55 protein-coding genes, 1 pseudogene and 2 riboswitches (1 of these 58 running past the window's edge) are annotated in these 57,671 nt (G+C 38.0%); of the genes and pseudogenes, 46 read left to right on the top strand and 10 right to left on the bottom strand.

What is annotated here, in order from left to right; genetic code table 11:
* From RYX56_RS19920 to RYX56_RS19910, 3 genes are all read left to right on the top strand, one after another.
* Positions 1–958: the 3' portion of a GntP family permease gene (locus tag RYX56_RS19920; protein WP_317123800.1), read on the top strand. The gene continues 311 nt to the left of window position 1, outside the view; only the last 958 of its 1,269 coding nucleotides appear in the window; the start codon falls outside the window, past its left edge; it ends in the stop codon at positions 956–958.
* A 31-nt stretch (positions 959–989) separates the two neighbouring features.
* Positions 990–2,129 (top strand): glycerate kinase, encoded by a 1,140-nt coding sequence (locus RYX56_RS19915; protein ID WP_317123782.1) that lies wholly within the window; start codon positions 990–992, stop codon positions 2,127–2,129.
* Positions 2,130–2,240: 111 nt separating this feature from the next.
* On the top strand, positions 2,241–2,849 hold the full coding sequence (locus tag RYX56_RS19910) for a hypothetical protein (RefSeq protein ID WP_317123781.1): 609 nt from the start codon (positions 2,241–2,243) through the stop codon (positions 2,847–2,849).
* Between the two features lie 43 nt (positions 2,850–2,892).
* On the opposite strand, the gene RYX56_RS19905 is transcribed toward RYX56_RS19910, so the two are convergent.
* Positions 2,893–3,111, bottom strand: a complete 219-nt coding sequence (locus RYX56_RS19905; protein ID WP_047973048.1) for a YdiK family protein — start codon at positions 3,109–3,111, stop codon at positions 2,893–2,895.
* Positions 3,108–3,830, bottom strand: a complete 723-nt coding sequence (locus tag RYX56_RS19900; protein ID WP_317123780.1) for a CPBP family intramembrane glutamic endopeptidase — start codon at positions 3,828–3,830, stop codon at positions 3,108–3,110. Before RYX56_RS19900 ends, RYX56_RS19905 begins: the two co-directional genes overlap by 4 nt.
* 290 nt (positions 3,831–4,120) lie before the next feature.
* Here RYX56_RS19900 and groES point away from each other — a divergent pair, with 290 nt between their 5' ends.
* Together groES and groL are read left to right on the top strand one after the other, a co-directional pair.
* A complete protein-coding gene (gene groES / locus RYX56_RS19895) occupies positions 4,121–4,405 on the top strand; it encodes a co-chaperone GroES (protein WP_317123779.1) in 285 nt (94 codons plus the stop codon).
* 50 nt (positions 4,406–4,455) lie between these two features.
* Positions 4,456–6,096: a chaperonin GroEL gene (gene groL, locus RYX56_RS19890; RefSeq protein ID WP_317123778.1), complete on the top strand. Its 1,641-nt coding sequence runs from the start codon at positions 4,456–4,458 to the stop codon at positions 6,094–6,096.
* Positions 6,097–6,181: 85 nt separating this feature from the next.
* Here groL and RYX56_RS19885 read toward each other — a convergent pair whose 3' ends face one another.
* Positions 6,182–6,838, bottom strand: coding sequence for a site-specific integrase (locus RYX56_RS19885; RefSeq protein WP_317123799.1), 657 nt, complete (start codon positions 6,836–6,838; stop codon positions 6,182–6,184).
* Positions 6,839–7,181: 343 nt separating this feature from the next.
* Here RYX56_RS19885 and RYX56_RS19880 point away from each other — a divergent pair, with 343 nt between their 5' ends.
* From RYX56_RS19880 to RYX56_RS19870, 3 genes are all read left to right on the top strand, one after another.
* Positions 7,182–7,466 (top strand): hypothetical protein, encoded by a 285-nt coding sequence (locus RYX56_RS19880; protein WP_317123777.1) that lies wholly within the window; start codon positions 7,182–7,184, stop codon positions 7,464–7,466.
* A 113-nt stretch (positions 7,467–7,579) separates the two neighbouring features.
* Positions 7,580–7,756, top strand: a complete 177-nt coding sequence (locus RYX56_RS19875) for a hypothetical protein (protein WP_317123776.1) — start codon at positions 7,580–7,582, stop codon at positions 7,754–7,756.
* The gene (locus tag RYX56_RS19870) at positions 7,757–8,191 is read left to right on the top strand and encodes a DUF722 domain-containing protein (RefSeq protein ID WP_317123775.1); all 435 of its coding nucleotides are present in this window, start codon (positions 7,757–7,759) and stop codon (positions 8,189–8,191) included.
* A 96-nt stretch (positions 8,192–8,287) separates the two neighbouring features.
* Here the strand turns inward: RYX56_RS19870 and RYX56_RS19865 are convergent, their stop codons facing one another.
* Positions 8,288–8,647, bottom strand: a complete 360-nt coding sequence (locus RYX56_RS19865) for a hypothetical protein (RefSeq protein ID WP_317123774.1) — start codon at positions 8,645–8,647, stop codon at positions 8,288–8,290.
* A gap of 138 nt (positions 8,648–8,785) precedes the next feature.
* Here RYX56_RS19865 and RYX56_RS19860 point away from each other — a divergent pair, with 138 nt between their 5' ends.
* From RYX56_RS19860 to nikE, 10 genes and pseudogenes are all read left to right on the top strand, one after another.
* Entirely contained in the window at positions 8,786–9,376 is a 591-nt protein-coding gene (locus RYX56_RS19860; RefSeq protein WP_317123773.1) for a hypothetical protein, read from the top strand.
* A gap of 403 nt (positions 9,377–9,779) precedes the next feature.
* Positions 9,780–10,544 (top strand): hypothetical protein, encoded by a 765-nt coding sequence (locus RYX56_RS19855; RefSeq protein WP_317123772.1) that lies wholly within the window; start codon positions 9,780–9,782, stop codon positions 10,542–10,544.
* A 116-nt stretch (positions 10,545–10,660) separates the two neighbouring features.
* On the top strand, positions 10,661–11,092 hold the full coding sequence (locus RYX56_RS19850) for a terminase small subunit (RefSeq protein ID WP_317123771.1): 432 nt from the start codon (positions 10,661–10,663) through the stop codon (positions 11,090–11,092).
* Positions 11,085–11,808, top strand: a pseudogene (locus tag RYX56_RS19845) (PBSX family phage terminase large subunit); the annotation flags it as partial. The gene RYX56_RS19850 and the pseudogene RYX56_RS19845, both read left to right, overlap by 8 nt.
* Before the next feature lie 1,164 nt (positions 11,809–12,972).
* The gene (locus RYX56_RS19840) at positions 12,973–14,790 is read left to right on the top strand and encodes a LysM peptidoglycan-binding domain-containing protein (RefSeq protein ID WP_317123770.1); all 1,818 of its coding nucleotides are present in this window, start codon (positions 12,973–12,975) and stop codon (positions 14,788–14,790) included.
* A gap of 348 nt (positions 14,791–15,138) precedes the next feature.
* Positions 15,139–16,770, top strand: coding sequence for a nickel ABC transporter substrate-binding protein (gene nikA, locus RYX56_RS19835; protein WP_317123769.1), 1,632 nt, complete (start codon positions 15,139–15,141; stop codon positions 16,768–16,770).
* Between the two features lie 18 nt (positions 16,771–16,788).
* Positions 16,789–17,733, top strand: coding sequence for a nickel ABC transporter permease subunit NikB (nikB, locus tag RYX56_RS19830; RefSeq protein WP_317123768.1), 945 nt, complete (start codon positions 16,789–16,791; stop codon positions 17,731–17,733).
* On the top strand, positions 17,730–18,560 hold the full coding sequence (gene nikC / locus RYX56_RS19825) for a nickel ABC transporter permease subunit NikC (protein ID WP_317123767.1): 831 nt from the start codon (positions 17,730–17,732) through the stop codon (positions 18,558–18,560). Before nikB ends, nikC begins: the two co-directional genes overlap by 4 nt.
* Before the next feature lie 18 nt (positions 18,561–18,578).
* Positions 18,579–19,409: a nickel import ATP-binding protein NikD gene (gene nikD, locus RYX56_RS19820; protein ID WP_317123766.1), complete on the top strand. Its 831-nt coding sequence runs from the start codon at positions 18,579–18,581 to the stop codon at positions 19,407–19,409.
* Positions 19,410–19,443: 34 nt separating this feature from the next.
* On the top strand, positions 19,444–20,268 hold the full coding sequence (nikE, locus tag RYX56_RS19815; RefSeq protein ID WP_317123765.1) for a nickel import ATP-binding protein NikE: 825 nt from the start codon (positions 19,444–19,446) through the stop codon (positions 20,266–20,268).
* A 357-nt stretch (positions 20,269–20,625) separates the two neighbouring features.
* Here nikE and RYX56_RS19810 read toward each other — a convergent pair whose 3' ends face one another.
* The 3 genes from RYX56_RS19810 to RYX56_RS19800 all read right to left on the bottom strand — a co-directional run bounded on the left by RYX56_RS19810 (position 20,626) and on the right by RYX56_RS19800 (position 24,489).
* Entirely contained in the window at positions 20,626–21,948 is a 1,323-nt protein-coding gene (locus RYX56_RS19810; RefSeq protein WP_317123764.1) for a CitMHS family transporter, read from the bottom strand.
* A 184-nt stretch (positions 21,949–22,132) separates the two neighbouring features.
* Entirely contained in the window at positions 22,133–22,831 is a 699-nt protein-coding gene (locus tag RYX56_RS19805; RefSeq protein ID WP_317123763.1) for a response regulator, read from the bottom strand.
* Between the two features lie 11 nt (positions 22,832–22,842).
* Complete coding sequence (locus RYX56_RS19800; protein WP_317123762.1) at positions 22,843–24,489, bottom strand: ATP-binding protein; 1,647 nt, start codon at positions 24,487–24,489, stop codon at positions 22,843–22,845.
* Positions 24,490–24,644: 155 nt separating this feature from the next.
* Between RYX56_RS19800 and RYX56_RS19795 the strand changes: the two genes are divergently transcribed.
* The 11 genes from RYX56_RS19795 (at position 24,645) to RYX56_RS19745 (ending at position 37,680) form a co-directional block, all read left to right on the top strand.
* Positions 24,645–25,046 carry a hypothetical protein gene (locus RYX56_RS19795; RefSeq protein WP_317123761.1) on the top strand — a complete coding sequence of 134 codons (402 nt, stop codon included), beginning with the start codon at positions 24,645–24,647 and terminating at the stop codon, positions 25,044–25,046.
* Positions 25,047–25,171: 125 nt separating this feature from the next.
* Positions 25,172–25,351 carry a hypothetical protein gene (locus tag RYX56_RS19790; RefSeq protein WP_317123760.1) on the top strand — a complete coding sequence of 60 codons (180 nt, stop codon included), beginning with the start codon at positions 25,172–25,174 and terminating at the stop codon, positions 25,349–25,351.
* A gap of 226 nt (positions 25,352–25,577) precedes the next feature.
* A complete protein-coding gene (locus RYX56_RS19785; protein ID WP_317123759.1) occupies positions 25,578–26,768 on the top strand; it encodes a M14 family zinc carboxypeptidase in 1,191 nt (396 codons plus the stop codon).
* Positions 26,769–27,102: 334 nt separating this feature from the next.
* The gene (locus tag RYX56_RS19780; RefSeq protein ID WP_317123758.1) at positions 27,103–27,396 is read left to right on the top strand and encodes a WXG100 family type VII secretion target; all 294 of its coding nucleotides are present in this window, start codon (positions 27,103–27,105) and stop codon (positions 27,394–27,396) included.
* A gap of 97 nt (positions 27,397–27,493) precedes the next feature.
* Positions 27,494–27,733, top strand: coding sequence for an ESX secretion system protein YukD (yukD, locus tag RYX56_RS19775; protein ID WP_047974093.1), 240 nt, complete (start codon positions 27,494–27,496; stop codon positions 27,731–27,733).
* An 85-nt stretch (positions 27,734–27,818) separates the two neighbouring features.
* Positions 27,819–29,090: a type VII secretion protein EssB gene (gene essB / locus RYX56_RS19770; RefSeq protein ID WP_317123757.1), complete on the top strand. Its 1,272-nt coding sequence runs from the start codon at positions 27,819–27,821 to the stop codon at positions 29,088–29,090.
* Positions 29,091–29,101: 11 nt separating this feature from the next.
* Positions 29,102–33,547 carry a type VII secretion protein EssC gene (essC, locus tag RYX56_RS19765; protein WP_317123756.1) on the top strand — a complete coding sequence of 1,482 codons (4,446 nt, stop codon included), beginning with the start codon at positions 29,102–29,104 and terminating at the stop codon, positions 33,545–33,547.
* Between the two features lie 18 nt (positions 33,548–33,565).
* Positions 33,566–36,514: a type VII secretion protein EsaA gene (gene esaA / locus RYX56_RS19760; RefSeq protein WP_317123755.1), complete on the top strand. Its 2,949-nt coding sequence runs from the start codon at positions 33,566–33,568 to the stop codon at positions 36,512–36,514.
* Positions 36,495–36,992, top strand: a complete 498-nt coding sequence (gene essA, locus RYX56_RS19755) for a type VII secretion protein EssA (RefSeq protein ID WP_317123754.1) — start codon at positions 36,495–36,497, stop codon at positions 36,990–36,992. The genes esaA and essA overlap by 20 nt, the downstream gene beginning before the upstream one ends.
* A 55-nt stretch (positions 36,993–37,047) precedes the next feature.
* The gene (locus RYX56_RS19750; protein ID WP_317123753.1) at positions 37,048–37,392 is read left to right on the top strand and encodes a DUF5082 domain-containing protein; all 345 of its coding nucleotides are present in this window, start codon (positions 37,048–37,050) and stop codon (positions 37,390–37,392) included.
* A gap of 12 nt (positions 37,393–37,404) precedes the next feature.
* Positions 37,405–37,680 carry a YwqI/YxiC family protein gene (locus tag RYX56_RS19745; RefSeq protein WP_317123752.1) on the top strand — a complete coding sequence of 92 codons (276 nt, stop codon included), beginning with the start codon at positions 37,405–37,407 and terminating at the stop codon, positions 37,678–37,680.
* 359 nt (positions 37,681–38,039) lie between these two features.
* Here RYX56_RS19745 and RYX56_RS19740 read toward each other — a convergent pair whose 3' ends face one another.
* A complete protein-coding gene (locus tag RYX56_RS19740; protein ID WP_198530559.1) occupies positions 38,040–38,195 on the bottom strand; it encodes a hypothetical protein in 156 nt (51 codons plus the stop codon).
* A gap of 275 nt (positions 38,196–38,470) precedes the next feature.
* Between RYX56_RS19740 and RYX56_RS19735 the strand changes: the two genes are divergently transcribed.
* The 11 genes from RYX56_RS19735 to RYX56_RS19685 all read left to right on the top strand — a co-directional run bounded on the left by RYX56_RS19735 (position 38,471) and on the right by RYX56_RS19685 (position 48,160).
* Complete coding sequence (locus RYX56_RS19735) at positions 38,471–38,614, top strand: lmo0937 family membrane protein (protein ID WP_317123751.1); 144 nt, start codon at positions 38,471–38,473, stop codon at positions 38,612–38,614.
* A gap of 101 nt (positions 38,615–38,715) precedes the next feature.
* Positions 38,716–39,618 carry a sulfurtransferase gene (locus tag RYX56_RS19730; RefSeq protein WP_317123750.1) on the top strand — a complete coding sequence of 301 codons (903 nt, stop codon included), beginning with the start codon at positions 38,716–38,718 and terminating at the stop codon, positions 39,616–39,618.
* A 128-nt stretch (positions 39,619–39,746) separates the two neighbouring features.
* Complete coding sequence (locus tag RYX56_RS19725) at positions 39,747–40,193, top strand: MarR family winged helix-turn-helix transcriptional regulator (protein WP_317123749.1); 447 nt, start codon at positions 39,747–39,749, stop codon at positions 40,191–40,193.
* A gap of 49 nt (positions 40,194–40,242) precedes the next feature.
* Complete coding sequence (locus RYX56_RS19720) at positions 40,243–40,746, top strand: cation:proton antiporter regulatory subunit (protein ID WP_317123748.1); 504 nt, start codon at positions 40,243–40,245, stop codon at positions 40,744–40,746.
* A gap of 2 nt (positions 40,747–40,748) precedes the next feature.
* Complete coding sequence (locus tag RYX56_RS19715) at positions 40,749–41,918, top strand: cation:proton antiporter (protein WP_317123747.1); 1,170 nt, start codon at positions 40,749–40,751, stop codon at positions 41,916–41,918.
* Positions 41,919–41,962: 44 nt separating this feature from the next.
* On the top strand, positions 41,963–42,691 hold the full coding sequence (locus RYX56_RS19710) for a GTP pyrophosphokinase (RefSeq protein ID WP_439108519.1): 729 nt from the start codon (positions 41,963–41,965) through the stop codon (positions 42,689–42,691).
* A 140-nt stretch (positions 42,692–42,831) separates the two neighbouring features.
* Positions 42,832–43,479, top strand: a complete 648-nt coding sequence (locus tag RYX56_RS19705; RefSeq protein ID WP_317123745.1) for a futalosine hydrolase — start codon at positions 42,832–42,834, stop codon at positions 43,477–43,479.
* Entirely contained in the window at positions 43,479–44,318 is an 840-nt protein-coding gene (locus RYX56_RS19700; protein ID WP_317123744.1) for a 1,4-dihydroxy-6-naphtoate synthase, read from the top strand. Before RYX56_RS19705 ends, RYX56_RS19700 begins: the two co-directional genes overlap by 1 nt.
* Positions 44,319–44,421: 103 nt before the next feature.
* The gene (locus RYX56_RS19695; RefSeq protein ID WP_317123743.1) at positions 44,422–45,369 is read left to right on the top strand and encodes a nucleoside hydrolase; all 948 of its coding nucleotides are present in this window, start codon (positions 44,422–44,424) and stop codon (positions 45,367–45,369) included.
* Positions 45,370–45,539: 170 nt separating this feature from the next.
* Entirely contained in the window at positions 45,540–47,249 is a 1,710-nt protein-coding gene (locus RYX56_RS19690; RefSeq protein ID WP_317123742.1) for an ABC transporter ATP-binding protein, read from the top strand.
* 125 nt (positions 47,250–47,374) lie between these two features.
* On the top strand, positions 47,375–48,160 hold the full coding sequence (locus RYX56_RS19685) for a class I SAM-dependent methyltransferase (RefSeq protein ID WP_317123741.1): 786 nt from the start codon (positions 47,375–47,377) through the stop codon (positions 48,158–48,160).
* Between the two features lie 27 nt (positions 48,161–48,187).
* Here RYX56_RS19685 and RYX56_RS19680 read toward each other — a convergent pair whose 3' ends face one another.
* On the bottom strand, positions 48,188–48,682 hold the full coding sequence (locus RYX56_RS19680; RefSeq protein ID WP_317123740.1) for a GNAT family N-acetyltransferase: 495 nt from the start codon (positions 48,680–48,682) through the stop codon (positions 48,188–48,190).
* Between the two features lie 194 nt (positions 48,683–48,876).
* Between RYX56_RS19680 and ymaG the strand changes: the two genes are divergently transcribed.
* From ymaG to RYX56_RS19650, 6 genes are all read left to right on the top strand, one after another.
* Entirely contained in the window at positions 48,877–49,131 is a 255-nt protein-coding gene (gene ymaG, locus RYX56_RS19675; protein WP_317123739.1) for an inner spore coat protein YmaG, read from the top strand.
* A gap of 187 nt (positions 49,132–49,318) precedes the next feature.
* Positions 49,319–50,278, top strand: a complete 960-nt coding sequence (locus RYX56_RS19670) for an AAA family ATPase (protein WP_317123738.1) — start codon at positions 49,319–49,321, stop codon at positions 50,276–50,278.
* Positions 50,275–51,444 (top strand): DUF58 domain-containing protein, encoded by a 1,170-nt coding sequence (locus RYX56_RS19665; protein ID WP_317123737.1) that lies wholly within the window; start codon positions 50,275–50,277, stop codon positions 51,442–51,444. Before RYX56_RS19670 ends, RYX56_RS19665 begins: the two co-directional genes overlap by 4 nt.
* A complete protein-coding gene (locus tag RYX56_RS19660) occupies positions 51,444–53,639 on the top strand; it encodes a transglutaminase TgpA family protein (RefSeq protein ID WP_317123736.1) in 2,196 nt (731 codons plus the stop codon). Before RYX56_RS19665 ends, RYX56_RS19660 begins: the two co-directional genes overlap by 1 nt.
* 41 nt (positions 53,640–53,680) lie before the next feature.
* Positions 53,681–53,782: riboswitch (purine riboswitch) on the top strand.
* Positions 53,783–53,888: 106 nt separating this feature from the next.
* On the top strand, positions 53,889–55,430 hold the full coding sequence (gene guaA, locus RYX56_RS19655) for a glutamine-hydrolyzing GMP synthase (RefSeq protein WP_317123735.1): 1,542 nt from the start codon (positions 53,889–53,891) through the stop codon (positions 55,428–55,430).
* Between the two features lie 78 nt (positions 55,431–55,508).
* Positions 55,509–55,610, top strand: a riboswitch (purine riboswitch).
* A 112-nt stretch (positions 55,611–55,722) separates the two neighbouring features.
* Complete coding sequence (locus tag RYX56_RS19650) at positions 55,723–57,024, top strand: NCS2 family permease (protein ID WP_317123734.1); 1,302 nt, start codon at positions 55,723–55,725, stop codon at positions 57,022–57,024.
* A gap of 412 nt (positions 57,025–57,436) precedes the next feature.
* On the opposite strand, the gene RYX56_RS19645 is transcribed toward RYX56_RS19650, so the two are convergent.
* The coding region (locus RYX56_RS19645) for a hypothetical protein (RefSeq protein WP_317123733.1) at positions 57,437–57,671 on the bottom strand (235 nt) is incomplete at its 5' end.

Below are 57,671 nucleotides of genomic sequence, written 5' to 3'. Positions count from 1 at the left end.
TATTGCCACAATGATTTTAACAGCAGTTGGAGTTTTTGTTGATGTGGCCGTTATTACTGTAGCACCTATTGCATTAGCAATTGCGAGCCAAGCCGGCTTATCAAAAACTGCGATTTTACTTGCAATGGTTGGTGGCGGTAAAGCAGGAAATATTATGAGTCCTAATCCAAATACGATTGCTGTATCAGAAGCATTTAATGTACCACTTACATCGGTTATGGCAGCAGGGATTATTCCAGCTGCATTTGGTGTGACGGCTACTTATTTGATTGCAAAGCGTCTATCTAAAAAAGGTTCAGCCGTTCAGTTAGAAGAGGTCGAATCAAAGAATGCCGCGGGGGCACCATCATTTGCGGCTGCCATCGTAGCTCCACTTGTAGCAATTGTGCTGTTAATGTTGCGGCCACTATTTGATATTGTGGTCGATCCAATGATCGCCTTACCTTTAGGTGGATTGATTGGTGCACTTGTGATGGATAAATTTAAAATGATGAATCAATACGCTATTTCTGGTTTAAATAAAATGTCAGGTGTTGCGATTTTACTAATAGGAACGGGAGCAATTGCTGGTATTATCTCAAATTCAGGCTTGAGAGATGTGCTTATAAACGGTCTTGATGGCCTAGGCTTGCCAGCTTATGCCCTTGCACCTGCTTCAGGGATATTCATGTCAGCAGCTACAGCATCGACGACAGCAGGTTCAGCTGTAGCAAGTAGCGTGTTTGGCGCAACGTTGCTTGAGTTAGGCGTTGCCGGTCTTGCCGGTGCTGCGATGGTTCATGCCGGCGCAACCGTCCTTGATCATCTTCCGCACGGTAGTTTCTTCCATGCAACAGCAGGAAGTGTAGGTATGCAAATGAATGAACGCTTAAAACTTATTCCTTATGAGTCGCTCGTGGGCTTAATTATGGCGATTGTTTCAACGTTAATCTTTGGTGTATTCCAGTGGTTCTTGTGATGAGTATACTTGTGGAAGGGAAGCGAGTAGGATGAAAAAAATAGTGATTGCACCTGATTCGTTTAAAGAAAGTTTTTCTGCTCTTGAAGCGGCTAATGCAATTGAAAAAGGCTTTAAAGGCATTTTTCCTGATGCTGAGTATATAAAAGTTCCAATGGCTGATGGAGGAGAAGGGACTGTCCAATCGTTGGTTGATGCCCTTGATGGTACAGTTAAAACGGTAAATGTAATGGGTCCTCTTGGTGAGTCGGTAAGTGCAAGCTATGGATTATCGGGAGATCGGAAAATAGCTGTGATAGAAATGGCAGAAGCATCGGGCTTATCACTTGTACCAACTGAACAACGAAATCCATTAATAACAACCACATATGGTACGGGACAATTAATCGCAGATGCCTTAAATGAAGGGGTAGAGCATATTATTGTTGGAATAGGAGGAAGTGCCACGAACGATGGCGGTGCAGGAATGGCACAAGCATTAGGAGTGAAGTTACTAGACTCAAACGGGGAAGAAATTCCGTACGGAGGGGCGGCATTAACCAACCTAGAATCGATAAATGTAGATGACCTTCATCCTAAGCTAGCTGAGGTAACAATTGAGGTTGCTTGTGATGTAGATAACCCACTTCTTGGAGAACAAGGAGCATCAGCTATCTATGGCCCTCAAAAGGGAGCAACGAAAGAAATGGTACAGCAGCTAGATAAGGCATTAGCTCATTATGCTAATGTGATTTCACAGCAACTAAATAAGGATGTAAAAGACATTGCTGGTGCCGGAGCTGCGGGAGGTCTAGGTGCAGGGTTGCTTGCCTTTTTAGACGTAAGGTTAGAATCTGGAGTTACTTTAGTGCTTGAAGCCACTCATTTTACCCAAAAGATAGTGGGAGCTGATCTTGTCATCACCGGTGAAGGAAGGCTTGATCATCAAACCATCTACGGGAAGACGCCAATTGGTGTAGCAAGGGCGGCTAAAATGGAAGGTATGTCTGTAATTGCGATTGCTGGGGGGCTTGCACCAGGTCATGAGACGATTTATGATCAGGGGATTGATGCAGCTTTTTCACTTGTTCCTGGGATCACCACATTGAATGACGCACTAGAAAATGGCTTAGAGTATTTAGAATTAACAGCTAAAAATCTTGCTACCATGATAAAAGTAACGGCTAAATAAGAGCGAATCCTTGTACTTATCGTAATGATAGTGCAAGGTTTTTTTATGATCGACAAATTTTTTACAGAATGAGAAGATAGATGGAAAGTAATTAAATGGGAGGAATAGTACGTGCGATCGTTTCGTTTAGGCTTTTCATTGATCTTTTGGGGGCTATTTATTGCTCTTTTAGACTTTGAGATTAATTTAGTATCAATCTTACCTGGATTTATAGGATTTATCTTTATTTTATATGGCATACAAAAGGTAGGGAAAGAAGACAATAAGATAAAAAAGCTAGTTCCATGGGTATATGGGTTAATCCCCTTAAGTGCAATGGAATGGTTTTCTTCCTTCTTTATTCGTCCTAATGAGAAAATGGAGGAAGCGGCTTTGCCAATAAATCCTTTACTCCTTGGTTGGTTTTCTTTGTTGGAAATTGCATTATTAGTGGTGACGATTTTGTTTGTGGTCAAATTAATGAATTATTACATTGATTTGTTGAAGGAGCGCAAACAGTTCGAATGGCATGAGCGTTTCGTCAGTAGAAAGTTGTTCTATGTATGGACCCAGGTCGCTTTGGTCGTCCTTCTCCCTTTAGCGGCCATCCATATGGTTATGGCGGTGCTGTATATTGTCGTTATCCTTTTCGTATTAATAGGAGTGGCTCGAATCTTAATGAGTGCCTACCGTATCAAGCAACTATCTGAAGTTATTTGGGAAAACTCGGACCAAAATTAAGAAATAAAAACATGACCGTGTCCTAATTGACACGGTCATGTTCTTATTCATCTTTTTTCTTTTGTTGCTTTTGAATTTGCTTTATTACACGTCTGATCCGGAAAAAACGATAGGCGATCAAGAAGTCAAAAGCCGCAAACCCGATAATTAAATATGCCCAAAAATCCCATCCAGTTTGCTCAACTTTCAGGATCGCAATATAAACAACTAGTACTCCCAGTGTGAAGTACATTAGGGCCATCGCAGTTGGAGAAACCCTCATAATAATCCCCCGATAATCAATGATGTTTGTTGTACTTCTTCTAACCTCTCAACCCAATCTTCAAGTTGGTCTGCCAAAAGGACATTCACTACAGCTACAAAGAGGTTTAAGGCAACATGTGCCAAAATAGGGACGAGAATGCGTCCGGTTTTTACATAAAGATAAGCGAACACAAAGCCCATTGCTGTGTAGACAAGAAGGTGAGTGAAATCAAAATGAATAGCAGCAAATATGAACGAGCTCACAAAACCTGCAATCCAAAAGTTGAATCGTTTATAGAGTGCTCCGAAAATGATTAAACGAAACACAATTTCCTCTAATATTGGACCAATAATCGCTACAACGAATATGAAAGCAGGGAACGCTTTAGCCATTTCTACAATGGCTTCTGTGTTTTCTGATCCTGGCTCAATACCAAGCGCGTACATTTCAATTAAAGCTGCAGCGTACTGAGCAGCAAATACCATGAAAATACCAATGATTGACCAACGGACTGCTTCGCCTCGCGTGGAGCGACCTCGCACTTGATGTCTATTGCGCATATCTGGGACAAGAAGGAACAGAATAATGATTAGGCCTAAAGAGAAGCTAATGATACTCCAAATTCCTGGAATGCGCTCAAACGGTACCTCCATTTGCATTAACAGCAAGGTGCCAGGAATTGCAGAGAGTTGCATCAGTACATATGTAATAAGGATCCACCAATAACGAATATTCAATATGCTAACTCCTTTTTAAAATTTCTTATCTATTCAATCTATATATTTTACCATAGCTACTTTAGAAAGACAGAAGGAATGCTTAAGATGAACGCGAATACATAGTAGTGGTTTCAATTGAGTGTACTTATATCTTGCTCTAAAAGTAAATCATTAAGAAAAATCAAAAAAAGTATGGTAAAGGACTTGCAAAACGAGAGTGTAATGATTATTATAATAATTGTGTTAGCACTCAATGTGACCGAGTGCTAATAAGTCTATTACATAGGTCTTGAAGGAGGGTGTTTTCCTTGTTAAAGCCATTAGGTGATCGTATTATCATTGAGCAAATCGAATCTGAGGAAAAAACAGCGAGCGGGATTGTATTACCTGACTCTGCAAAAGAAAAGCCACAAGAAGGTAAAGTAGTTGCTGTTGGTACTGGTCGTGTGACTGACAACGGAGAGCGTATTGCACTTGAGGTTAAAGAAGGCGATTCTATCATTTTCTCTAAGTATGCTGGTACAGAAGTGAAGTACGGTGGAGTTGAATACTTGATCCTTCGTGAGAGCGATATTCTCGCAATCATTGGTTAATGAATAAGTAAACTAGGGTTATATACACAATTTTCTAGGAGGTTGAAATCATGGCTAAGGATATTAAATTTAGCGAAGAAGCACGTCGCTCTATGCTACGCGGTGTAGATGCACTTGCAAACGCAGTTAAAGTAACACTTGGACCAAAAGGACGTAACGTTGTTCTTGAAAAGAAATTTGGTTCTCCTTTAATTACAAATGATGGTGTTACCATTGCAAAAGAAATTGAACTGGAAGATGCATTCGAAAACATGGGTGCTAAGCTTGTTGCTGAAGTAGCGAGCAAAACAAACGATATCGCTGGTGACGGTACAACAACGGCAACTGTACTTGCACAAGCAATGATTCGTGAAGGCCTAAAGAATGTTACATCTGGTGCAAACCCGATGGTTATCCGTAAAGGAATCGAGAAAGCAACTGCTGCTGCTGTAGCTGAGCTTAAAAGCATTGCTAAACCAATCGAAGGTAAAGAGTCTATTGCACAAGTTGCTGCAATCTCTTCTGCTGATGAAGAAGTTGGTCAAATCATTGCTGAGGCAATGGAGCGTGTTGGAAACGACGGCGTTATCACAATCGAAGAGTCAAAAGGATTCTCTACTGAGCTAGAAGTAGTTGAAGGTATGCAATTTGACCGCGGTTATGCTTCTCCTTACATGGTTACTGACTCTGATAAGATGGAAGCTGTACTTGATAATCCTTACGTGCTTATCACAGATAAGAAAATTGCTAACATTCAAGAGGTACTACCTGTTCTTGAGCAAGTTGTTCAACAAGGTAAGCCAATCTTGATCATTGCTGAAGATGTTGAAGGTGAAGCTCTTGCAACACTTGTTGTGAATAAACTTCGTGGTACATTCAATGCAGTAGCTGTTAAAGCTCCTGGTTTCGGTGACCGTCGTAAAGCAATGCTTGAAGATATCGCTACACTAACAGGTGGAGAAGTGATCACAGAAGATCTTGGTTTAGATCTTAAGTCTGCGAACATCACTCAACTTGGTCGTGCTAGTAAGGTTGTTGTAACGAAAGAAAATACAACAATCGTAGAAGGTGCAGGCGAAGCTGATCAAATTGCAGCTCGTGTAAACCAAATCAAGGGACAATTAGAAGAAACAACTTCTGATTTCGATAAAGAAAAATTACAAGAGCGTCTTGCAAAACTTGCTGGTGGCGTAGCGGTACTTAAAGTTGGTGCTGCAACTGAAACAGAGATGAAAGAGCGCAAGCTTCGTATTGAAGATGCACTTAACTCAACTCGCGCAGCTGTTGAAGAAGGTATCGTAGCTGGTGGTGGTACAGCGCTTATTAATGTAATCAAAGCAGTTCAAGCTGTAGCTGCAGATGGTGACGAAGCAACGGGTGTTAACATCGTTCTACGTGCACTTGAAGAGCCAGTTCGTCAAATTGCTCACAATGCTGGACTTGAAGGTTCTGTTATCGTTGAGCGCCTTAAGTCACAAGAAGTTGGCTTCGGATTCAACGCAGCAACTGGCGAGTGGGTAAACATGGTTGAAACGGGTATCGTTGACCCTACTAAAGTTACACGTTCTGCACTTCAACACGCAGCAAGTGTATCTGCAATGTTCTTAACAACGGAAGCTGTTATCGCTGATAAGCCTGAGGAAAACGAAGGCGGCGGCATGCCTGATATGGGCGGCATGGGCGGTATGGGTGGAATGGGCGGCATGATGTAATGTCGTTCTGAAAACCCTAATTTAATAGGGGTTTCGGAGTCGTAAAGGAAGTTAAATAGCTGTTTTGACAGACTTTTGACAGACTTTATTGACTCCAAACACTTTTCATGAGGTCACTGAATTTTTCAGAGGCCTCTTTTCTTATTGTCTTGGTCACGTGCATATAGACTAATTTCGTTGTCTTATCATCGGCATGTCCAAGACGGTCCATGATCCCCTCTAAACTAACACCAGCTTCAGCTAATAATGAAGTGTGAGTATGGCGAAGAGAGTGGGGAGTTAGTTTGCTATTTAGTTCTACTTTCTTTAATAAGGACTTCATGCGACGTTCAATCGTCTTTATAATCTCTGGATACCCCAAATGCTTCTTATAATTGGTAAAGATAAAATCCCCATCATAAAAACCATCACGATGAGCCATTTTCACTTGGTTCTGGATGCCTTTAAGTTTCTTTAATTCCTCTAAGACAAAACCATCAAGATGAATGGTACGTTTAGATCGTTTCGTTTTAGGAGGTAGCAACTTATATTTGGGTAAGTTGTTTGTAGGATTATAAAGGGTTTTAGTGATACTAACCGTTTGATCCTCAAAATTAATATCACTCCACTTTAAAGCACAAAGTTCCCCTGCTCTCATACCAGTGTAAGCCAGAGTGATGAAAGTGAAATAATCATTTTCAATACCATGTTCTCTTGCTGCTTCTAAGAATAGATTTAATTCTTCTTTTTCAAGATATTTGATTTTCTCTTCCTCTTGTTCAATCTCCTCAACCGTTTTAATCGCTTTCGTGTAGAGGTGGAAGTAAAGGTGATCTCATGAAATGTATCTATCCTAACGGTATGTAGCTAACAAAAGAGCAAGCAATCCTATTTGGTGAAAGGTTAGCTGTTTGTGTAGAAAAAGTGTTTAAGATCATAAAAGAGATGTGGGAGCAAATCAAATCAACCATTAATACTCTTCATATTAAGTATAAGGCTATCAATCGTAACAACCGAGTTAAAAGGCGTAGCCATACAAGGTTAATCATGAAAAGCCAAGTGATAGACCGACGCCCTTTGATAAGGGTGGCCAGGAGCTGTTGTTAATGAGTAAGCCAAGTTGGATGGACGGCTATATAAAAGAGCTCCAAACGAATCAAAAAGCAATCGAATTTACAGCTGATGATGATCATATGACGCTGATCCACTTGCTCTCTAAACGGTTAGTGCTTGGAGGTAAAATAGCAGCTACCTTATCTGGTGAGTATAAACGGACCTACGCTGCAAGGAAGCAAATGCATGCTGAAGCTTATCTGAAAGCAGCCAAGAATAAAGCAGCTGTTGCGGAAATGGCCATAGTTGAAGTTAGAAAGAAGCCTATGAAGACATAAAGCGGTGGAATAACGCTTTCGATAGCACGAAAGAAGAGATTAATGCTCTTAAATATAAAGTGAAGATTAGCTTGGCGGACGGATCAGGGCAGAATTTTTAGGGAGGGTTACATGTGAAAGACGCGTATACGATGTTTTGTGGTAATTGTGGATGGTTCAGACCAATACCAGATGTAGCGATGAAAGGTATCATGAGTGTAGCTTCACATGTGCAGTGGGTAAATTGTCTTGAATTAAACGAGGTACCGCGATCGTTAAAGTATATTGCGTTGGATATGAGGGAGGGTTAAATGGCTATTAATCAAAAAACATTAAAAAGAGCTACTTTTAAACATATAGAAGCTGAATTAATATGCTATCACGAAACCAAAAAAGAGATAAAGCGCCTAAGAGAGAGTATAATATATGATACTGAGTTAAATGACAATGTGGGAATGGGTAAGAATAGTTATAGAATACCCTCTCGCCCAACGGAACAAATTGCTACAAGATTAATAGCTACTAAAATTATACGAAATTTAGTAGAAATTTCAGATGCTATTGAAAGCATTTACAGTTGCTTAGATGAAAATCAGAAGAAACTGATTAAGATGCGTTACTGGAGCGGAAGAAATAGAGTTAGTTGGAAGATGATAGATTTAGAGTTAAATTTAGGTGAATGGACAGTGTATAGATACCAACAGTTAATTATTGAAGCTATTGCAGAAAGAATTGGCTGGCGCTAGAGGAGCTAGAGGAAAATATCTACATGCAAAAGTTGAAGCCCCCCTGCTTTTTAAAGCGGGGGGAAGTAATATTACTGATAATTAGATTCTCATTATTTAGTTGTCATTCCTAATATAAGGTTTAGTGGCTGTATAAATAAAGTATATAATTAATATTATTAAGAAACCACTATTGAAAGAAAAGTCTGATGTCCCATTTATAGTGTTAAATGACATCGCAATAAGTATTATAAGAACAGGCAAAAATGAGAATACTATTTGCCACCTTTTATTCCACTTCATACCCTTCTTTGTATTTATTGCTTTAATCACTACCCAACATCCAAATAATAGAAGAGCTATAATAATAATGGTCTCACCTGGAACAATCCACGCTGAAATGAATCCTTCACTAACTAAAGCAACACCCATAACGAGGATCATTAAAGTCCATGCTATAACTTCTAAAACTCTCAAGTCCAACACCTCCATAGTTATTAAAACATAAAAGAAAAAGATAAAACCTGAATATTAATATATTAATATATTAATATTCAGGTTTTTTAAAAAAAATATATGATACTATTACATTATTCTAACATAGGAGGAAGAATAATGAAGATTAAAAAAGTTTTGTTTTTATTACTTATTTTTCTAGTAGTATTTACTGCAGTTCCACTTCAAGGGCTGGCAAACAATGGTGGTTTTGAAAGCGAAACAGTCTATGAGTATGAGTACAAAGGGTTATCTTTTACTGGGAATTCTGAATTAACAGAAGAACAAATCGCAGATTTTTATTATGCTGTTACAGGTGAAGCTCGAGAGCATGGAGAAGTAAGTGTTTTTTCAATTCCAGGTGGTGGTAACGGAGGAACTATTGTAGGAGGAAAGGACAGGTTTAGAGTAGATAGAAGTGACATTAGATACGTAGCTAATTGGATTTTAGGAAAAAATCTTACAAGAATGACACAGCGGTTCATAAAAACTCAAAATACTATTGTCAACTTTACAGTTGGTTATTTAACTGATAGGGTTGCGAAGTATTCACCACGAGATATGTATCGAGAATACTGGACTTGGAGAGTAAGGGTAGCGAATGGAACTTCAAGCGGATGTATTGAAGAATATCAAACTTTAGTAGAGTATGACTTAAATTGGGCAAATAGAGTTTCTGTTAATTATTATAAAGTCGCATCCGGTTGCTAATACATAAAAACAGTAGGCACACCTGCCTACTGTTTTTTACTATTTACTTAAATCTTAAACAAGTATTTTTGAGTCTCTAATTGGCAGTATGTTGGCAGTTTTAAAGAGCGAATCCAAGATATAATGATAAAGGTATGAATAGTAGGTTCGAGGCTGCTTAGATGACAAAAACAAACTAAAAGTTTTAAAACATCCATTTTCTTTCACTAAGTATTTATTCTAAACCGCTCACAGACGGGGATTGCCGTAAGGAATTTGTGAACCAATCAAATCCTGATGAGTGTACAGCGTCTATCCAATGCGAGGGTAGGCGCACTTTTTTGTGGAAATTTGATAGAAAGTAAATAAAGGGCAGGTATATTCTACTCTTTTGGCGAAATGAATATGGCTGAGGGGGCATATAATGGTTTTTAGAAAAAAAGAGATAGATAAAAAGAATCACATGATCCATATTCATCATTTATATTACATGGTTATTATTTTTGCATTAGTTATTGCTAGTTTCGTGGTGTACATAGTAGGTGGTGGTGATGCTGCCGGTAGAATGTTGAACTTTGCAGCTACACTTGCTTCAATTATACTAGCTGTTATTGCAATCTTAATGACGATTGTTGATTTAGGTGGTCAAAGAAATACTATTGCTGATCTGAAAGAAACTGCCAACACGCTTTCTGAGAATTTAGAGAAAGCTAATGACAGTTTAAGTGATATTACTAATCTCAAAGATGATTTGATGAATTCTATGATTAATATTCAAAATAATAATAATGAGAACTCTTCTAAATTAGAGGAATTGATCGAAAGGTTTTCATCGGGTAATAATGGTGATGAAAGTAAACATAGTGAAAAAATCAAGGAGCTAATTGATGAACTGAAAACGATGAAGGTGAAATACAATAGGGCTGTTGAAACTCCGATAGAAAGATATTATCCTTATAACAGTCGTAGTCTAAACTATCAATCTTTAAGTAAACTAATTAAGAATATATTGAAAGATGGTAATCCGAGGAGTATGGACCAGATAATGCAGATTCTAAATGAGTTGGACATAAGTGTTACACGAGCAAAGGTGAGAGTAAGCTTAAAGTATTTAATTGATGAAAAAGCAGTTCAACACGACGGAGAGGGTCGCTATTCGATAAGTGGAGAACATGATATCGAAGTTTGATGTCTTTAATTTTCAGAGAAATTGAATGTGAATTATAATGCTTAAAAAGAGGGTGATTCTAAGGAGTCTCTCTCTTTTTGCGTGTTAAGGAGTAAAAGGGGATGAGGTGATATGTAATGAAACTGACAGAGAAGCAGAGACGTTTTGTTGACTATTATATCGAAACAGGAAATGCCAGTGAGTCAGCTAGGAGAGCAGGGTATAGTCAGAAGACAGCGTTGCGTATAGGGCAAGAAAACATGCAGAAACCTGCAATTCGTGCTTATATAGACGAGAGGCTAAAAGAACTAGAGAGCAAACGTGTCGCCAGTCAACAAGAGGTGATGGAGTTTTTGACTTCTGTAATGCGTGGTGAAGTTACTGAGCCTGTACCCATTCTTGATGGAGAAGGTACACAGCGGGTGGTTAATCTCATTCCTAGTGCCGCTGCTCGGAAAAGTGCAGCTGAACAGATCGGCAAGCGCTACGGTATGTGGACTGAAAAGAAACAGCTTGATATAACTGGTGCTGTTACGTTCCTTGATGATATAGGTGAGGAAGATGAATAAGCGGTTATCTGAACTATTCCCTCCTGCATTCCGTTCACTATGGAGAGCTGCAAAAGATCCTGATACGTTAAATGTAGTTGCTAAGGGCGGACGTGGTTCCGGTAAATCATCTGATATAGCCCACGCAATTACTCTACTGCTAATGAGATACGCTATTAATGCCGTGGGCATACGTAAGGTAGATAATACAATCGAGTTATCGATATTTGAGCAAATGAAATGGGCCATAGAGGAGTAAGGTGTTTAAAATAAATAAATCTCCTATGCGGATCCCCTATAAGCCGAGAGGTAACTATATGGTGTTCCGAGGGGCGCAAGAGCCAGAGCGTATTAAGTGCTTGAAGTCAGCTAACTTTCCTTTTGCTCTTGCTTGGATAGAGGAGCTTGCGGAAGTTAAAACAGAAGAAGGCGTCACAACCGTTACTAACTCCCTGTTACGTGGAGAACTAGGTAATGGTCTTTTTTATAAATTTTTCTTCTCCTATAACCCACCTAAACGTAAGCAATCGTGGGTGAATAAGAAGTATGAATCATCCTTTCAACCAGCTAATACATTCGTACATCATTCCACATACTTAGATAATCCTTTTATCTCGAAACAATTTATAGAGAAAGCGGAAGCTACCAAAGAAAAGAACTTAAAGCGTTACGCGTGGGAGTATCTAGGTAAAGCGGTTGGTTCGGGCGTAGTTCCGTTTAATAATCTTAATGTCAAAGCGGGATTGAAATGGTTTACAGATGAAGAGAGGACTTATATTTGTCTTTTATCAACGTTGCTTCTCTATATCTTAGTTTTTGTGTAAATTGACAGACTGACATACTAAATGACAGACCAGTGCCAGATTAATGCTTATATCTGTAGATATCCTATTAAGTGATTAAGGTAGAAAATTGAGTAATAACAGACGTCATTACTTTCATATAGATTACCGCCTTTCTTCTATTATATAGCGATAAGGGAAGGGCGGCATGATGTAATCTGGCCCTTAAACCCTTGGTATGATTGGGTTTTATGTAAGGTGAGAGTGTGATGTTAACAATTTGTTAACATAGAGGATTTTAATGGAGGCTTCTCATAAGTTGACTAAACTTATGGAAAGCTTCTTTTTTCATTTCATGTGTTACATGTAGATATACATTCTTCGTAATTTGATTGTCGGTATGACCGTACCGATCCGTAAATGTATTAGAAGTAGAGAAAGATAGTTCAAATCAACCATTTAACTATGAGATTTGTTTGATGGATGCTGATGGAAATAACCCTATGCAACTCCCAAATAATCCAGATTTTTTAGGGAGTTTTCAAACTAATTAGTCGCCATTTGTTGTTTTTTAACACCTTTTTTTTATCAAAAGAACTGAACCTTCTATCATCCCGAAACTTTAAGGGATTAATGAATAAGAATTAGGCTAGAGTGTTCATTTAGGCTCTATTTTATTACGGATTAACAAAAGGGATTGCACAATTTCTTAATGAAGTAACAAAACAAGAATGGTTAACAAGAAAAATACATTCTGAATTAACAATGAAAACTCTTTAGTGAATTTTTGACAGTTTAGGTGAATAGCATATAGGCAGGAGGAGGGGGATACATGTTCTATGTTGTTATGTAGGGGATACACTAGCGGATATTGCCTCGACCGTCTTTAAGACTACCCTCAAAACATGAAGTAAAACAAAAATGTTTAGGTGAGAGATAACGTACGCTAACAGCCCGATTGGTTCAACTAACAATCAGTGGAGGATGAATAGCCCCCACTAATTGAAGTTTCACTTTATTACTGGTTATTTTAGGTGATAGGTTTCATCGAAAAAGCTGTCTCACTTTATATCGAATTTAGTATTGAGTAGATAAATTAATTTAATGGAGGGTTAAGTGATGCAACTTTTTTACAAAGTCCTTCCCGGTGATTCGCTGTATCTGATTGCGAAGCGATGGGAGCTACCGGTTGAGTCTCTTATTGCCGCAAACAATCTTGGTCCCCCTTATATGATTTATGTAGGACAACAGCTTGCTGTTCCTCCTGGTGTTGATGTTATACGTGTAAGACCTGGAGATACGGTTTTTAAAATTGCTCAATATTACGGTGTTCCTCTAGATGTTATTTTCGAAGCAAATAGGCTTCTTCCTCCTTATGTGATCCAAGTCGGGCAGCTGTTAAAAGTTCCGCCTGGTGTTCCTTACTATGTTGTTCAACCTGGTGACACGCTTTTTCAAATTGCAAGGCGCTTTAACGTAATGACAGGGGGACACAGCAATTTTGAGCTAATTAGGCAGGTGAATAGGCTTCCTTCCTATGATCTATTCCCGGGGATGAGGCTTATCATTCCTTATGCTCCCCCTGGGGACCAAGGATTGATTGCCTATACATCCAATCGTGGGGGAGATTATGATATATGGTTATATAACCCTAGTAATAGTGTGAACATACAACTTACAACAGGCTTAGGGGAATCATTTTCGGTTCCTTATTGGTCACCTGATAGTAGCAGAATCGCTTTTGTTGGGAAAGATGGCATTCTCTATGTCGTTCAAGTAGCAGAAGGTGCAGTTTCCCGTATTGATCAGTTCGAAGATGGGTTAGGCGTTTATTTACATTGGTCACCTGATAGTAAAAAAATCGTGTATCCGAAGCAATATGACATTATTTTGTACAATGTTATTACACATAAAGCTGAGAGAATAAACCAGCCAAGTGCAACCGATGTCCATTGGCTTCCGAGCGGTATTGAACTGCTTTTTCAAGCTCCAGATGCATCAGGAATCAGTCAGCTTTTCCGGATTCGAACGGATGGAACAGGTAAGCGGCAAATTACCGAAAATAAAGCGGGAGCACTTAATCATGTTCGACTTTCTCCGAATGGATCGTATGCATTGTATACAACGCCTGGTGTAAGTATCTCAATTATTTTCACTGTAGAAATTTCAACTGGTAACGTATTTGAAGTGAGCGGAGGACCGCTTGGGAAAAACTATCTTCCAGTATGGTCTCCTGATTCATCGATAATTGCTTATAGTGCGACGGCGTATGAAGACATCGGATACTTTTCACTGATCAGAACAACGGGAAGGCAAGGAGAAAACGATCGAACAAGGGCAATCTCGGATTGCTTTGCCACTCCTGTTACATGGTCACCAGGTGGCAGAAAAATTGCCTATCTTTCGGGGTGTAACTACGAGGGAGCAGCGAGCGAAATGTGGGTAATGGATGTCAACCATCCTGTTCCGATTCGATTAATTGAAGGAGTATTGATTACAGCTTTGCAATGGTCGCCTATGGCAGTTTCTCCGTTGAAAAAGACCTACACCGATACGACCTATAACGTCAGGTTTCAATATCCTTCACATTGGCAAAGAGTAACTGAAGAAAGATACGAAGGCCCGGATGGTTTCTTCCAGATTACAGCGATTTTTTCAGATGAAACAATTAATACTGTGTGCCAGAATGAAGCATTCCATCAACTCTTACCATACGGTACAGAACCACGCATTTATAACACACAAATTGAAAAACAAGAAGCATGCTTGATTTTACCTTCTGAAGACCAACCTCTTGAAATGCGTGGTCAAGCTGCTTTAATCGTTCAGTACCCTACAACGATTCAAATAGATGGAACAACTTATAATTACTTTATCTTATGGGCAGACCAGAACCATATATCTGAAATAAGCACGACTCTTACTTTTCTGTTGTAGGGGTAAAGGGACAGGTACCTTGTCCCTGCTTCTTCTTGCATATACGGTAATTGACAAGTATCCCTATCATATTTTCCTATTGGTTAAAAATTTCGGAAAGGGAGCTGGAACCAAATAGATTTATTCTCCTTAAAAAAATAGGGACAAAAGGGGACACTATTGATAATACGATTTATTAATCTAATTATTGGTAGCGTTTACACATCTGGTAGTGACTTAATCTGTAAGGTGAAAAGTATTTTTATAATGGCTAATTCCTTTCTGAATCTTAAAATTTTATTGACAAGTAGAAGGGTAGAACTTATTATTTGATAATGGTTATCAATTTCAATGAGAGAAGGAAGTTTTATGTTAAATCACATACATAAGAAAAGATTTTTATTTATGTCTGCAATGATTTTTATTTTATCCATGACTTTACTTGGTTGTTCAGAATCAAGTGAATCAGTAGGAGAATCTGCCTCTAAAAGTGAAAGTAGTAATTTGATTACTTTTGCTTGGCCTAGAGATATAGGGGAAATGAATCCACATTTATACAACCCAAATCAATTATTTGCTCAATCTATGGTATATGAACCTTTAGTTAGCTATCAAGAAGATGGAGAGCTAAAACCACACTTAGCAGAAAATTGGGATATATCTGAAGATGGAAAAGAATATGTATTCCACTTACGTCAAGACGTAACATTTACTGATGACACAAGTTTTAATGCAGAGATTGTCAAAAAGAACTTTGATGCTATATTAACAAATGTAGACTTACATAGTTGGTTGGGGTTTATTTCGAAGATTGCTCAAACAGAGGTTATCGATGAGTATACATTTAAACTTACATTAACAGAGCCATATTATCCTACGATTCAAGAATTAGCTGTTGTTCGTCCTGTACGCTTTTTAGGAGAAGCAGGATTTCCTGAAGACGGTGATACTTCAAAAGGTGTAGTCAAACCAGTAGGTACAGGTCCTTGGATTTTAGAAGAATATAAAGTAGATGAATATGCTGTATTCACGCGTAATGATAGTTATTGGGGTGAACTTTCGAGTGTAGAAAAAATTAAAGTTAAAGTTATTCCCGATGCGGAAACACGTGTACTTGCATTTGAAAAAGGTGATTTAGACCTTATATACGGTGAGGGTGTTATCAGTTTAGATTCTTTTAATCAATTACAATCCACAGGGATCTATGGGACTAGTATTTCTGAACCAGTTGCTACTAGACAGCTAGTCATGAATACGAATAAAGAACAGCTTTCAGATGATCGTGTTCGTCAAGCATTACATTATGGATTTAATAAAGAAGCAATGGTTGAGGGTGTGACATCTGGTTTGGAAGAGGCGGCAGATTATATCTTACCAACAAACTATCCTTACACTTCCGATCTTGATGCAACCACGGTTAGTTATAATGTTGAAAAAGCGAAACATTTATTAGATGAAGCAGGATGGAAAGTTCCTGAAGGAAAAAATGTTCGTGAAAAAGATGGGAAACCACTTGAGATAGAGTTAATGTACAACTCTGCAGAGTCCATTCAAAAGACTATGGCTGAAACCTTACAATCTGAGTGGGCAGGATTAGGTGTTAAATTAAATATTGTTGGAGTTGAGCTAACTACTCAAGTAGAAAGATTTAAAGCAAATGAGTTCGATATGAATTTCTTTAGTAACTATGGTGCTCCTTATGACCCACATACGTTTGTGAACATAGTAGCTACAGAAGGTTTTGGATTTAGCGAAGCAATTTCAGCTTACTCTAATAAAGAGGAATTACTGAATCAAATTGCTGCGGTTACACAAACAACTGAAGAAAACGAACGTCAACAACTATATACGGAAATTTTAGGTTCATTACAAGAACAAGGAGCAATTGTACCAATTTCCTATATTAAGAAAATAGCAATCTATCAAGAGAATGTTTATAATTTCACATTTCCGGCTAATCGGGATGAATATTCAGTCATAGGTATTAGCATCGAGGAGTAATCGACAGGAGATTTTCTTATGGGCATCTATATCGTGAAACGAATTATGACAATTATTCCAATATTTCTATTCGCTACTTTGCTAACATTTGGAATGATTCACCTATCGCCGGTGGATCCGGCGGAGGCATACCTAGCCGCTGCGCATATCCAACCAACAGATGAGATATTGGCCCAAAAAAGACATGAATTTGGCTTAGATCAACCTCTTCATATACAATTTGTGAACTCAGTTATTAAGATATCCCAATTGGACTTTGGGGTATCTTATGTAACGAATAAACCTGTATGGGAAGAGGTTTATTCTCGAATACCAGCAACAATTCAGTTAACTGTAGGGAGCATTATAATAGCGATCCTTGTCAGTATCCCAATTGGTTTTTTAGCAGGTCTAAAGAAAAACAGTGGAATCGACCATTTCAGTCGATTTCTTTCCTTTTTTGGAGCATCGATACCTTCTTTCTGGCTTGGATATTTATTAATTTATTTCCTTTCTGTAAAATTAGATCTTTTTCCAGTAGAAGGTATAGGAACATGGAAGCATCTAGTTTTACCTTCTGTAACTTTGGCTTTACCTTTAATCGCATTATATACTCGACTATTACGTGCAAGTGTTCTTGAAAATTTACAAGAGCCCTATGTGCTTTTTGCCCGAACGAGAGGGATTCATGAAAGAGTCATAATGGGAAAACATGTTTTTAGAATTGCCATTTCTCCTATGATTACAGGACTAGGGATGAATTTAGGACACCTGATGACTGGAGCTATCATTGTAGAGGCAGTCTTCTCATGGCCCGGATTTGGTCGGTATTTTATTGAGGCTATCTTTAATCGTGATGTGCCAGTCATTCAGTGTTATGTGTTGTTAGCAGCATGTTTATTCCTTATCAGCAACCTAATAGTCGACCTTATCCAAATGTATATTGACCCACGTATTTCAAGAAAAGAAAGGCAGTTCCTATGATTGCAAGGACTCGTATTATATTAAAAAGTCAAAAAATAATTGTTCTTAGTTCGCTAATATTGTTCGTGCTATTTTTTATCATGATCTTTGCTCCGTGGCTTGCACCTAATGACCCTACTACTGTTAATTTAGTTCATAAACTTCAGCCGCCGTCTTTGGCTTACCCATTTGGAACCGATCAATTAGGAAGATGTACACTATCACGCATTTTATTTGGTGCCCGTGTTTCACTAGGATTTGCTATATTAATTTTTATTTCAGCTTTAAGTATCGGTTTGATCATTGGTCTTATTGCTGGTTATAAAGGTGGTTGGGTGGATCAGGTGTTAATGAGATTCGCTGATGGTGTGATGGCATTTCCAAGTCTATTGCTTGTCCTTGGATTAGTTGGGATATGGGGTGCAGGGCTTAAACAAGTCGTATTTGCATTAATTTTCGTACAATGGGTCTATTACGCAAGGGTAATCCGTGGAGTCGTTCTAAGCCTGAAAGAACAGAACTATATAACGGCTGCTAAAATAAGTGGTTCTTCACAATGGAAAATCATGAAGAAACATATTATTCCTAATGTCCTTCCACCACTAGCGGTAATGGGAACATTAGAAATGGGTTGGGCAATAATGCATTTATCTTCTATTTCCTTTTTAGGTTTAGGCGTTCAACCCCCTACACCTGAGTGGGGAGCGATGATACACGAAGGGAAATCATATATTAGGACAAATCCATCATTAATGCTTTATCCAGGGTTAATGATTATGCTAGTTGTCGTTACCTTTAATTTATTAGGCGAATCACTATCAGAACGTTTTGGAATTAAACGTCGATAATAAAAAAGGAATGATAATATGGAAAAAAAAGATCATAATATCCTACAAGTCAAAGATTTATGTGTGCAAGTTAAAACAAAAGCTGGTTTTACTTCACTTGTTCAAGGTCTTAATTTTGGAATTGAAAAAGGAAAGGTATTAGGTATTGTTGGGGAAAGTGGTAGTGGTAAAACGGTCACAAGTATGTCTATTTTACAACTTCTTGATCAGAAAAGTATGGAAATTCAAGGGAGTATTACACTAAAAGGGCAGGAATTAAATGGTTTAAAAAATAAAGACATGCAGAAAATTCGCGGTAAGGACATCGCCTTTATTATGCAAAATCCGATGAATGCCTTTACTCCTGTTTTTACGATTGGTCATCAATTCGTTGAAACAATTAAATCTCATACGTCATTAAATAAGAAGCAAGCCAAGGAGCTAGCCATTGAAGTAATGCAATATGTAAACTTGCCCGATCCTGCAAAATTATTAAAAAACTATCCATTTCAATTAAGTGGAGGTATGCTTCAACGTGTAATGATAGCCATGGCCACATGCTTACATCCATCTGTTATTATTGCTGATGAACCAACAACTGCGCTTGATCTTCATAACCAATTATTAGTCCTTCGTTTATTGGATAAAATTCGTTCTGAATATGGAACTTCTATCTTACTAATTTCCCATGATCTTGGAGTAATTGCAGAAATGGCAGATGATGTAATCGTGATGAAGCGTGGAAGAATTATAGAAAAGGCAAATGTATTTGAATTATTTGATCATCCACAACATGAGTACACAAAGAAACTATTAAACACAAGACCTATCTTACAAGTTGAACAACAGCCTCTAATCAATATGTTGTAATAGATTGAATTGTATTTGCAAAGGGGTAAAACAAATGAGCTTACTAGAGGTTAGAGAAGTAAATCATAGTTATCATTCTAAGAAACTTTTTAAATGGAAAGATCAATCAAATAGAGCACTTATTGATATTTCTTTTTCGATTGAAGAAGGAACCTGTTTAGGATTACTTGGGACAAGTGGAGCAGGTAAAAGCACCTTAGGAAAAGTGGTTCTTGGCATACAACGCCCACAGCAAGGTCAGGTGTTGTTTCAAGGATATAACATTTATAATACAGATAAACATACTCAACGAAACATACGCCGTAATCTACAAGTTGTTTTTCAGGATTCATATTCATCTGTTAATCCGCATATGACTGCCGAACGTATTATAAGCGAACCATTAGATAACTATGAAAAATTAACTCTAAATGAAAAAAGAAAAACTATTATTTCGTTATTGGAAAGAGTAGGTTTAAGTGAAAAAGATTTAAATAAATATCCACATCAATTTAGCGGTGGACAATTGCAAAGGATAAATATTGCTCGAGCAATCTCTTTAAAACCAAAGCTAATCATTCTAGACGAATCGGTAAGTAGTTTAGATATGGTTACACAAAGATTAATTTTAGAATTGTTAAGAGAATTAAAAGATGACTTTGGCTTATCTTATCTATTTATTACGCATAATATTAAAGCCGCCTTTTCAATCTCTGATAGCCTAGGTGTACTCGAAAAAGGAGAATTAATCGAATTTTATGATAGAAAAGATCAATTTTTTTCCTCGGAAAACCCTGTGGTTAAACAGATGAGAGACTCCATTCTTGTAGAACATCCGCGTTTTCGTCACTTTCGTCCACGTAAAGGGCAACCACTTTAAGTATAGGGAGTCGTATCAAAACATATAAAAATGAATGGATTAGTAGCTAATATTTAAATAGTCGTAAACAAAAACGCTAACAGTTTGCTAACGAAATTCAGTGAAAAACAGTAAAATACCTTTAAAGAAGTTACAGGAGAAATTTATGAAAATTTTGATGCGCACTTTTTAGCATACATCATTAAAGATATTACAGACTCTCACCATAGGGGCGGCATGATGTAATTCATGCGCTCATGAAGCCTGAAATTATGGCTTTCATCTAATTAGTGTAGGTTGAGAATAACTACATTTTCACCCCACTTCTAAAAGCAAAAGCTTCTCATTCATTATTGAATGAGAAGCTTTTTTGTTTACCTACACAATTCCAATCACTATAGCAATCACTAGTAACACCACACTGAAGCCCCATATCCAGAAGAAGGAGTAGCGGATGTGTTTACCCATCTCCAGTCCAGCTAACCCTAGAGCCAGCCATAGAGCAGGTGAGAAAGGGCTAATAAAGGTTCCGATAATGTTTCCGATTACCATGGCATATGCAGCAGAGGTAGACTCAACTCCATATGAAGTAACGATTTGCTCAACGACTGGCAAGAGAGCAAAATAATATGCATCAGTGTTCAAGATTAATTCAAACGGGGCTCCGAAAAAACCTATGATCAAGTGAAGATGAGGAATGATAAAAGCAGGTAACAAGGTAACAAGACCGGTAGCAAGAGCATCAAGCATTCCAGATCCTCCTAAAATCCCTAGGAATGAACCAGCTGCTAAAATGATGGCAGCCATTAAGAGAGCGTTCGGTGCATGAGCTTTTATTCTTTCCATCTGATCATCTACTTTAGGATAGTTAAGTGGTAAGGCAATACTTAACGCAATCATAAAGATAAATCCTGCCGGAAGAATTCCCCAAACTAACATAGCGATCAATCCAAGTGTTAACAGTAGATTGACCCAGAGTAACTTCGGTCTTGCAAGACTGCTATCTTTCACATGAGGAACTTCATTATCTGAGTAATCAATAGCTGCAGCAACTTCTAACTGCTCATCAGATTCAAATGTCTGCTTTTCAATGCGACGCTTTTCTCTTAATCCTAAAAAGTAGGCCATACCCACTAAGAGAACGAGTGCGATGATTTGAAGCGGAATGAGAGGTCTCCATAGCTCGGTTGGGTCCATTCCTAAAACAGAGCCGACACGTCCGATTGGTCCAGCCCATGGCACCATATTCATAATACTTGCACTAGCCCCAACTAATAAGAGTAGCAAGTATGGATTCATTTTCAAGCGCTTATATAATGGAAGGAGTGCTGGGATCGTAATTAAGAAAGTGGAAGCTCCTGACCCATCTAAATGAGCGATAGCTGCAATAATGACGGTTCCTACCGCCACAGCAACAATATTACCTTTAGAAATCTTGATCACTTTGTTGATAACAGGATCAAATAATCCTGCATCCTGCATAATCCCGAAATAAAGAATTGCGAAGATGAACATGATGACAATGCTCATCACTTGATTGACACCCTCGTTAAAAAAGAGGCCGATATCGGCTATTGTAAAGCCAGCTAAAAGAGCCCCGATAATTGGAATCGTGATAAGGCTTATAATAGGTGTCATTTTGCCGCTAAGAAGAAATAGGACAATAGCTAAGATTGTAAAAAATCCAATGATACTAAGCATAATTCTCTCCCCTTATAATGTGATATAAAGAGGGGGTGAAAGCGGATACATTTACCCTTAAATAAAATACCCCTCTTTTTCTGATTTGTCTGATATTACAGAACTTTATCATCAAAAATAAGAGGGGGGAAGTTTAAGAACATTAATGCAATAATGTTCTTTTTGGGTATTTTGTTCATTTTGTTCACGGAGTAGTATAACGTCTTTCTGGTCTTCCTACATCACCATATTTTAATTCTGCTTTTGCTTGGTTAATGGAGACTAGATATTCTAAGTACCGTCTTGCAGTGGAACGGCTGGTTCCAACTGCTTCTCCTAAATCGCTGGCTGTCAGTCCTCCTTCCTTTCCCATACTGAGTACGGTTTGCACTTTTTCTAACGTCAAGCTATCAATTCCTTTTGGTAGCTTATTGTTTTCGTTTGAAAGGGAAAGGGTAGAGTCTGAAACCCCAGTCAATTGATCGATTTCCTCTTGAGATAACTGATCTTTTACAGCCAGTGTGGTTCGTTGTTTTTTGTATCTTTCTAACGTGCTTTTAAAGCGGTTAAAGTCTACAGGCTTCACGATATAGTCAAAAATACCGCCACGCAGGACTTCTTCAAATGTGGGAACTTCTTTTGCAGCTGTAGTCATAATAAGATCAACAGTAGGTTGGTTTCTGCGAATACTCCAGAACAGCTCGAGCCCTTCTACATCAGGAATATAAACATCTAATAAAACAAGGTCCGGCAACGGATGATTAGATAGAAGTAACTCGGTTTCAGCACCTGTTTTACATATACGAATAACTTCAAAGCCTTCCACCTTTTCAACAAAACGTTGAGTGATTTCTGCTACACGAAAGTCATCTTCAACAATTAAAACTTGATATAATTCTTGCATGATCTGCCTCCTTAACTCTCTGAATCTTTTGGGATCGTGATAACGAAGCAAGCACCTCCAAGGTCGCTTTCTTCTAGATAAATGTTTCCACCTGCTTCTAGGAGCGCCTCTTTAGTAAGAGCAAGGCCAAATCCGCGATGAGCTCCTTTTTTAGTTGAGAATCCTTTAGTGAATATCTCATTTGCTAAATCCGGAGGGATCCCTGGACCAGAGTCATCAATTTCAAAAATAATATCATCACCGATATCTGTGAAAAACACATTAACCTGACGAGGGGAATGACGATTTGTTTTAGCAGAATCTATTGCATTCTCAATAAGGTTGCCTAAAGCAGTCAGTAGTAAATCGCGTTTATGTTCTTCTAGTGGATAGGTTAGCTGGCTTCCGTCTTCAATCACCATTTCAACTCTTTGTTCCATAGCTTGGTTGAGCTTACCAAGAAGGATCGCGTTGATCATTGGGTCTGGAACCTTTTCTAGTAAGAAATGAATCCAATCTTGTTGAATGTTGTTCTCCTTTTTAATGAACGATATGGCTTCCTTTTTTCTATTTAATTGTAGCAAACCTAAAATGGTAAAAAGCTTGTTCGAAAATTCATGAGTTTGTGCACGTAAGGCATCTGCATATTGCTTTGTTTTAGTTAGTTCTTTCGTAAGTTGATCAATTTCTGTTTTATTACGAAATGTTGAAACAGCCCCAATTAACTTTTTTTCATAAAAGATAGGGACACGGTTGACTAAAACCGTAATGCCTCCTATGTACATCTGTTTGTCAAAATGACTTTCCCCAGTATGAAGAACTTGTGGCAGGGCGGATTGAGGCAAAACCTCTTTAATAGGTTTACCGATTGGGCTTATTAATGCCTTATTTTGATCATAAAGTAACTTCAGGGCAGCGTGATTAGCTAGAGTGATCATTCCTTCTTGATTAACAGCAATGATCCCTTCATGTGTAGATTGTAAGATGGTTTCCTTTTGCAATAATAGGTGGGTGATTTCCTCAGGTTCTAAACCATATAATAACTTTTTAATATAATGAGCAATGAATATAGCACCAATGATACCGAAGCTGACAATTAAGAAAAGAACGAACCAAAGTTCTCTGCTGTATGTATGGATTAAGCTTTGTACATCATTAATTAAGTATCCTACTGAAACGACACCGACAATCTCGTTTTCTGAGTACACAGGAACCTTTCCTCGAATGGAATAGCCTAAGGACCCGATTGCTTTAGAAACATAAGACTCACCATCAATTAAAGCAGGCTCATTATCCTCACCAATCATTTTTAAGCCGATTTTTTCTAAATCTGGGTGAGCGTACCGGATTTCATCTGTATTTCCTACAACAATAAACTCTGCACCAGTAGCTTCTTGAATCGGTTTAACTAAAGGTTGAATAACAGAGGCAGGATCAGGCTCTGCAAAAGCCTCTTGTAGTTCAGGGATGTGAGAAATACTTGTCGCCACACTTAAGGCTCTTTCTCCCAATTGAGTTTCGATCGTGTCTGAGAAGAAGTAATGGAGAAATACACCCATTGTAATGAACATAAGCGAAATAAGTGTACCAATTAAAAGAATCATTTTTAGTTTCAGCTTAATTTTAACATTCGGTTTAAGAAGGAACTTTTCATAAGCATTATGTTGAAATAGATTCAATAGAAGCTCCCCTTTTTATTAGTTCTATCTAGATTCACTTTTATTATCATCTCAAATGGAAGAAGTATCAAGGTTGTAAGATTGTGGTTGTATCTATTGTCTAGGTTTCAGACTTAATAAGAGAGGGGATTAGTCATACAAAGGAGATGACGAAGATGAGATATGAAGAATTTAAATTAGCACTTATCAATTCGAGACCTGGTGATTGGTTGTATGATCATGACACGAGTGTGTATGTATTAAAGGATAATATATCAATTACAATTGATTCAGATATTACGGTTCCAAGCGAAGGCTTTAGTGAGGATTGGGTTTCGGTTTATGAAGATGATATTGCTTATGAGAAGTTCTTTAATCTTCGCTATAACGGAGTTCCGATTGAGCGATTCCATACCGTTGCAGTAGATGGATTTCGCGTGTTTATTCCCTATCCAGATAAAGAACGAATGACGATTACTGAAGAGCAATATCGCATTGCCGATATTGTTAATCTAGTCTATAACGGTCCAGAATTACTTGATTATTTCGGTCGAGGAGACCTTTCAGTTGTGATTTAAAGCATCCTTAAGGGGGTGCTTTTTATATGGGTGAGTTTTCAATAGCTTTCTTTGACAATTTTTTAGAAATCGTTCGATTAAAATTTGGGGTGATTGGGAATAAGTGAAAGTAGGAGGGGTCAAGAATGAAAAACTATACTGTTACATTTTATTTTACTGGTGGAGAAAGTGTTGTTTTTGAACTAGAAAGTGGTTATGAATTAAACCAACAAATCGAAAAGATTCAATCTGCTAAGTGGTTTGATCATAAAAATGAATATGTAAACATGGATAAGGTTATTCGATTTGAAATTGTTGAGCGCTAGAGTCTCTACATAATTTTAGACCACAAAAAGACATTAGGTTTTTTATCCTAGTGTTTTTTTTTTGTGGGAAAAACATGCTACTAAAGTGTTTGGTGCTTTTTGTCGATCCGAACACTTTTATAGGTCATTATTACGCTTCTCTAAATATTAGGGAGTCTAAAAAGGTTTCTCTAACTATTTAGAGAAATTGTAGGTGCACTATATAGACAAGGGAGGAATTATGTAAATGAAAAAATTAGTAATGACCTTAGGTACAGGTTTCTTAGCAGCAAGTTTACTAATGTCACCAGTACAAGCAGCCCAAAACAATACAGGACCGGCGGTACCAAACCAACAGAATTTATCTATTTCTGGTTTTATGACGCATGAGCAGATGACTAAACGTTTAGATCAGATAGCTACTAATAGTCAGGGGCGTGTGGAAGTTGAAGTTGTAGGTTTTTCAAACCAAGGAAGAGAAATTTACAAAGCAACAGTTGGTACAGGTGATCGTGTTATTTTAATTGAAAGTGAAATTCATGGTAATGAAAAAACAGGCACTGAAGCACTGCTAAATATTTTACAGTTTTTAGGTTCAAGTAACTCTCCTAAAGCTAAACAAATTCGTGATGAGGTTACAATCGTTGCCTTACCTAAGATGAATCCAGATTCGGCAGAATTAGATCGACGAGCAAATGATATGACTTGGGGTGAAGTAGTAGAAGCATTTCCACAGCTTAGCGAGGCTTCTTCTCCTGCTTGGAATTACTATACACGCATGCTTCAAGGAACAAATTATGCTGAACGTCCGGGGTTTGATGTAAACAGAGACTTCAACCCTGATCTACAATATATCCCCAAACCAGAAGATTTTCCAGGGAATTCAGCATCCCCTGGTTGGTTTATTACACCTGAAGCACAAACAGTCAGAGATGTTTATGTGGATTTGCAAAACCAATTTGGAAAGGTTGATGTATTTGTCGATTTACATCATCAAGGTCCATATATGAAAGTGGAAGGTACCGATGATGATGTCACTATGTCTATTTCGGGTCAGTTTGTACCAGATCCTAATACGGCTGCTGGGGCAAAATATAATGAGTATGCTGATGATTATGATTACGATTTCTCACGACAACTGAATGTTGCAGTGTATGATGCATTACAAATCGGCAACTCACCATTTAAAAATATTTCTCTCTACCAACAAGGGTTAGATCTACCGGGAACGGCATTAGGATCGTTTGCCTTGAATGGAAGCGGAACAGTTCTCTTTGAAGTTCGAGGTCAAACTCAAAGTTTCGGTCAAAAAATGAGAGGGCAGTTAGTAAAGGCAGTAGAAGATGGCCTTTACGGAATAATTGAAGGAGTGGCTGATGAATCAGTTTATGAAATTGATCCTGAAAAGTATGAAGAAATTCCATTAACAATTCGTTAAATAAGTAAACATACAAGGAACCTAATGGGACCTTGTATGTTTTTTTGAGTGAAAACCATTTAACAATATTTGGTTTTTATTCATATTTTTTTATTTTTATGGGTATCTAGAAGTTAGTACACTAACAACTATTCTAATCAAATGAGTAATTAGTCACTATTTGTCTTATTTTGCTAGTTATATTCTCCTTATAATTATAAAGGAGAGTTAAAATTTATAAGTGGATTTATAGGTAATTTCTATTAATTTCAACTAAAAGGTGGAGATGCGTTGACTGTAAAAAAATAGTTGGTAAGCTAGAAGAGACAATATTAAATTTAAAGGGGTTGTTGAAATGTCAGATGTAATTCGCCTAACACCAGCCGAACTGCGCGATGTAGCTAGACAGTACGATGCAGAGAGTGGTAATATTTATGATTTACTTACTCGTCTTGATGGTATGAGTAGTCATCTTCAAGATGTATGGGAAGGTGCATCTAGCCAAGCGTTTGCTCAACAATATCAAGAATTACGCCCGTCTTTTGATAGAATGGCAGCTCTATTAAATGAAGTATCTATGCAACTTGCTAATTCAGCTCAAACTCTAGAAGATACTGACCGCCAGATTGCTAGTCAAATTCGCGGTTAAATACTTACTAAATTAGCACAATGAAATGATTTTTGGAAAAGAGCGCTGACAATTTTACTTGTTTATGCGCTTTTTTTCCTGTTTAGAGGTGGTACTTATTTATATACAAGTAACTATAGACTTAAGACATTATACAGGGGAAAGCTTTGATTTGAGATTATCGGACTACTATTCTGTGAAAAAGGTCATTGATATCGTATGGCAAATAGAAAAAATAAAAGAACAACCTCGTGAAGGGAATTGGGTCAGAATTGAAAACAAAGGGACGGTATTACCTGGCTATGCTTCACTTCATACAAATGGTGTAACGAACGGGGATAAAATTGTCATTATTTAAATACATCTAGATTTGTAGATGACTTTTTAACTTTTGCAATAGTTGTACTAATGAACCTATCTGTAATTTATAAAGGAGTACCTATATGGAAGAGAAACGACTATCGTACTTAGAAAAACAAATAGAAGCTACTGTAACGAAAGAAAAAGGTCAACATGTCTTTCTTTTTCAAAAAGCAAAGATCAAGTTGAAAGATCATTTAGAGATCGGAATGATTGCTCAAATAAATGACCCAATCGAGAGAGTGATAGAAGAAACAGAAGATGAACTGAAACTTGTCATGAAAAGACCTAAGACTATATTAAATTTTAATATGTTAACAAGAAAAACGACTTACGCAAAATGGTTATTTGTTCATAAACTCGTTAGGGCTGTTGAGGCCCATTCTTATCAGCGACTTAATGTAGTCGTGTGTCCTGATAATATTGTGTTTGATCGTAGTTTTAACCCTGTGTTTTTACATTATGGAGTAAAAGAAAGTTTACCTCCATATAGTGGTGACCCAGACAATCTTTTACTTGAGGTGAAAGCTACAATAAGTGAGTTAATTGATGATTCTCGTACATTTCATGAATACTATCATTTTCATACTACATTAACTTTAAGTCCTCTTGTCCAAGAAATTTTCACTTTAAAGAGCTTATCTGAATTAGCCCACTTTGTCGAAACCACGATTGAAGAAATTGAAATAAGAGAGAAGGCACTTGTTCATCTACCAAAAAAGAAGTGGCTTACTCAAAAATATAGCTTGATTGCTGTTGGGGCTCTATTACTACCTTTAATCGCTTATAGCATTTATTCATTCTTTTTTGTGCAGCCCAAGCAAGAAGCATTTATTCAAAGCAGTGAGGCATTTTTAACAACTAATTATAGTGAAGTGATTAACCAATTAAGTTACTACAGTGCGGATAGTATGCCTTATGTTACTCAATATCAACTTGCCACTTCCTACGTTGAATACGAGTCATTAACAGAAGATCAGCGTAATACCATTCGAAACACGCTCACTTTGCAATCCGATGAACGTTATTTTACTTATTGGATATATATTGGTAGAGGCGAAAATGAGGAAGCTGTTGATTTGGCTAGATCATTAGAAGATCGTGACTTAGTCATGTTAGGTTTGTTGAAATACAGAGAAGACATCAAAGCTGATGATCGACTTTCAGGTCAAGAAAAAGAAGAAGAGTTGCAAGTCATCCAAAATGAAATAGATGAATACATGAGAGAACGTGAAGAGTTAGAGGCCCAAGAAGAGCAAGAAGAAACTGAGATGGAACCTGAGGAGCCTGAAGTGGCAGAGCCTTCTAGTGAGCCTGAGGTAGATGTAGAAACCAATGATGATTCCGAATCGTAGGGGTGGGGAAAATGGAACAATTATTTGTTTTTTATAAAGATACATATCAATTTTACCCTTTCCTACATGATCATAAAAAGGTCACGATAGGAGGAGGGGAGGAGCATACGCTCACGGTTTCCACCTTTCCTTTTGAAAAGGGCGAAATCTCCATTCAGAAAGAAGAAGAGAGATATGAAGTCTATCAAGGAGAGAAAGGAATTGGTGAACTATCATCAAGTCAACCTGTTACTGTATCTGAACAGGGGGAGAATTTAACTCTCGTAGTAAAAAGATATACAGAAGCAGAGGCCACATACTATGTTGGATACAATGACGAGATTACAATTGGCCACCAGAAAGAGGCTATGATTTCCCTTGAAAATAGTAAAGAAGAAACCAATCCACCTTTAATACTAGATCGCTTCACTGGGCAGTGGTGTTTATCAACTACCGGAGATCAAGTCATCTATGTAAATGGTAAACAAGTAAAAGGGAAAAAAGAAATTGTTAATGGGGATATCATTTTTTATTCATTTTTATCCATGACATTTATTGAAGGCGATCTTTTGCATGTGAAAAGCTTAGAAGCATTTAAGACTTCTCTAGCAAGCGCGATCCCACCAACCTCTGAGATGAAAAAGAAATACCCCAATTATCGTCGTACTCCGAGGATGATTTATGATCTTCCTGAAGAAAAAGTGACATTTTCCTTTCCTTCTCAAGAAGGAGATGACAACCAAAGAGCCCTTTGGCTATTAATTCTACCTCCATTGATGATGCTTATTGTGATGGGGATGGTAGCACTATTAATTCCAAGAGGGGTATTTATTATCATCTCTATTGTCATGTTTACAACGACCATTTTCACATCAACTATTCAATATTTCCGTGAGAAGAAAAAACGAAAAATCAAGCTAGAAACACGTTTGCGTGTCTACACCCGTTACTTAGAACAAAAAAGGGAAGAGTTACAAGATTTAAATGATCATCAAAAGAAAGTGTTGTATTATCACTTTCCCTCTTTTGAAAAAATTAAATCTGAAGTGAGTCATATAAGTGATCGAATTTTTGAGCGTACTCTTGATAGTGAAGATTTCCTTCATTTCAGGGTAGGGAGAGCGACCATTCCTGCAAGCTATGAAGTAGCTGTAGGGAGCTTGGATTTTGCTAATCGTGAAATAGACGATTTGGTAGAGAAATCTCAAAAAATGATAGAAGTGTATAAAAAAGTAGAGAACGTCCCACTAACGATTGATGTCTCAAATGGATCCATTGGATTAATTGGTAAACAATCAGTTGTACAAAGAGAAATCCAGCAAATTGTTGGTCAACTAGCATTCTTTCATAGCTATCACGATGTACGATTTGTGGCCATTTTTGATGAAGAACAGTATCAGGAATGGAAATGGATGAAATGGCTTCCGCATTTTCAATTACCACATTCATTTGCAAGAGGTCTTGTCTATAACGAAAGAACAAGGGATCAACTTTTATCATCCATTTACGAAATGCTGAGAGAAAGAGACATGGATGAGGAAAAAGAGAAGAAGCAATTTTATCCTCATTTTGTTTTCATTGTCACAAACCGCTCATTGATATCAGAGCATTTAATCATGGAGTATCTTGAAGGTGAGGGCAAAGGAATTGGGATGTCAACGATCTTTGCAACGGAGACAAAAGAAAATCTCTCTGAAAAAATTCATACATTAGTTAGTTACATTAATAACCAACAAGGTGAAATTCTCATTCAAGATAAAAAAGCATCACATACAAATTTCGCATTAGATCCATACCTTCAGCAAGGGAACGAAACCTATGCCAGAACATTACGTTCTCTCAATCATCTTAAAGGTATGAATAACTCCATCCCAGAAATGGTGTCATTTCTTGATTTATTTAATGCACGTGATGTTATGGAATTGGAAATTGAGAACAAATGGAAGACAAACCAATCTTCTAAATCCTTAGCAGTGCCGATAGGATTGAAAGGGAAAAAGGATCTTGCCTTCTTGAATTTACATGAGAAAGCACACGGTCCCCATGGATTATTAGCTGGTACGACTGGGTCAGGTAAAAGTGAATTGCTTCAAACATATATTTTGAGTTTGGCTGTTCACTATCATCCTCATGAAGTAGCCTTCCTATTGATTGATTATAAAGGTGGAGGGATGGCTCAACCATTTAAGCAAATTCCTCATTTATTAGGAACGATTACAAACATAAATGAAAGTCAAAATTTCAGTACACGAGCGCTAGCCTCGATCAATAGCGAAATGAAAAGACGTCAACGCTTATTTGATCAATATGAAGTCAATCATATTAATGATTACACAGACCTGTACAAAGAAGGCGTAGCAACAGAGCCTCTACCTCATTTGTTTTTGATTTCAGATGAATTTGCGGAGTTGAAAAATGAAGAGCCTGAATTTATCCGTGAGCTAGTAAGTGCTGCTCGGATTGGACGTAGTTTGGGAGTGCACTTAATACTAGCTACTCAAAAGCCTGGTGGAGTGATTGATAATCAAATTTGGAGTAATGCCAGATTTAAAATTGCTCTTAAAGTACAAGATGCAACAGATAGTAAGGAAGTCTTAAAAAACTCAGACGCAGCAAACCTTACGATTACGGGGAGAGGTTATCTTCAAGTTGGTAATAACGAGGTATATGAACTATTTCAATCCGCATGGAGCGGAGCCACTTACATGGAGGAATCAGTTGGTACCGAAGAGGAGATTGCTCTTGTAACAGACTTAGGTCTTGTTCAGTTATCGAATGTTAGTGCAAAGGTAAAACGTGAACAACAAAAGAAGCAAACGGAGATCGAAGCGATTGTTGCAGAAATTGCAAGCACTCAAGAAAAAATGCAGATTGAAAAGCTCCAGAGCCCTTGGTTACCGCCACTAAGTCCACGACTTCCTCGAGTTGAAGTGAGTGAAAAAGTGGAAGGTGAATTTCTTATTGGATTAAAAGACGAGCCAGAAAAGCAAAGCCAAACACCATATCGTTATAAGTGGATAGAGGATGGTAATATAGGGATATTTGGATCGTCAGGATATGGTAAATCAACTACTATTCTTACTTATTTACTAGAGTTCGCGAGAGCATTTAGTCCAGAACGATTGCATTATTATGTATTTGATTTTGGGAATAGTTCGCTCTTGCCACTAAGGCAACTTCCTCATACTGCAGATTATTTTAGGTTCGACGATCAACGCAAAATAGAGAAATTTATGGCATTTATTAAGAAAGAAATTGAGCAGAGAAAGCAGTTATTTCTTGATCATGAGGTCAGCAATATTACGCACTATAATCACTCAGCTGATGAAAAATTACCAACAATCGTATTGACTATTGATAATTTTGACCTTGTAAAAGAGGAGCTTCCTGATATTGAAACGCAATTTATCCAGTTTGCACGTGATGGTCAATCACTTGGGGTAATGGTCATGCTTACGGCCACTAGAATTAATGTTGTAAGACAACCTCTTATGAATTCACTAAAAACAAAAATTGTTCACTATTTAATGGATAGCAATGAGAAGTTTTCGATTATTGGTCGAACGCCATATGAAGTCGAATCCATTCCTGGTCTTGCCTTAATCATTAAAGACCAAGTTTCACTTGCTCAAATCTATTTGCCTACATCAGGTGAGGATGACCTTGAGGTGCTTGCAGGAATGAAGGCTGATATTGAGCAGTTAAAGGAATCATACAAAGAATGTCGTCTGCCTGAAAAGATTCCGATGCTTCCAACACGACTTGATTACCACACATTCGTTAAGTCGTATGTACACAATATGAAGCAAGGTCAATTAACTATTGGCTTAGATGAAGAAACTGTGACCCCATTATCAGTTGATGTCATTAGTAATCAACATTGCTTAGTAGTAGGTCAAAGTAAGAAAGGTAAAACAAATGTTGTGCAAGTGGTAATTGAAGGGATCTTTAGGCAAGACCATGCAAGTATTGGGCTCTTTGATGGGGTGGATCGTAGGTTAGCCTCATATGCTACGCGCGAGTCGGTCCACTATATTGAGACGAAAGAACAAATAAATGAATGGATCAACCAGGTGGAAGAACAACTTAAAAGCCGGGAAAAAGACTATCTAGAAGCAATAGGTCAAAAAGCAACAGGGCTTTCTTTCGCACCTGTTTATCTAATTGTAGATAGTATCTCTCGTTTACAACAAACGATAGATGCACCAATCCAAACAAAGTTATCAGCCCTAATGAAACAATATAGCCATCTGGGATTTGCGGTAATAGTGGCTGGTAATACAAATGATTTCACAAAAGGATTTGACCCACTTACGAATGAATTAAAGCAAATTAGACAAGCTATTTTGTTAGCTAAGAAGTCAGATCAGAGTTTAATTACTTTACCATTTACGCGAAATGAGCCTGAGGTACTACCGGGCTTTGGTTATATCATTAAAGATGGGGTTGCAACTAGATTGCAGATTCCTAAATGTTGATGTGGGAAAGAAGGGCAAATGATGTTCGAAAAAAAGAATTTAATTAAATTAATTGCGATGGTTGTCCTCATCCTTGTCTTGCCAAGTTTGTTCTTTGCTTATATCGGGCAAGACCCGACGAAGAAAACAGAAAGATCGACAGGCGAGATCGCCATTGTTAATGAAGATTTAGGAGCCGAATTTCAAGGTGAACAAATGTATTTTGGTCAGGCTGTAACCTCATCGCTAGGTGAGAATTCTGAGTATAGTTATGTAGTGGTTGGTCGAAATGCAGCCGAATCAGGACTAGAGCGTAATCAGTATGATGGGATTCTTTATCTATCCTCTGATTTCTCTAGAAATGTTTTAACATTTAAAGAGGATGAACCACAAAGAGCTGCTTTAAGTTACCGAATACAACCCAATTTAGATGCACGAAATATTGAGAGAGTTCAACGCTCCTTGCAAAATGCAAGAAACCGAATTAATCGCCAAGTTACGAGTATTTATTGGGATGTTGTCGCTCAAGAAGTCGATGATATTCGTCAAAAATTCGATACGATTGTAGAGCGAGAGATTGCTTTCCAAGAAGCGATGTATTCATTTTACGCACCAAGTTCACGAACGATTGCTGAAGAAGTAGAGCAGCAAAAAGAATTATTAGAACAACTGCTAGCTTCTTCTTCAGATGCAGAAGCTACCTCTGAAGAGATGATTGTAGGTATTGAAACCTCTGAACAACAACTAGCTTCTTTTTTGGATAATGTTCAGTCATACAGAGAATATCAAGAACAGCAAAAGGAATTACTTTTGACCACCAGTCTTGAGAATCAGCAGTTACTTGAAGAAGGTCTAACAACCTATGAATCTACGATGACCGGAGGATTCGATACAATCGTAAGAATACGAGAAAATCCAAGACCAGCATTCATGAATGATGGGGCGGATTTTTCTAACAGTCTCTCGGTAGTCGAAGGTTCAATCGATACTAATCGTTCACTCCTGACTAACTTAAGAGGAACTGCCGGGCAAGAAACTGTTGATGGTTTAGCTAGTCAAATCCAATCTACCCAACGAGACATGTTGAGTGAATTTCGAAATGTACGTGCTAGTCAGTCTTTTAATCAGCTAGAAGCCTCAATGCTTCCTCTCCGTAATGAATTAGCAAATCAAGTGCCTGAGGAAGAAGGAGAAGGTGAGGATAATTCGTCACCTAAAGTTGAGGTTGAGCTGCCCACAGGAGAGCTTGTAACAGCTGATGCTCTAAATGAATTAAAAGCACAGCTTGCTCAACTGAAGGTAATCATCGAAGCGGTACCACGTGAAGAAAACGTAGTAGCACAAGTAGAAGATGAAGAGGAACAAACGGAAGAATTAGAAGAAGCTGAAGAAACGGAAGAAACGGAAGAAGAATCAGAAGGTAATGGAAATTCAAGATTAGAAGAATTGAGAGCAGCAGCAAACGCTCTTGATGAGGAAGTTGAAAGAGTAGAGGCCATGTTAAATGAGCAGGCTTCGATCCAGGAAGACTGGGAGCGTGTTTTCCAAGTACTGATTGAAGAATTGGAAAACAACCCAGGAACAGCACCGCCAATTGGAACGCCAGTAGATGAAGTGATAAGAGCGAAAATCAAGGAAACGGAGTCACAAATTTTAGCAGCAGATTATTTAACAGGTAGTCGTAAACAAAGACTTGCTCCATATTTTGAATCGACTATAGGCAGTCGCGATATGGAACAGTTACTTACGTATTATTCGTATCTTTCTGCTTATCGTGAACGAGCTAATCAATCCTCTCAACTTGAAGAGGAAGTCATCTCAGATATTTTACAAAATCATGAGAATAGAACAGCTGTTGAAGAAACTTTTGAAGAGATTGAAGGAGGAGTTAGTGATCTCCAAACAGGCTTAGATCAATCAAGAGAGAACTTGGATCTTCTTGAAAGAGATTTTGAGAGCTTTGTTGAAAGTGTTTATACATTTATTGATGAGTACGACGAAATTGTTCAACAAGAGCAAGAGCTCATTGCAGCAGAACTACAAGAAATAGAGGGCAATGCTACTCAAATAACAAACGCACTAAGAGATGGAACAACTACACCAGAAGTAGAGAATGCGCCAATTGAAGGGATGGACGGGGAAATCATTATTTCTTCTCAACAAGAAGCAAGAACGAACATTCAGCAGGTATCGAACTTAGTAAGCTCGCTTTCTGACCGTTCTGGTTATGTTAATGAATATACGGATGAATTGTATGAAAAGGTAGGCTCCGTACAAAGTCGGGCTAATGAGTTAAATAATAATTGGGCAACCAATGTTGAAGCCACTCAACTTGTTCAAGATGATATCTACAGTATTTTACGAAATGCAGTGGTGGATGGACAACCTAACCCTTATGTATATGATCATTTATCTAACCCAGTTCAGATCAGTGGGGAAGCTCCTGAAGAGAGCGTCAATCATACACCTCCAGTCGTGATGTTAATCATTATATTAATTTCAGCATTAGTGATGGGGATTTTTGTTTATTACTTCTCTTATGTCCCGACTATGTTAAACATTACAATGTTTGTCTTATTGAATTTAGCTGTTGGGTTAATTATTAGTATCTATGGGTTAAATATTTATCCTATGAATGATATGCAATCATTCCAATGGACAGTTGTAACGATTCTGTTCTTAATCGCAGCATCTGGATTGGTTCAATTAGGATTAACCATTGGTCTTATAACAGGCGGCTTAGTTATTGTCGGACTGATGTTATTCTTTGTGACACCGCTAATGGATCTAGTGATGCCGAACTTTAGCATGAGTCACCCGATTTCTCAGGTGTATATGTCGATTCAGTTTGGTGATAAATCATTGTTTATCCCAGCGGTATTGATAACGTCAATTATAAGCCTGATTGTTGTGGCTATTCCTTACTTAATTAGAATTCGTCGTTCTAAAAAAGAAGAGGTCGATCTAGATGAGAGTTATGAAGGTTAATAGTAAGATCACTCCAACCCTTTTATTCTGTTTTATGGCTATGCTTCTTCCGTCAGTCGTCTTGGCGGAAGAAGCAAAAATAGCAGTACCACAGCAATACCAAGAAAGAAATATTAAGGTAGATCTTAATTATTACAGAGAAGACGAGCAAAGAAGACGTCAAGCAATTCCAGAGGAACAACGAGTGTTGACGTTTAATCAAAGAGAACTAAGTTACTTCACTGATGTTTACGACCAACTCTTTTTACAATCAACTCTAGATACCAATACCATTGCAACGAAGGCAGAACAGCTACAATTGTTTAGTGGAGGCGAAGATTCAATTCCGGTTAATAGGAGTGCACAAGCAGAACCAACTACTGGATTCATACAAGTTAGTACACTCCTAATAATTAGCGTTATATTGGTCATTGCGATTCTGGTGATTGTGGTCATTCCTAAAGTAATAAGAAAGCCGACTAAATACGATCAATTATAAAAAGTTACTGAAGTTATACACTTATCCTGAATGGAAAAGAAGGGTGTGAAGGGTTATGCCATTGACGGGTTTATATTTGAGGTTACGTCAAAAGCAAGACGAACTAGCAAGGCTTAGGGCGTGCCGAAATGAATTAACAAGTTGTAGAGAAGATTTCTACAGCAATGAACACTTATGCAAGAACCCTAGTTTGTCTCCTGTAACATGGGCAGGGAGTTTGGCAGATCGTTTTGAAAACCTACGTGAAGGCGGCCTTGTATCAAGTTATCGGGAACTTCCAGGAAGTCAGCTCGAAACCTCTCTTCAAACTCTCTCATCAAAGATTTCACAGACCGAGCAAGAGATTATTTCACTTCAACAATCTATCATCGCCGCAAAAGCAGCAATGGTAGCACGTTAAGGAGGGACATAAATGAGCGAAATAAAAATTTTATATGCTGATGTCGAACAAGAATTAGCAAAGTTGCAAAATTCAATTCAAGCGCTTGATCCTTCGATGCCGACAGCAGTTGGAGCTAATAATGTTTTAGAAGTAGTTGATCGGATGAATCAATTAAACCAACAAATGAATCAGATGGTTGAAGCATATCAGGCACTTTTATTGAAGAATGAACAAGATACGCTTCAAGCTCTAGAAACAATGAAAGAAGCAGATCAGCAAGTGAGCTCTCAAATTATGACAAAATAGAAGGGGATATTTCAACTTAGATTCACAGTAGGAGAAGTTTAAGCAAGTGGAAACGAGTATGAAAAGCTTAATCGCTAGAGAAGATTCCCTCAAGCGATATTTGGCTAAAGGGTGAAGAATAATGAACACGCTAATAAGTACCATTAAAGATTCTATGTACGATATCAAATACTATTGGGCTGAAATGAAAAACGTCAGTGGGAAAAAGGAAAAGTCAAAATACTTTTCTTTGGTACATTTTAATGCGTTTTTCTTATTCTTTACCCAGGAGTAGCCCCTGCATGAGTTATCTAACTCATGCAGGGGCTATTTTTAGTATTGTATAAGAAAAGAGCAGAAACTATTTTATATATAGCTAATTATTGAAACATCGGAAATACATATTGGACTAGGAACCATAAGAAGCCAAAAAAGATAATGATGTATGCAAAGTATTTAATGAATGTAGAGGCTACTCTACTTGAGTCCTGCTTTTTCTCGACATGTCGTTCTTCCACATCTACATCTTTTTTCATAGTAATCACCTCCTTGTCAATGTTGTTTGTCTTATCACCTATATATCCGTAAAAGGAGTCTTTAAAACATGAGTAAGAAGGGAGCATATCACATACCCAAATTACTCCCTTTCGTAACTAGTTAGAAGGTTTCATTTATATAGAAGTGGCTGATAGGAAGCTCAGTGCTATTTAACTTATTTGCTAGAGGGAGGTTTCATATAGCCATTTTGCGGGCATTTAATAAGCACAGGACAAACATCGTTAAAAATGTTAAAGAAAGGTGTGAAGCAGTTATGTTATGGACGGTATTAATTGTATTATTTGTATTATGGTTACTTGGATTTTCCCTTGAAGTCGGAGGTGGATTAATCCACTTACTTTTAGTTGTCGCATTAGTCGTTTTTGTTATTCAACTCTTAACAGGCAGAAGAGCCTAAATGTAGCAAGCGTTCTAGCTTAGGACGCTTGCTTTTTTCATGGATTTTATTTCTTGGGCCATAATAAAAGCAATAAAAGGTTCAAGGAGTGAGTGATCGTAATGAGGACGTTTCTATTTTTTATGATTGTGTGCTTCATGCTGTCTACAAGTTTAATGATGGAAGGGAGTGCTAGAGAAATGACGTATCCTAATCAACATTTACTAATAAGTGTAGAGGAATTAGCAGGGAGATTGAGCGATCCAACCCTTAGGATTATTGATACACGGAATGATGGTTATGAAGAAGGGCACATCTACGGTGCGGTTTCATTTGACACGAGAACATTAGTTGATTCAACACATCCTATCGAGGGGTATTTAATTCGGGAGCAACCTTTTGAAGAACTAATGAAAGAGTTAGGCGTAAGAAATGAAGATGAATTAGTGATTTATGATGATGGCTTAGATACAGCCGCAACTAGACTTTTCTATGCATTAGAGCTTTATGGTCATAATAACGTAAGAGTGTTAAATGGTGGGTATACAGCATGGACAGCAGCTGGAGGAGCGCAATCCACAACTGCTCCCGAAGTGAAAACAAGTGATTTTAAAGCGAAGACTTCTCCGTATATAGAAGTAGAAAAAGAGTACGTTAAATCAGCAATAGATAACCCTAATAAAGTCATTTTGGATGTTCGCTCAAGAGCAGAATATAAAGGTGAGGATGTTCGTGCTAAAAGGGGTGGACATATACCAACAGCTGTAAATATAGAGTGGAAAGAGGTCTTAAAAGACGGGGTACCTTTTTTCAAAATGAGCGATGACATTGAGCGGATGCTTCTTCAAGCAGGTGTCACAAAAGATAAGCAAGTCATCATCTATTGTCAAAAAGCCAACCGGGCATCTCATATGTACTTTACATTAAGACTTATGGGATTTGATCATCTAAGAATGTATGAGGGGTCTTGGCAAGAATGGGGAAATGATCCTCATACACCGATTACAAATCTGAGTGAGGAATAAAGCATGAGAGCAGCTCCTAATTTAACTTTAGAGCCGCTTTTTTTCTTTGACAAAATACTTCACTAGATATATATTTAACTACATGAAGTAAATAATTAACTAAGTGAAATAAATGACTGGAGATGTTTATGAATAAGGATGAATTGTATCAATATTATACAAGGCTAGATAAAGCATTTTATAAAACGATGAAAACGATTGGACCTAAAGTATATGAGAAATTAGAACATAACTTAACAGGTGAGCAGTTCTTTGTATTAAATACGATTGATCAACTTGGAAAGATTACATCTTCTCATTTAGCAGAAGAGCTTCAAGTTAAACCAAGCGCAATTACAGCTATGATTGATCGTTTATCCAAAAATGATTTTGTGATAAGAGAACGTGATGAACAGGATCGCAGAGTGGTTTATCTAGGTATTTCAGACTCCGGTAAGCTGGCATTGAAAACGTCAAAGGAAAAAAGAAATACGATTATGGAAAAGTACGTTTCACAGATGACGGATCAAGAAATTGAGCAGCTCACTACTCTTTTAGAAAAACTTACAACAATCATAGTCGATTCAGAAAAATAGTTTATATTTTAAAACGAAATTAAATTTACAATCAAAAAGGAGAGCAACAATGAAGATTACAAGTGGAGATTTACCAGGTGTTGGGAAAAAGATATCATTTGTTACAAGTGAAGGTTCGATGATTGTGTTAGTTATTCACCATACAGGTAAAAGAGAACTGTATTTCTTTAATGATGAAGATGATGATGAGGTAAGCTTCTCACTTACTTTATCTTCCGAAGAAACAAAACAAATGGGAGCACAGTTACTAGGGGCGGTGTTGAACCCAGCTGATACAGAAAAAATTGATCGAATTAAGTTGATCAGAAAGCAAGTAGTCGTCGAGTGGCTTGATATCACACAAAAATCACCAATCATTCGTAAAAATATGGCTCAAATAGATAAAATGAAACCGAAGGGGATCTCCATTGTTGGTGTATTTAAGAATGAAGAAATGCTAGTAGATCCAGAACCGAGTCTTATCTTAGAAAAAGGGGATACGCTCATGGTAGTAGGAAAGCGCGATGCGGTTCAAAAGTTTGAAGAGATTTGTTCGTGTAAGGAGAATCAGTAATAATGGTGATTCCTGAACTACTTTCTGCAGGTCTTATTCTTTTACTTTTGTTTATTACTGGATTTATTGGGATGAAGATAAAGATTCCAGATGTTGTTATCTTTATATTACTTGGAATCGTTGTAGGTGGAATGCTAACTGGGTCTCATCTTCTCCATTTTAGTGGCGAGATTGGGATCGTCTTATTATTTTTTATGTTAGGAATGGAGTTTCCAATAAAGCAACTTTTATCCATAGCAAAGAGGGTTCTAAGAGCAGGAATATTAGATGTAGTTTTAAGCTTTGGTGTGACGACCGCGATTTGTTTAGTTATGGGGCTTGATCTCCTTGCTTCACTTATTATTGGAGCGGTAGCTTATGCTACAAGTTCCTCAATTACAGCAAAAATGCTTGAGAGCTCTAAGAGGATGGCGAATCCTGAATCTGAATTTATGTTAGGTTTATTAATATTTGAGGATTTAGTTGCTCCTATTTTAGTAGCTGTTCTTGTCGGTTTAACTGCTGGAATGGCACTAACTGCAGGGTCTATGTCAGTGTTAGTTATCAAAGTAGTAGCTTTAGTAGCTGGTGCTATAATCCTTGGCACATTTCTCTTTAAGAAGCTTGGTCCTTTCTTCGATCGGCATATGAAAAATGATCTTTTTATTTTGTTTGTCATTGGTCTTGCGTTGACGTACGGTGGTCTTGCTTTGTATTTAGACCTATCAGAAGTGTTAGGAGCATTCCTGGCTGGAATCATGCTAGCAGAGGTGAAACGCACGCATGAATTGGAATTAATGGTCGTACGATTTAGAGATTTGTTAATGCCGTTATTTTTCCTGTATTTTGGTACAACGATAAGTTTCAGTGAAGGTGTACCAATGGTTACTTTGCTTATATTAGTGTTGCTATGGTCTATTGTAGCTAAAATTATTGTTGGGTTCTTTGGGGGTAAGTGGTACGGGTTATCGAAGAAAATGTCAATGCGTGCTGGCCTTTCTTTAACTCAACGAGGTGAGTTTTCCATTATTATAGCAAGCTTGGCGGTCGGATCTATAAAAGCATTTAGTAGTGTCTTTATACTCACATCAGCAATGATTGGGATTTTGCTCTTTCAAAAAGCGCCAGCTATTGTAAACAAAATATATGGTACCAAGACTAAGCCTGCTGTAAAACAAATGGGATCGTTATAAATCATCTATCAATTTATAAGGAGTTGATTAAGTTGACTCAACAAATGAGTATGAATGTGGAGCAATTAAAAGCTGTTAAACAAGAGCTTACAAGATTTATGATGATGTATAAATTTGCCTTAGATGAAATGAATACAAAGATTAATATTTTACAAGAGGAATTTAAGTATATTCATTCTTATAATCCTATTGAGCATACAAAATCTCGAATTAAAACACCACAGAGTATTTTTAAAAAAATTCAAAAGAAACAACTGCCAATTTCTTTAGACAGTATTAAAGAAAACATACATGATATTGCAGGAATCCGTATTAGTTGCTCATTCATATCAGATATTTATAAGATTAGTGAGATGCTCCAGCAACAAAAAGATATTACAGTAATTGAATGTAAGGATTATATTAAGAATGCAAAACCTAATGGGTACCAGAGTCTGCATCTCATTCTAGAAATTCCGGTTTTTATGTCTGACCGAGAAGAAAATGTGAAAGTAGAAATTCAAATACGAACTGTGGCGATGGATTTCTGGGCAAGTTTAGAGCATAAAATTTACTATAAGTATAAAAAAACAGTACCAGAACATTTACTTCAAGAATTAAAAGAAGCTGCTGATGTAGCTGCTGAGCTCGACAGGAAAATGGAAAGAATTCATGAGGAAGTTAATCATTGTAAAAAAGAAGACAATAAAGATCAGCAGACATTCATTCTTGATAGTCAAACATTCCAGTTGCCACATTTATTAATGAAAGCTATATCGGAGTCGAATGGATAATGAAAGAAAAAACGCCTATACTTCTAGGCGCTTTTTCTTTAGTATTACTATTAAATATGAACAGACTGCTAGCCAGTTTCAAAATTAATTATTAGACTGAATGTAATCAGGTTTGTATAGGGAGAGGGGGAATAAGGGAAATGGTTAATCGGGTATTAATCGTTGTTTCAGTAGAAGCTGAAAAAGAAGCGGTATTGCGAGGTATTGGGAAGGATAATGAAATGTTTAATGTAGTAGTGGCTGGTGTCGGAGTAGCTGCGGCTGCCACTACAACAGCCATTACTCTAACAAATCAGCCCTATCAATTAGTCATTAATGCCGGTATAGCTGGAGGGTTTGTTGGACGCGCAGATGTGGGTTCGTTAGTAGTAGCTAATGAGATTATCTGTGCTGATCTAGGTACTGAAACGGATGAGGGCTTCTTACCTTTAGATCAGCTTGGCCTAGGTGCCACAGGAGTTAAGGTAGACGAGGCTGCAAAAGAGACGATCATCGCAGCTTTTAAACAAGCGAATCGAAAAGTGGCTGCAGGTCAAATTCTAACTCTCTCCAAAGTAACAGGCACGCAAGAAACAAATGACCAATTAATCAAGAGGTATCCTGATGCTGTAGCAGAGGGCATGGAGGGATTTGGAGTTGCCACTGCAGCCTTAAAATGTGGGATTCCGGTTCTTGAGATAAGATCTATTTCTAATGCAATCGGACCAAGAGACCGCGAATCTTGGAAAATAAAAGAAGCATTAATTGAATTAGAAGAAGCAAGTAAAATAATTTCGGAGGTTTTATAATGGAAATTGCATTTTCTCCTTGCCCGAACGATACGTTTGTTTTTCATGCCGCTGTACATGGTTTAATTCCAAATGTTCCAAAGCTGGACGTTACTTATGCTGATATTGATAAGACGAACTATTGGGCAGCAGAGGGTAAGGGACCAGCGATTCAGAAAATATCTTATGCAGCTTTGCCGTATGTGTTGGAGGAATATGCTCTTATACCATGTGGTGGAGCTCTAGGTCGGGGATGTGGCCCGCTCTTACTGACCGCAAGTAAAGATCAGTCGCCTTCTCATTTGACGGGAAAAAGAGTTGCGGTTCCTAGCGAACGTTCAACTGCCTATTTACTGTTTAGACTATGGGCAGCCGACATGGTTCCTGGAGGTGTGGGAGAGATTGTTGTGATGCCTTTTCATGAGATTATGCCTGCAGTTCGCGACGGGGAAATTGATGCCGGTCTGGTCATCCATGAAGCAAGATTTACTTATCAAGAATTTCATTTGAATATGTTAGTCGATCTTGGAAACTGGTGGGAAGAAGATACACAATTACCGATCCCACTTGGTGCCATCATCGCTCATCGTTCACTAAATAAGGAAGAAATCACAAGTTGGATAAGAGCCTCGGTAGAATATGCTTGGGCAAATCCAGAAGCTTCAGTCGATTATGTGATGCAACACGCTCAAGAACTTTCTCCAGAGGTCGCAAAATCCCATATTGATTTGTATGTTAACTCATTTACTGCTGATCTTGGGGAAGATGGAATGGCAGCTGTCGCTAGTTTACTTGGACGAGCTGGGGCGGAGGGACTTGTTCCAGAATTTGATTTAAGTTTATTACGAATAGGACTATGAAGAGAACAATCCATTAGGCTTGTTCTTTTTTGCGATAGAGCGATCCATCTTTTCTCGGACTGAAAAGCCTCCAAGTGAATATATATGTAGAAGAGGTGATCGCATGGAAAAAGTACTTTTATTTTGTGACCCAGGCATCGATGATTCAGTTGCGATTATGTTTGCTTTATTACATTCTAATATTGATGTAGTAGGGATAGTTTCAAGTTATGGAAATGTTGATAAAGAACAGGCTACAAATAATGCAGCTTATTTACTTGAATTAGCAGGTAGGATGGATATTCCTTTAATAGGTGCTGCTTCGTTTCCTTTATCCGGGGAACCTGCTGTGTATTATCCTGAAATTCATGGAGAAGAAGGATTGGGGCCGATCAGACCCCCTGATACCATTAGTGGAACGCTAGAGAACTTTTCACGTGTGTTCACGATTATTGATGAGTATGAAGGAGAGCTTGTTATTGTAGATGTTGGCAGGCAAACTTCTTTAGCCTCTGCTTTTATTTTAGGTGAGGACGTGATGGATAAAATAAAAGCTTATTATGTAATGGGCGGAGCCTTTCTTGTGCCTGGAAATGTAACTCCTCTTGCTGAAGCGAATTTCTACGGGGATCCAATTGCTGCTAATGTTGTATCGACCCGTGCAGAGAATTTAACGATTGTTCCATTAAATGTAACCAACTATGCGGTGTTAACAGAAGATGTTATCTCGTCGATTACAGATCAAGAATACAATGCTTTTACATCATTAATACGACCAATTTATGATTACTATGCGGATGCTTACGCGGAACTAGTACCAGGAATAGACGGGGCTCCATTTCATGATTTGGTCACACTAGTAGCTCTTACAAATCCTGAGTTATTTGATTTTGTTCAGCGAGAGGTGACCGTTGTAGATGATGAGAGTGTAAAGGGCTTAAGCGTAGCAGACTTCAGACCGCTTTCGGTGGAGGAGGAAGAAGAAACGCACCGAGGAGCACATATAGCATTAGATTTTAGATATGAAGAGTATATTACGATCTTTGTTGAAACGATGAAGAAGCAACTGTAATTTGGTTTAGCATTAGGTATTCTTTATGCTTTTTATATTAGGCTATTGCAACATTCCTCAATCTCAACTATAATTGATTATCATTATCAATTAGGTTCGAAAACAGATCTTAAAGAATGCATTAGGAGGTTCCTTTTATTTGTTTTTGATTGAGGGAGATGTGAAAAAAGGTGTTGAAACGTTTTTTTTCCTATTACAAGCCATATAAATGGTTGTTTATATTAGATTTTTCGTGTGCAGTTCTTGTAGGCTTGCTAGAACTTGCATTTCCTTTGGCGGTAAACCAGGTTATAGATCGTTTGCTTCCTGAAGGGAATTGGACAATTATTTTATGGGCATGTGTAGGTCTATTAGCAATTTATTTATTAAATACAGGTCTGCATTTTGTTGTTACCTATTGGGGGCATATGCTTGGAATTAATATTGAAACAGATATGCGAGGAAAGCTTTTTGAACATATGCAAAAGCTATCGTTCGGGTACTATGACAACAATAAAACTGGCCATTCCATTTCAAGATTAACAAAGGATCTTGAAGAGATTGGGGAAGTCGCTCATCATGGTCCTGAAGATATTTTTGTGGCACTCATGACTTTAACGGGTGCGTTTATCATTATGCTCACGATAAATTGGAAACTGGCTATTCTTTCTTTTCTAGTTATACCTTTACTTATGGCTTTAGCTATACATTTCAACAAAAAAATGATTCATACCTTCCGCAGAATGTTTAATGATGTTGCAGACATTAATGCTCGAGTTGAAGATAGTATCGGTGGAATACGGGTGGTACAAGCGTTTGCTAATGAAAAATTTGAACAACGTCAATTTGCTGAAAATAATGCTAACTATCGTAAAACAAAATTATCTTCATACAAGATTATGGCGCAAAATATTACAGCTAACTATGTGCTTATGCGATTAGTAACATTATTTACCCTCGCATTTGGAACGTGGTTTGTTATAAATGGAAGTCTTACATACGGTGAATTCGTAGCCTTCATTTTATTATCGAATGTTTTAATTGGACCGATTCAGAAAATAAATGCTGTTATAGAAAGTTATCCAAAAGGGATTGCTGGGTTTAAGAGGTACGTTGAAATATTAGACACCGAACCAGATATTTCAGATGCTCCAAATGCAATGCATTATAGTCTAAAAGGTGACATTGATTACAAAGGGGTTTCGTTTGGGTATGAAGGAATGGAAAGGGTGCTGAATCAGATAGACTTATCCATTCGTTCGGGAGAAACAGTTGCTTTTGTTGGGCCATCAGGTGCAGGAAAAACAACTCTTTGCAGTTTACTTCCACGTTTTTATGAGCTAGATAAAGGAAGTATATGCATTGATGGGATTGATACAAGAGAGATAACGCTAGAATCATTGCGCAGTCAAATTGGTATTGTGCAACAAGATGTATTTTTATTCTCTGGATCTATCCGTGAAAATATATCTTATGGAAAATTAAATGCAACGGATGATGAAATCCTAAATGCAGCAAAAAAAGCCCAGCTTGATGAATTTGTACGAACGCAACCTAATGGATTAGATACAATCATTGGTGAGCGAGGGGTTAAACTATCAGGTGGACAAAAGCAAAGACTAGCTATAGCCCGGATGTTTTTAAAGAACCCCCCTATTTTAATTCTAGATGAAGCCACATCTGCTCTTGATACAGAAACTGAAAGAGCAATTCAAGCTTCATTAGCGGAACTCTCAAAAGGTAGAACTACGCTAGTAATAGCCCATCGCCTTGCTACGATAAAAAATGCTGATCGAATCCTAGTAGTAACCAAAGACGGAATTGCAGAACAAGGGCGACATCAAGACCTGATTGAGTCTAATGGTATTTACAGTCGTCTACATTATGCACAATTTGGATAATTTCCTTTTAGTAGCCCCTGCTATTTCAATTGAAATAGCAGGGGCTTTAACTGTATTAAGAGGAAATAAGAACTTTTTGGTGAATGATTTGTAATAGGACAAATAGAAGGAAAGGGAGCGATAATATGAATGAAGAAAAAGAAAAAGTAATGAAGCAATTTGGGGCAAATGCTTCTAAGTATGTCTCAAGTAAATCCCATGCTAAGGGGGAGGATTTAGCAATACTAGTAGATTGGATTAAACCAGATAAAGAATGGAGTGTGCTAGATATTGCTACTGGGGGAGGACATGTAGCTAAAGCGCTTGCTCTTCATGTAAACGAAGTGTTTGCAACCGATTTAACAAAAGCTATGCTTGAGAACACTTCGACACATCTGAAAAAGTCTTTTGAAAATATAAAATTTGTTATTGCCGATGCAGAAAAATTACCTTTTCTTGACAGGACATTTGATGTGGTCACTTGTCGTATTGCCCCTCACCACTTTCCGACGCCTAAAGATTTTATTTCTGAAGCTGCTCGAGTATTAAAGCCTGGTGGGCTATTTCTTATGATTGATAATGTTGTTCCAGAAGACCGAGAGTTAGCAACGTTTATGAATACATTTGAAAAAATGAGGGATGAGAGCCATGTTGCATGCTTACCTGTATCCAGATGGGAGTCCTACTTAAAGGGAGAGGAAATGGAGGAGGTACGCAGTCTCAAAAAAAAGAAAACGTACCGATTTCCTGGTTGGGTGGAGAGAACAACTACGAGTTCTGCTCAAGTTAACGGAGTTCATCAGTATATCCTTCAAGCATCTAAAAGAGTTCATAATTACTTTCAAGTAGAAATACAGTCTGAGAAAGTAGCGTCCGTCACCGTTGATGAGTGGATGATATTATACAAAAAGTCGATGGGGAGGACGGAGTAAAAAAGTTAATTAAACGTTTGTTTAACATTAGATCAGCTTATATAAATAGTATTCGTTCACGGGTTTACCCTCGATCATTAGAGAGTGAACCTTTTCTCCTTCTAGTACAAATCCCATCTTTCGGTAAAGGTCAAAAGCAGGTTTGTTGTGCTTTATAACGGTTAGTTCTAATCTGCTTATCCCGTAGTTTGGTGCCCATTTGAATAAGGAGCCAAATAAAGATGTGGCAATACCCCTTCCACGGTACTCTTCATCTACACCAATTGTTATGTATGCGCGATGTTTGATTCGTTTAACTGTTCCTCCTTGAACAGTTAAATAGCCTACTAATTTTCCATCCAATTCAGCAACGAAAAGCATAGCATTCTCTTGAGTAGAGAGATGATGAATCATTGACTTAATCGGTTCGATACTCTCTTTGCGTTCGCCAGGTTCAAATAACATCATTTTTGATTGATCGAGCTTCTTCATTAAGTTGAGTAATAACTTAGCATCTTGTTCTGCTGCAGGTCTAATTTCCATGATATCGCCTCCCACCCTTATCATACTTTGTTTTCATTCTCATAAAAACCACTATTTTCCTATTGGTCCCTCGTCACTTACCCAGGTAGTGCTGCATATCGTAAAGTGATACCATTTCTGAATTAGTTAAAAGCCTTTTGCAATTAAATAAGGCTTAAGGCTTAAGGCTATTGATAAATAGGGAGGAAACAAGTGTGAATTCAAACCAATTTCAAGATATGAGAAGACCGATGGGTGGACGCCCAGGATGGGGAGGCAGACCTGGCTGGGGAGGCAGACCTGGCTGGGGCGGTAGACCAGGCTGGGGTGGCGGAGCTTTTGTTGGTGGGGTATTAGGTGGATTACTAGGAAGTGCCTTGTATCAACCGTATGGCTATGCTCCTTATCCCTCCCCATATTACCTATATTACCCATATTACCCATATTATCCTTACCCGTATTATTATTAATACTTTTTGGAGAAAGAGCTTTAGTAAAGCTCTTTCTTTTTTGGTTTATTCATTAATTAGTCTATAAAACGGGTCAATTTGGTAAAGCAAATGTAACGTACTTTTAGACCTATAGATGATATGATGGAAACGTGAAAAAGAAACTAAAGATAGAATAGAGAGAAAATGAACGAATGGAGGAAGTTGCATGCAGGAAATAGTCGATAAAATAGATGGAATGATCGCTAATATAGAACGTGTAGTTGTAGGTAAACGAAAAGAGATTGAACTGAGTCTAGTTGCCTTATTTGCCGGGGGCCATGTATTACTAGAGGACGTACCAGGAGTAGGTAAGACTGTGATGGTTAAAGCTATTGCCAGGTCATTAGGAGCAGATTTTAAACGAATTCAATTCACGCCAGATCTTCTTCCGTCTGACGTTACAGGTGTATCTATTTATAATCAGCAAACGCAAACTTTCGAATTTAGACCAGGCCCGATTATGGCAAATGTAGTGCTAGCAGATGAAATTAACCGTACATCCCCTAAAACACAGGCAGCTCTACTTGAATCGCTAGAAGAAGGAAGTGTGACCGTAGACGGCGATACCCTCCAATTACCAATGCCTTTCTTTGTGATGGCTACCCAAAACCCAGTAGAATATGCGGGGACTTATCCACTGCCAGAAGCTCAACTTGATCGCTTTTTACTGAAAATTCAATTAGGGTATCCGAGTGCAGAAGAAGAACTTGAAGTATTAAGGCGTGTTGAGTATGGCCATCCTGTAGATGGAATTCAATCCGTTATGTCGATCGAAGAGGTGTTAGATATCCAAAAGAAAGTTGCGACGATCATGGTTGATGATCAAGTAAAAGGGTATATTATTAATCTCGTTCAAGCTACTAGAAAACATGGTGCTGTAGAACTTGGAGTTAGCCCTCGTGGATCAATTTCTTTAATGAAAGCTACACAAGCGTATGCTCTTTTGAAAGGAAGAGACTACGTGATTCCGGATGATGTTAAACATCTAGCAGAGTGGACGATGTCACATCGAATCATTTTAAGCCCAGAAGCAAAAATGTCTAATATGGACGTTAGGTCAATTATAAAAGAAGTCCTAAGTCAAGTGCGTGTGCCGGTAATGGGTGATAAGGTGGCAACATTGTGATAGGACAAGCATTAAAGCTGGTAGGAACCGCATTTAAATTTCTAATCCTTGTTGTAGTCGTGGCGGGTACGTATGCTTATGCGATGTTTCAAGGGGGATTTGTTAGCTGGTTCCTATTTTATAGTGTGTTAACTATTATCGTTCTCACCTTAGTAGTGGCTATGTTTACTTTAAGAGGATTTAAAGTCGAGAGGAAACTATCGGCAACCACGCTTCCATCTGGAGAATCGATTGAAGTAGAAGTCATAGTACACAAGAAACGTTATCAGCCTTTTTTTTATGTGAGGGTGTATGACGTGGTTCCGAGAAGCATTGGCACATCTTCGCATCAACGAGCACTTTTTTTCTTTTCTTTTACAAATAAGCTTCGGTTTAAATACAAGATTAATCAATTGAGAAGAGGAGAACATCAGCTATCTACTACGCAGTTTTCATTTGGTGACTTATTTGGAATTTTTGAAAAGAAATACAAAGTAGATTCTAATTCTACATTTCTTGTTTATCCAAGATTCAAGTTGCTAGATAAGCTGCCTGGTCTTCTTACTAGTCAAATTGAAGAAGGGATAAGACCTGATCAAGCAATAGATGAAGAACGGTCCCTTGCTGGGGTGCGTAGTTATGCTCCTGGTGATCGGTTAACGAGTATTAACTGGAAACAGTCCGCTAGAACAGCAAAATTAATGACTAAAGAGTTTGAGACGTTTCGTAATGACGGAGCAGTTATTTTGTTTGATCCCTATGTCAATCAAGCATCGAGCAGAACCTTTGAACAGTCTGTAGAATTAGCGGCTTCCCTGATTGCGACGGCAGTAAAAAGAAATCCTCAAGTAACATTCTCAATTCGAACATCTAGCTGGCAAGCTTATGACGTGTCCAATGCCAATCTCGCCCAAGCCTTGCGCTTACTTGCCAAGGTGCAGCCTGATAGCGCGACGATACCAAGTGTTCATAAAATGTATCGGGATTGGCGCGGAAAGACAGCTTACGTTGTTTGTTCTGAACTTAATGCTGATTTAGTAGGGGCAATGAGTATGATGAAGGAACAAAAGGTATTACCACATGTCGTCCTTCCGGATGAAGTAGTTGATGATCAGATTATCATTCAACAGTTGAAGCAAAAAGGTGTTCAAACTCATATTCTCCGAATGAGTGGTGATCTTGGGTAATGAAATTAATCATGAAAAAGAAACAAATAGACTTGAGCCGTGATCTCTTTTTATATGGACTAAGTTTTGTTTTATTACTTGAATGGCTCTGGCCTTTGCCACATATTACAAATACTGGGTTTATCAACATCTTTGTTTTAGTAACGGCCCTTTATTTCATTTTGACATTTTTGCAACTTCCTGTTTATGTTTCTTTACCGATTAAGGCACTCGTTACGGTTTATGGGTTATTTCTAGTCTTTTTTGAAGGTCCATTGTTTACAACAGAATGGGTGAAGTTGCTTATAGCTGATTTTTGGCTGAACCTTGGTTACATGTTCTCTGGTCAGTGGTATGCACTAACTGATCTATTCCGTAGCCTGCTCTTTTTTATCTTACTTGCCATTATGAGTTATCTACTTTTCTACTGGACTGTCTATGCGAGAAGAGTTTTATTCTTTCTTGTTTTCACCGTTATTTATGTAACCATTATTGATACATTCACCTTATATGATGCTACCTATGCAATTGTAAGGACCTTTGTTTTTGGCTTTTTATTGATGGGACTTGTGGCGGTTTATCGAATCACGGAAAAAGAAGAGTTCAATTATGTTCCCTCCTTTCTTCCAGTTAAGATTGGTCTAGTACTTATCGTATTAATCGCATCAGCTAGTACGCTGGGTCTTCTTTCGCCAAAGCCAGAACCACAGTGGGATGATCCTATTCCTTATGTGCGTGCTGCGGTGGGATTAGAGGATTCCTCTGAAGAGGGAGGAGAAGGAGAACAGCGAATTGGCTATGGTGATAACGATGAACAGCTTGGTGGAGGGTTTGTAGATGATAATACTCCACTATTTTATGCCGCTGTGCAAGAAGGTCATTATTGGAGAGGGGAAACAAAAGACTTTTATACAGGTAGAGGTTGGGAAACAACGACTCCTACAGAATCTGCATCAGAGCCATCTTTAGAACAATTGCAATCTGATGGAGCCACCTTTTTTAGCAGAGATACAGAAGTTATTTTTGCCGGTGAAACAAGTAGAAGGTATCCCCATCTGTTCTATGGAGGTACGTTGCTCAACTATTCTACAGTAGAGAATGCCGATCTATTAAAAGACCAATATACTGAACGAGTTGATACGTCTCGTAACGGAACGCCGGTCGAATTAGATAATTATCGTATCGAATATGCTTATCCAGAGTATGATATCGCAGGTCTAAGAGAAGCGAGTGGCAGCGAGAGTGAGGATCTTGATTATTACTATACTCAGCTTCCAGAAGAGCTTCCAGATCGAGTACGAAAATTAGCTCTAGAGTTAACCGAGGAAGAAGAAACAAGATATGACCAGGCGAAGGCAATTGAACAATATTTCCAAAGTCCGGAGTTTACGTATGAAACAGAGGATGTTCCCGTGCCAGAAGAAGGAGAAGATTATGTTGATCAATTTCTCTTTGAAACACAAAGAGGGTATTGTGATAATTTTTCAACCTCAATGGTTGTCTTACTTCGTTCGCTCGACATCCCAGCCAGATGGGTAAAAGGGTTTACTCAAGGTGAGGAAGTTGAAGTCCTTGATGATGGCCTAGAAGTATATGAAGTAACAAATGGAAATGCACATTCATGGGTAGAAGTTCATTTCCCAGGTGTGGGTTGGGTACCATTTGAACCAACAAGAGGATTTGATTCTACCTATGATTTCCTTGAAGCAGAAGAAGAGGGAAATGATGAACTAGAATTACCTGATACAGATCAAGAAGAAGATCAAGAGGTCGAAGATGTTTTTGCTGATTTAGAAGGTGCAGAGGAATCTCCTGCTAGTAATTCTAATCAAACAAATGGAGCAAAGCTGTCGGGCAGTACACTCGTTACAATCATTCTCTTATTGCTTTTCGCTAGTATCGCGGGGATGTTCCGTAAAAAAATAGCACGTTTGTTCATCTTACTTCAATTTAAATATAAAGCCAATCAAGAAGGAGTGTTTCAAAAAGCCTATCATGGGTTGTTGTGGCTTCTTGGATACATTGGATATAAACGTCAAAATGGAGAAACGCTAAGAGAGTACGCCATTCGGATTGATCAATCTCTAGGAAGTAATGACATGGTGAGTTTAACAGAGGAATATGAGCGTATCTATTATGGTCAGAAAGAAAGTAGCGAAAGTTGGAAACATTTCAAAAACAGCTGGATTCGTATACTTGAGCAAATCAATTCTTGACCGGGGTATAGGTCATTGTTAAAATAAATCCGTGCTAAAAATGTGAATATAGATTGAACCTTCGTATATCCTTAGGAATATGGCCTAAGAGTCTCTACCGGATTGCCGTAAATAATCTGACTATGAAGGCAGAATTAATGTAGCTAGAATTCTGCCTTTGTACGTTTTTTTTGGACGAGCAGGTGAATTCTGGCTTTTTGTTATATATCGAGGTTTTGTCACAATCTTACTAAATAAAGGGTGGATAACATGAATGAATTAAATCAAGAAATGATCTTGGTACTCGATTTTGGTGGTCAGTACAATCAGCTAATTACACGTCGCATTCGCGATCTTGGTGTGTACAGTGAGCTTCACTCTAGCAAATTAACAGCAGAAGAAATTAAAGAAATGAATCCAAAAGGAATTATTTTTTCCGGTGGGCCAAACAGTGCATACGTTGAAGGGGCACCTCAAGCTGACCCTGCAATCTTTGATTTAGGCATTCCGATTTTTGGAATTTGCTATGGTATGCAATTAATGACACATCACTTTGGCGGAAAGGTAGAAGCTGCTAATCACCGTGAGTATGGTAAAGCTGTCATTAAGATTGAAAACCAATCTGATATCTTCAAAGGCCTTCCTATTGAGCAATCAGTATGGATGAGTCATGGGGATTTAATTGTAGCGCCACCTGAAGGGTTCGTTGTAGATGCATTCAATCCATCTTGTCCGGTAGCAGCGATGAGTAATGAAGAGCGTGGTTTCTATGGTGTTCAATTCCACCCCGAAGTTCGTCACTCGCAATTTGGAGATGACATGTTAAAGAACTTTGCATTTGAAGTTTGTGAATGTAAGGGCGAATGGTCGATGGAGAACTTTGTTGAAGTTGAAATAGAGAAAATCCGTGAACAAGTTGGTAACAAAAAAGTATTATGTGCACTTAGTGGTGGGGTGGATTCATCGGTTGTAGCAGTATTAATTCACAAAGCGATTGGCGATCAATTAACGTGTATGTTTATTGACCATGGTCTTCTACGTAAGGATGAAGCAGAAGGAGTAATGAAAACGTTTAGTGAAGGTTTCAACATGAACGTCATTAAAATTGATGCCCAAGATCGTTTTTTATCAAAGCTTAAAGGTGTTTCTGACCCTGAGCAGAAGCGTAAGATTATAGGAAACGAGTTCATCTATGTATTTGAAGAGGAAACGAGTCAATTGACTGATATGGACTTCCTTGCTCAAGGAACTCTTTATACCGATATTATTGAGAGTGGTACAGATACAGCTCAAACGATTAAATCACATCATAACGTTGGTGGTTTACCTGAAGATATGAAGTTCACACTCATTGAGCCTTTAAGTGCATTATTTAAAGACGAAGTACGTGAATTAGGTGCAGAGCTAGGTATTGCTGATGAAATCGTATGGCGCCAACCATTCCCAGGACCAGGTCTTGGTATCCGTGTCCTTGGTGAAATTACGGAAGAAAAGCTTGAGATTGTGCGTGAGTCTGATGCAATTTTACGTGAAGAGATTAAGAAAGCTGGATTAGATCGCGAAATTTGGCAGTATTTCACGGCGCTTCCTGACATGAGAAGCGTTGGGGTAATGGGAGATGCTCGTACGTATGACTACACAGTAGGTATTCGTGCGGTTACATCGATCGATGGTATGACTTCTGATTGGGCTCGTATTCCATGGGATGTACTTGAGTTAATTTCAACTCGTATTGTAAATGAAGTAAAGAATGTGAACCGAGTTGTGTATGATGTTACATCTAAGCCACCAGCGACAATTGAGTGGGAATAAGCGAACGATACTAATTGGAAATTAATTAATGTTCGGAAATGACATTGACAAAATTCGACCTGATTGATAGACTTCTTTTAGATATAAAAGATGTCATTTCGTATAACTGCAGGAATAGGGCCTGCGAGTCTCTACCAAGCTACCGGAAATAGCTTGACTACGAAAAATCAGGTACTCTTCTGCTTAAGTGGGAGATGGCATGAATTTTTTGGTGGTTAAGCTTTGGGTAGATTGATACTCAAAGCTTTTTTTATGCGATATGACGATCACATTTGATATGGGGGAAGAGAAAATGGATCGTTTTTTTGGATTTAAAGAAAGTGGAACGACCTACAGAAGAGAAACGGTAGCGGGTGTTACAACGTTTCTTGCGATGGCTTACATTCTGTTTGTGAATCCGCTTATCTTAGCAGATACAGGGATGGACATGGGAGCCGTCTTTACAGCTACAGCTCTTGCTGCAGCTTTAGGAACACTTATTATGGGTGTAGTGGCTAACTATCCGATTGCTCTTGCTCCTGGAATGGGACTAAATGCTTTCTTTGCTTATTCTGTTGTTCTGGGTATGGGAATTGATTGGCAAGTTGCATTATTTGGCGTATTTATGTCTGGTATTATTTTTATTCTTATTACTGTACTTCGTATTCGTGAATTAATTATTAATGCCATCCCAGCAGAGTTGAAGTATGCGGCTGCTGCTGGTATTGGATTATTCATAGCTTTTATCGGGTTAAAAAATGCAGGAATCGTTGTTCCTTATGAAGCAACAGCTGTTACCTTGGGTGATATGATGGCTGGTCCGACGCTACTTGCGGTATTTGGACTTGTCATAACCGTTATTTTCATGGTTCGTGGATATAAGGGTGGAATCTTCTACGGAATGATTGTCACATCTTTAGCGGGGATTGCAACGGGCATCATCGGTATGCCTGATCAAATTGTCGGCGCTGTTCCGAGTTTGGCTCCAACATTTGGTCAAGCGTTTGCGATTGATTGGTCTTCTGTTTTTACCATTCAATTATTAGTTGTTATTTTAACTTTCTTATTTGTAGACTTTTTTGACACGGCGGGTACACTATACGCTGTTGCGAATCAAGCTGGATTTGTGAAAGATAACAAACTACCAAGAGCTAGTAAGGCATTACTTGCTGACTCAAGTGCAACGTCAATCGGTGCAATTCTTGGGACATCGACCACAACTGCTTATATTGAATCATCATCAGGGGTAGCAGCAGGTGGTCGAACAGGATTCACTTCGATTGTTACAGCAGGACTATTTTTAGTTGCGTTATTCTTCTCTCCATTACTAGCGGTAGTGACAGAGCAAGTAACTGCACCTGCATTAATCATTGTCGGTGTATTAATGGCATCTTCACTTGGCTTTATTGATTGGAAGAAATTCGAGATTGCAGTACCTGCTTTTCTAACGATTATTACGATGCCACTAACATATAGTATCGCAACTGGTATTGCATTAGGTTTTGTTATGTATCCAATTACGATGTTATTTAAAGGGAGAGGCAAAGAAGTTCACCCAATTATGTATGGATTATTCTTCGTCTTCCTTGCTTACTTTGTTTTCTTAACTGAATAGAACGATTTGATAAAAGGCCAAGTTTTATGACTCGGCCTTTTATTTTTAAGTTAATAAGATTATTTTTAAATTCGACCTTTGTTTATTCATATCTACTATGAACTCTGACGCATTGTAGAAGACAGCTTTAACGTCTCAAATGTAATATTCCTATTTTTACTAAACGTATATCATGCTGTATCTGTTTATTTCAAGATGGTGAAAACAATTTTGGGGAATGTCCTTACTAACTTGATCCAGGCTAGGGATGAAAGAGTGTGTATGTATTGTTGTTAATTAACTCAATCTTTTCATCTACTATTACAAAGCGACTAGGAGGGGCGATAACGTTTCTTTCTATATAAGCTAACATTTATTTTTGACCGAGACCTAGTTGGTTTAGGGCCGTTTTAATCTTAAGATCTGACAAGACTCAATTATTTTCGAACTTTCTATTGACGGTTGTCGAATTAGCTGGTAAAGTTATCTCTGTTGCCAAGAAAGACAAACAGCAACAAGAAATTATTTCAAAAAAAGTTGTTGACTTTAAAATCTTGATTTGATAAGATAATAAAGTCGCTAACAACGACAAACGAAAAAGTTCTTTGAAAACTGAACAAAAGCCAAGCGAAATAGAGATACATGATATCTCGTCAATTTTTAAAACA

The organism is Alkalihalophilus lindianensis (genome assembly GCF_032843265.1).
GTDB classification, from domain to species: Bacteria; Bacillota; Bacilli; order Bacillales; family Bacillaceae_D; genus Alkalihalophilus; species Alkalihalophilus lindianensis.
The sequence above is the reverse complement of the archived record's forward strand: the minus strand, read 5'-3'. Positions and strand labels throughout refer to the sequence as shown.

Coding starts and splice junctions, on each gene's coding strand:
- nikD (WP_317123766.1), top strand. CDS start 18,579: ATGGAAAAAAAAGATCATAATATCCTACAAGTCAAAGATTTATGTGTG.
- RYX56_RS19880 (WP_317123777.1), top strand. CDS start 7,182: ATGAGTAAGCCAAGTTGGATGGACGGCTATATAAAAGAGCTCCAAACG.
- RYX56_RS19695 (WP_317123743.1), top strand. CDS start 44,422: ATGGAAAAAGTACTTTTATTTTGTGACCCAGGCATCGATGATTCAGTT.
- nikB (WP_317123768.1), top strand. CDS start 16,789: ATGGGCATCTATATCGTGAAACGAATTATGACAATTATTCCAATATTT.
- nikA (WP_317123769.1), top strand. CDS start 15,139: ATGTTAAATCACATACATAAGAAAAGATTTTTATTTATGTCTGCAATG.
- RYX56_RS19725 (WP_317123749.1), top strand. CDS start 39,747: ATGAATAAGGATGAATTGTATCAATATTATACAAGGCTAGATAAAGCA.
- RYX56_RS19730 (WP_317123750.1), top strand. CDS start 38,716: ATGAGGACGTTTCTATTTTTTATGATTGTGTGCTTCATGCTGTCTACA.
- essC (WP_317123756.1), top strand. CDS start 29,102: ATGGAACAATTATTTGTTTTTTATAAAGATACATATCAATTTTACCCT.
- RYX56_RS19710 (WP_439108519.1), top strand. CDS start 41,963: ATGAGTATGAATGTGGAGCAATTAAAAGCTGTTAAACAAGAGCTTACA.
- RYX56_RS19780 (WP_317123758.1), top strand. CDS start 27,103: ATGTCAGATGTAATTCGCCTAACACCAGCCGAACTGCGCGATGTAGCT.
- RYX56_RS19790 (WP_317123760.1), top strand. CDS start 25,172: ATGAAAAACTATACTGTTACATTTTATTTTACTGGTGGAGAAAGTGTT.
- RYX56_RS19905 (WP_047973048.1), bottom strand. CDS start 3,111: ATGAGGGTTTCTCCAACTGCGATGGCCCTAATGTACTTCACACTGGGA.
- RYX56_RS19700 (WP_317123744.1), top strand. CDS start 43,479: ATGGAAATTGCATTTTCTCCTTGCCCGAACGATACGTTTGTTTTTCAT.
- groL (WP_317123778.1), top strand. CDS start 4,456: ATGGCTAAGGATATTAAATTTAGCGAAGAAGCACGTCGCTCTATGCTA.
- RYX56_RS19720 (WP_317123748.1), top strand. CDS start 40,243: ATGAAGATTACAAGTGGAGATTTACCAGGTGTTGGGAAAAAGATATCA.
- RYX56_RS19860 (WP_317123773.1), top strand. CDS start 8,786: ATGAAGATTAAAAAAGTTTTGTTTTTATTACTTATTTTTCTAGTAGTA.
- RYX56_RS19660 (WP_317123736.1), top strand. CDS start 51,444: ATGAAATTAATCATGAAAAAGAAACAAATAGACTTGAGCCGTGATCTC.
- RYX56_RS19795 (WP_317123761.1), top strand. CDS start 24,645: ATGAGATATGAAGAATTTAAATTAGCACTTATCAATTCGAGACCTGGT.
- RYX56_RS19810 (WP_317123764.1), bottom strand. CDS start 21,948: ATGCTTAGTATCATTGGATTTTTTACAATCTTAGCTATTGTCCTATTT.
- essA (WP_317123754.1), top strand. CDS start 36,495: ATGAGAGTTATGAAGGTTAATAGTAAGATCACTCCAACCCTTTTATTC.
- nikC (WP_317123767.1), top strand. CDS start 17,730: ATGATTGCAAGGACTCGTATTATATTAAAAAGTCAAAAAATAATTGTT.
- guaA (WP_317123735.1), top strand. CDS start 53,889: ATGAATGAATTAAATCAAGAAATGATCTTGGTACTCGATTTTGGTGGT.
- RYX56_RS19705 (WP_317123745.1), top strand. CDS start 42,832: ATGGTTAATCGGGTATTAATCGTTGTTTCAGTAGAAGCTGAAAAAGAA.
- esaA (WP_317123755.1), top strand. CDS start 33,566: ATGATGTTCGAAAAAAAGAATTTAATTAAATTAATTGCGATGGTTGTC.
- RYX56_RS19870 (WP_317123775.1), top strand. CDS start 7,757: ATGGCTATTAATCAAAAAACATTAAAAAGAGCTACTTTTAAACATATA.
- RYX56_RS19840 (WP_317123770.1), top strand. CDS start 12,973: ATGCAACTTTTTTACAAAGTCCTTCCCGGTGATTCGCTGTATCTGATT.
- RYX56_RS19740 (WP_198530559.1), bottom strand. CDS start 38,195: ATGAAAAAAGATGTAGATGTGGAAGAACGACATGTCGAGAAAAAGCAG.
- RYX56_RS19750 (WP_317123753.1), top strand. CDS start 37,048: ATGCCATTGACGGGTTTATATTTGAGGTTACGTCAAAAGCAAGACGAA.
- essB (WP_317123757.1), top strand. CDS start 27,819: ATGGAAGAGAAACGACTATCGTACTTAGAAAAACAAATAGAAGCTACT.
- RYX56_RS19650 (WP_317123734.1), top strand. CDS start 55,723: ATGGATCGTTTTTTTGGATTTAAAGAAAGTGGAACGACCTACAGAAGA.
- RYX56_RS19685 (WP_317123741.1), top strand. CDS start 47,375: ATGAATGAAGAAAAAGAAAAAGTAATGAAGCAATTTGGGGCAAATGCT.
- nikE (WP_317123765.1), top strand. CDS start 19,444: ATGAGCTTACTAGAGGTTAGAGAAGTAAATCATAGTTATCATTCTAAG.
- RYX56_RS19715 (WP_317123747.1), top strand. CDS start 40,749: ATGGTGATTCCTGAACTACTTTCTGCAGGTCTTATTCTTTTACTTTTG.
- RYX56_RS19735 (WP_317123751.1), top strand. CDS start 38,471: ATGTTATGGACGGTATTAATTGTATTATTTGTATTATGGTTACTTGGA.
- RYX56_RS19805 (WP_317123763.1), bottom strand. CDS start 22,831: ATGCAAGAATTATATCAAGTTTTAATTGTTGAAGATGACTTTCGTGTA.
- RYX56_RS19855 (WP_317123772.1), top strand. CDS start 9,780: ATGGTTTTTAGAAAAAAAGAGATAGATAAAAAGAATCACATGATCCAT.
- RYX56_RS19680 (WP_317123740.1), bottom strand. CDS start 48,682: ATGGAAATTAGACCTGCAGCAGAACAAGATGCTAAGTTATTACTCAAC.
- RYX56_RS19785 (WP_317123759.1), top strand. CDS start 25,578: ATGAAAAAATTAGTAATGACCTTAGGTACAGGTTTCTTAGCAGCAAGT.
- RYX56_RS19850 (WP_317123771.1), top strand. CDS start 10,661: ATGAAACTGACAGAGAAGCAGAGACGTTTTGTTGACTATTATATCGAA.
- RYX56_RS19670 (WP_317123738.1), top strand. CDS start 49,319: ATGCAGGAAATAGTCGATAAAATAGATGGAATGATCGCTAATATAGAA.
- RYX56_RS19745 (WP_317123752.1), top strand. CDS start 37,405: ATGAGCGAAATAAAAATTTTATATGCTGATGTCGAACAAGAATTAGCA.
- RYX56_RS19915 (WP_317123782.1), top strand. CDS start 990: ATGAAAAAAATAGTGATTGCACCTGATTCGTTTAAAGAAAGTTTTTCT.